Source organism: Ruegeria intermedia, from assembly GCF_900129345.1.
Taxonomy (GTDB): Bacteria; Pseudomonadota; Alphaproteobacteria; order Rhodobacterales; family Rhodobacteraceae; genus Ruegeria; species Ruegeria intermedia.
In genome coordinates this window covers 54,238-107,147 of record NZ_FQVK01000013.1, presented here as the reverse complement: position 1 = coordinate 107,147, position 52,910 = coordinate 54,238, and the positions used below count along the sequence as shown (strand labels likewise).

Annotated in this window: 62 protein-coding genes and 2 pseudogenes (2 of these 64 only partly in view); 29 read left to right on the top strand and 35 right to left on the bottom strand. The window is 63.5% G+C overall.

The annotated features are described in order from the left end of the window. Both ppk2 and F3H26_RS11115 read left to right on the top strand, forming a co-directional pair. On the top strand, positions 1-771 hold the 3' portion of the coding sequence (gene ppk2, locus F3H26_RS11120; RefSeq protein ID WP_149776120.1) for a polyphosphate kinase 2. It extends 159 nt beyond the left edge of the window; 771 of the gene's 930 nt are visible here — the last part of the coding sequence; the start codon falls outside the window, past its left edge; the stop codon is at positions 769-771. A gap of 83 nt (positions 772-854) precedes the next feature. Further along, the gene (locus tag F3H26_RS11115) at positions 855-2,207 is read left to right on the top strand and encodes an MATE family efflux transporter (protein ID WP_188127748.1); all 1,353 of its coding nucleotides are present in this window, start codon (positions 855-857) and stop codon (positions 2,205-2,207) included. A 4-nt stretch (positions 2,208-2,211) separates the two neighbouring features. Here F3H26_RS11115 and F3H26_RS11110 read toward each other — a convergent pair whose 3' ends face one another. Then, entirely contained in the window at positions 2,212-2,613 is a 402-nt protein-coding gene (locus F3H26_RS11110) for a hypothetical protein (protein WP_149776118.1), read from the bottom strand. Positions 2,614-2,626: 13 nt separating this feature from the next. Next, positions 2,627-3,829, bottom strand: coding sequence for a pyridoxal phosphate-dependent aminotransferase (locus tag F3H26_RS11105; protein WP_149776117.1), 1,203 nt, complete (start codon positions 3,827-3,829; stop codon positions 2,627-2,629). Between the two features lie 91 nt (positions 3,830-3,920). On the opposite strand from F3H26_RS11105, the gene F3H26_RS11100 reads away from it, so the two are divergent. The 3 genes from F3H26_RS11100 to F3H26_RS11090 all read left to right on the top strand — a co-directional run bounded on the left by F3H26_RS11100 (position 3,921) and on the right by F3H26_RS11090 (position 5,143). Further along, complete coding sequence (locus F3H26_RS11100; protein WP_188127747.1) at positions 3,921-4,313, top strand: helix-turn-helix domain-containing protein; 393 nt, start codon at positions 3,921-3,923, stop codon at positions 4,311-4,313. Beyond that, positions 4,310-4,567, top strand: coding sequence for a succinate dehydrogenase assembly factor 2 (locus tag F3H26_RS11095; RefSeq protein WP_149776115.1), 258 nt, complete (start codon positions 4,310-4,312; stop codon positions 4,565-4,567). Before F3H26_RS11100 ends, F3H26_RS11095 begins: the two co-directional genes overlap by 4 nt. Before the next feature lie 78 nt (positions 4,568-4,645). Then, on the top strand, positions 4,646-5,143 hold the full coding sequence (locus F3H26_RS11090) for a MarR family winged helix-turn-helix transcriptional regulator (protein WP_149776114.1): 498 nt from the start codon (positions 4,646-4,648) through the stop codon (positions 5,141-5,143). Here the strand turns inward: F3H26_RS11090 and F3H26_RS11085 are convergent. The 3 genes from F3H26_RS11085 to F3H26_RS11075 are packed head-to-tail and all read right to left on the bottom strand — an operon-like array spanning position 5,137 to position 6,985. Next, positions 5,137-5,862 carry a DUF1194 domain-containing protein gene (locus tag F3H26_RS11085; protein ID WP_149776113.1) on the bottom strand — a complete coding sequence of 242 codons (726 nt, stop codon included), beginning with the start codon at positions 5,860-5,862 and terminating at the stop codon, positions 5,137-5,139. The genes F3H26_RS11090 and F3H26_RS11085 overlap by 7 nt on opposite strands. Next, complete coding sequence (locus F3H26_RS11080; protein ID WP_149776112.1) at positions 5,859-6,560, bottom strand: DUF1194 domain-containing protein; 702 nt, start codon at positions 6,558-6,560, stop codon at positions 5,859-5,861. The genes F3H26_RS11085 and F3H26_RS11080 overlap by 4 nt, the downstream gene beginning before the upstream one ends. Beyond that, positions 6,557-6,985: a VOC family protein gene (locus F3H26_RS11075; RefSeq protein WP_149776131.1), complete on the bottom strand. Its 429-nt coding sequence runs from the start codon at positions 6,983-6,985 to the stop codon at positions 6,557-6,559. The genes F3H26_RS11080 and F3H26_RS11075 overlap by 4 nt, the downstream gene beginning before the upstream one ends. 177 nt (positions 6,986-7,162) lie before the next feature. On the opposite strand from F3H26_RS11075, the gene thyX reads away from it, so the two are divergent. After that, positions 7,163-8,074, top strand: coding sequence for an FAD-dependent thymidylate synthase (gene thyX, locus F3H26_RS11070; RefSeq protein ID WP_149776111.1), 912 nt, complete (start codon positions 7,163-7,165; stop codon positions 8,072-8,074). Positions 8,075-8,231: 157 nt separating this feature from the next. On the opposite strand, the gene F3H26_RS11065 is transcribed toward thyX, so the two are convergent. Further along, the gene (locus F3H26_RS11065) at positions 8,232-8,438 is read right to left on the bottom strand and encodes a cold-shock protein (protein ID WP_149776110.1); all 207 of its coding nucleotides are present in this window, start codon (positions 8,436-8,438) and stop codon (positions 8,232-8,234) included. Positions 8,439-8,652: 214 nt separating this feature from the next. On the opposite strand from F3H26_RS11065, the gene F3H26_RS11060 reads away from it, so the two are divergent. Continuing rightward, positions 8,653-8,970 carry an ArsC/Spx/MgsR family protein gene (locus tag F3H26_RS11060; protein WP_149776109.1) on the top strand — a complete coding sequence of 106 codons (318 nt, stop codon included), beginning with the start codon at positions 8,653-8,655 and terminating at the stop codon, positions 8,968-8,970. A gap of 42 nt (positions 8,971-9,012) precedes the next feature. Then, positions 9,013-9,381, top strand: a complete 369-nt coding sequence (locus tag F3H26_RS11055; RefSeq protein ID WP_149776108.1) for a hypothetical protein — start codon at positions 9,013-9,015, stop codon at positions 9,379-9,381. A 1-nt stretch (position 9,382) separates the two neighbouring features. On the opposite strand, the gene F3H26_RS11050 is transcribed toward F3H26_RS11055, so the two are convergent. From F3H26_RS11050 to thrS, 5 genes are all read right to left on the bottom strand, one after another. Further along, positions 9,383-9,910 (bottom strand): DoxX family protein, encoded by a 528-nt coding sequence (locus F3H26_RS11050; protein WP_149776107.1) that lies wholly within the window; start codon positions 9,908-9,910, stop codon positions 9,383-9,385. Next, positions 9,907-10,671 (bottom strand): HvfC/BufC N-terminal domain-containing protein, encoded by a 765-nt coding sequence (locus tag F3H26_RS11045; RefSeq protein WP_149776106.1) that lies wholly within the window; start codon positions 10,669-10,671, stop codon positions 9,907-9,909. Before F3H26_RS11045 ends, F3H26_RS11050 begins: the two co-directional genes overlap by 4 nt. Next, positions 10,668-11,525, bottom strand: a complete 858-nt coding sequence (gene bufB / locus F3H26_RS11040) for an MNIO family bufferin maturase (RefSeq protein WP_149776105.1) — start codon at positions 11,523-11,525, stop codon at positions 10,668-10,670. Before bufB ends, F3H26_RS11045 begins: the two co-directional genes overlap by 4 nt. A 74-nt stretch (positions 11,526-11,599) precedes the next feature. Next, a complete protein-coding gene (locus tag F3H26_RS11035) occupies positions 11,600-11,902 on the bottom strand; it encodes a BufA1 family periplasmic bufferin-type metallophore (protein ID WP_149776104.1) in 303 nt (100 codons plus the stop codon). A 221-nt stretch (positions 11,903-12,123) separates the two neighbouring features. Then, positions 12,124-14,082: a threonine--tRNA ligase gene (thrS, locus tag F3H26_RS11030; RefSeq protein ID WP_149776103.1), complete on the bottom strand. Its 1,959-nt coding sequence runs from the start codon at positions 14,080-14,082 to the stop codon at positions 12,124-12,126. 210 nt (positions 14,083-14,292) lie between these two features. Here thrS and F3H26_RS11025 point away from each other — a divergent pair, with 210 nt between their 5' ends. From F3H26_RS11025 to F3H26_RS11010, 4 genes are all read left to right on the top strand, one after another. After that, positions 14,293-15,042: an alpha/beta fold hydrolase gene (locus F3H26_RS11025; protein WP_149776102.1), complete on the top strand. Its 750-nt coding sequence runs from the start codon at positions 14,293-14,295 to the stop codon at positions 15,040-15,042. Continuing rightward, complete coding sequence (locus F3H26_RS11020) at positions 15,042-16,034, top strand: alpha/beta hydrolase (protein ID WP_149776101.1); 993 nt, start codon at positions 15,042-15,044, stop codon at positions 16,032-16,034. The genes F3H26_RS11025 and F3H26_RS11020 overlap by 1 nt, the downstream gene beginning before the upstream one ends. Positions 16,035-16,080: 46 nt before the next feature. Further along, positions 16,081-16,695 carry a hypothetical protein gene (locus F3H26_RS11015; RefSeq protein WP_149776130.1) on the top strand — a complete coding sequence of 205 codons (615 nt, stop codon included), beginning with the start codon at positions 16,081-16,083 and terminating at the stop codon, positions 16,693-16,695. A gap of 81 nt (positions 16,696-16,776) precedes the next feature. Then, positions 16,777-17,487 (top strand): alpha/beta fold hydrolase, encoded by a 711-nt coding sequence (locus F3H26_RS11010; RefSeq protein WP_149776100.1) that lies wholly within the window; start codon positions 16,777-16,779, stop codon positions 17,485-17,487. Here the strand turns inward: F3H26_RS11010 and F3H26_RS11005 are convergent. Next, complete coding sequence (locus tag F3H26_RS11005; protein WP_223162483.1) at positions 17,484-18,071, bottom strand: DUF6151 family protein; 588 nt, start codon at positions 18,069-18,071, stop codon at positions 17,484-17,486. The genes F3H26_RS11010 and F3H26_RS11005 overlap by 4 nt on opposite strands. Further along, complete coding sequence (gene phaZ, locus F3H26_RS11000; RefSeq protein WP_149776099.1) at positions 18,068-19,339, bottom strand: polyhydroxyalkanoate depolymerase; 1,272 nt, start codon at positions 19,337-19,339, stop codon at positions 18,068-18,070. Before phaZ ends, F3H26_RS11005 begins: the two co-directional genes overlap by 4 nt. Positions 19,340-19,450: 111 nt before the next feature. Here phaZ and F3H26_RS10995 point away from each other — a divergent pair, with 111 nt between their 5' ends. From F3H26_RS10995 to phaR, 3 genes are all read left to right on the top strand, one after another. Further along, on the top strand, positions 19,451-21,253 hold the full coding sequence (locus F3H26_RS10995; protein ID WP_149776098.1) for a PHA/PHB synthase family protein: 1,803 nt from the start codon (positions 19,451-19,453) through the stop codon (positions 21,251-21,253). Positions 21,254-21,383: 130 nt separating this feature from the next. Continuing rightward, entirely contained in the window at positions 21,384-21,830 is a 447-nt protein-coding gene (locus F3H26_RS10990) for a phasin, PhaP (protein ID WP_149776097.1), read from the top strand. Between the two features lie 135 nt (positions 21,831-21,965). After that, entirely contained in the window at positions 21,966-22,520 is a 555-nt protein-coding gene (gene phaR / locus F3H26_RS10985; RefSeq protein WP_149776096.1) for a polyhydroxyalkanoate synthesis repressor PhaR, read from the top strand. A gap of 48 nt (positions 22,521-22,568) precedes the next feature. On the opposite strand, the gene F3H26_RS10980 is transcribed toward phaR, so the two are convergent. The 7 genes from F3H26_RS10980 to F3H26_RS10950 all read right to left on the bottom strand — a co-directional run bounded on the left by F3H26_RS10980 (position 22,569) and on the right by F3H26_RS10950 (position 29,245). Next, complete coding sequence (locus F3H26_RS10980; protein WP_149776095.1) at positions 22,569-23,783, bottom strand: DegT/DnrJ/EryC1/StrS family aminotransferase; 1,215 nt, start codon at positions 23,781-23,783, stop codon at positions 22,569-22,571. Positions 23,784-23,894: 111 nt separating this feature from the next. Then, entirely contained in the window at positions 23,895-25,199 is a 1,305-nt protein-coding gene (locus F3H26_RS10975) for an NAD(P)/FAD-dependent oxidoreductase (protein ID WP_149776094.1), read from the bottom strand. Positions 25,200-25,211: 12 nt separating this feature from the next. Next, complete coding sequence (locus tag F3H26_RS10970) at positions 25,212-26,570, bottom strand: glutamine synthetase family protein (RefSeq protein WP_149776093.1); 1,359 nt, start codon at positions 26,568-26,570, stop codon at positions 25,212-25,214. After that, positions 26,570-27,250: a type 1 glutamine amidotransferase gene (locus tag F3H26_RS10965; protein WP_149776092.1), complete on the bottom strand. Its 681-nt coding sequence runs from the start codon at positions 27,248-27,250 to the stop codon at positions 26,570-26,572. The genes F3H26_RS10970 and F3H26_RS10965 overlap by 1 nt, the downstream gene beginning before the upstream one ends. A gap of 58 nt (positions 27,251-27,308) precedes the next feature. Continuing rightward, the gene (locus F3H26_RS10960; protein ID WP_149776091.1) at positions 27,309-28,628 is read right to left on the bottom strand and encodes a glutamine synthetase family protein; all 1,320 of its coding nucleotides are present in this window, start codon (positions 28,626-28,628) and stop codon (positions 27,309-27,311) included. Between the two features lie 70 nt (positions 28,629-28,698). Next, complete coding sequence (locus F3H26_RS10955; RefSeq protein WP_149776090.1) at positions 28,699-28,917, bottom strand: GDCCVxC domain-containing (seleno)protein; 219 nt, start codon at positions 28,915-28,917, stop codon at positions 28,699-28,701. 4 nt (positions 28,918-28,921) lie between these two features. Next, a complete protein-coding gene (locus tag F3H26_RS10950) occupies positions 28,922-29,245 on the bottom strand; it encodes a hypothetical protein (RefSeq protein WP_149776089.1) in 324 nt (107 codons plus the stop codon). 98 nt (positions 29,246-29,343) lie between these two features. Between F3H26_RS10950 and F3H26_RS10945 the strand changes: the two genes are divergently transcribed. Further along, positions 29,344-29,733, top strand: a complete 390-nt coding sequence (locus F3H26_RS10945) for a MerR family transcriptional regulator (protein WP_149776088.1) — start codon at positions 29,344-29,346, stop codon at positions 29,731-29,733. A gap of 11 nt (positions 29,734-29,744) precedes the next feature. Here F3H26_RS10945 and F3H26_RS10940 read toward each other — a convergent pair whose 3' ends face one another. From F3H26_RS10940 to secG, 10 genes are all read right to left on the bottom strand, one after another. Beyond that, a complete protein-coding gene (locus tag F3H26_RS10940; protein ID WP_005982159.1) occupies positions 29,745-30,551 on the bottom strand; it encodes an ABC transporter permease in 807 nt (268 codons plus the stop codon). Continuing rightward, positions 30,548-31,435, bottom strand: a complete 888-nt coding sequence (locus F3H26_RS10935) for an ABC transporter permease (RefSeq protein WP_149776087.1) — start codon at positions 31,433-31,435, stop codon at positions 30,548-30,550. Before F3H26_RS10935 ends, F3H26_RS10940 begins: the two co-directional genes overlap by 4 nt. 81 nt (positions 31,436-31,516) lie before the next feature. Further along, positions 31,517-32,266: a transporter substrate-binding domain-containing protein gene (locus tag F3H26_RS10930; RefSeq protein ID WP_149776086.1), complete on the bottom strand. Its 750-nt coding sequence runs from the start codon at positions 32,264-32,266 to the stop codon at positions 31,517-31,519. 32 nt (positions 32,267-32,298) lie between these two features. Further along, entirely contained in the window at positions 32,299-33,075 is a 777-nt protein-coding gene (locus F3H26_RS10925) for an ABC transporter ATP-binding protein (RefSeq protein WP_149776085.1), read from the bottom strand. Positions 33,076-33,194: 119 nt separating this feature from the next. Further along, positions 33,195-33,947 carry a phosphate/phosphite/phosphonate ABC transporter substrate-binding protein gene (locus tag F3H26_RS10920; RefSeq protein ID WP_149776128.1) on the bottom strand — a complete coding sequence of 251 codons (753 nt, stop codon included), beginning with the start codon at positions 33,945-33,947 and terminating at the stop codon, positions 33,195-33,197. A gap of 5 nt (positions 33,948-33,952) precedes the next feature. Continuing rightward, a complete protein-coding gene (locus tag F3H26_RS10915; protein WP_149776084.1) occupies positions 33,953-34,390 on the bottom strand; it encodes a tellurite resistance TerB family protein in 438 nt (145 codons plus the stop codon). A 20-nt stretch (positions 34,391-34,410) separates the two neighbouring features. Further along, entirely contained in the window at positions 34,411-34,860 is a 450-nt protein-coding gene (locus F3H26_RS10910; RefSeq protein WP_149776083.1) for a tellurite resistance TerB family protein, read from the bottom strand. Positions 34,861-34,902: 42 nt separating this feature from the next. Beyond that, positions 34,903-35,196: a DUF1330 domain-containing protein gene (locus F3H26_RS10905; protein WP_149776082.1), complete on the bottom strand. Its 294-nt coding sequence runs from the start codon at positions 35,194-35,196 to the stop codon at positions 34,903-34,905. Between the two features lie 78 nt (positions 35,197-35,274). Continuing rightward, complete coding sequence (locus F3H26_RS10900; RefSeq protein ID WP_149776081.1) at positions 35,275-36,918, bottom strand: CTP synthase; 1,644 nt, start codon at positions 36,916-36,918, stop codon at positions 35,275-35,277. A 158-nt stretch (positions 36,919-37,076) separates the two neighbouring features. Next, positions 37,077-37,439: a preprotein translocase subunit SecG gene (gene secG / locus F3H26_RS10895; protein ID WP_149776080.1), complete on the bottom strand. Its 363-nt coding sequence runs from the start codon at positions 37,437-37,439 to the stop codon at positions 37,077-37,079. A gap of 149 nt (positions 37,440-37,588) precedes the next feature. On the opposite strand from secG, the pseudogene nthA reads away from it, so the two are divergent. From nthA to F3H26_RS10865, 6 genes and pseudogenes are all read left to right on the top strand, one after another. Next, a pseudogene (gene nthA, locus F3H26_RS10890) lies at positions 37,589-38,202 on the top strand (nitrile hydratase subunit alpha). Next, the gene (nthB, locus tag F3H26_RS10885; protein ID WP_149776079.1) at positions 38,199-38,876 is read left to right on the top strand and encodes a nitrile hydratase subunit beta; all 678 of its coding nucleotides are present in this window, start codon (positions 38,199-38,201) and stop codon (positions 38,874-38,876) included. Before nthA ends, nthB begins: the two are co-directional and overlap by 4 nt. Beyond that, entirely contained in the window at positions 38,873-39,208 is a 336-nt protein-coding gene (locus tag F3H26_RS10880) for a nitrile hydratase accessory protein (protein ID WP_149776078.1), read from the top strand. Before nthB ends, F3H26_RS10880 begins: the two co-directional genes overlap by 4 nt. A gap of 629 nt (positions 39,209-39,837) precedes the next feature. Beyond that, positions 39,838-40,646, top strand: a pseudogene (locus F3H26_RS10875) (IS5 family transposase). Between the two features lie 306 nt (positions 40,647-40,952). Beyond that, a complete protein-coding gene (locus tag F3H26_RS10870) occupies positions 40,953-42,248 on the top strand; it encodes an adenylosuccinate synthase (RefSeq protein WP_149776077.1) in 1,296 nt (431 codons plus the stop codon). Then, positions 42,248-42,490, top strand: coding sequence for a DUF2842 domain-containing protein (locus F3H26_RS10865; RefSeq protein ID WP_149776076.1), 243 nt, complete (start codon positions 42,248-42,250; stop codon positions 42,488-42,490). Before F3H26_RS10870 ends, F3H26_RS10865 begins: the two co-directional genes overlap by 1 nt. 128 nt (positions 42,491-42,618) lie before the next feature. On the opposite strand, the gene F3H26_RS10860 is transcribed toward F3H26_RS10865, so the two are convergent. Beyond that, entirely contained in the window at positions 42,619-44,286 is a 1,668-nt protein-coding gene (locus F3H26_RS10860) for a hypothetical protein (RefSeq protein ID WP_149776075.1), read from the bottom strand. Between the two features lie 122 nt (positions 44,287-44,408). Here F3H26_RS10860 and F3H26_RS10855 point away from each other — a divergent pair, with 122 nt between their 5' ends. After that, positions 44,409-45,116, top strand: a complete 708-nt coding sequence (locus F3H26_RS10855; protein WP_149776074.1) for a thiamine diphosphokinase — start codon at positions 44,409-44,411, stop codon at positions 45,114-45,116. Here the strand turns inward: F3H26_RS10855 and F3H26_RS10850 are convergent. The 4 genes from F3H26_RS10850 to F3H26_RS10835 form a co-directional block, all read right to left on the bottom strand. Continuing rightward, on the bottom strand, positions 45,061-45,975 hold the full coding sequence (locus F3H26_RS10850; protein ID WP_149776073.1) for a DMT family transporter: 915 nt from the start codon (positions 45,973-45,975) through the stop codon (positions 45,061-45,063). The genes F3H26_RS10855 and F3H26_RS10850 overlap by 56 nt on opposite strands. A 49-nt stretch (positions 45,976-46,024) precedes the next feature. Further along, positions 46,025-47,398, bottom strand: a complete 1,374-nt coding sequence (locus F3H26_RS10845) for an L-serine ammonia-lyase (protein WP_149776072.1) — start codon at positions 47,396-47,398, stop codon at positions 46,025-46,027. Further along, the gene (locus F3H26_RS19845) at positions 47,398-47,532 is read right to left on the bottom strand and encodes a hypothetical protein (RefSeq protein ID WP_262504554.1); all 135 of its coding nucleotides are present in this window, start codon (positions 47,530-47,532) and stop codon (positions 47,398-47,400) included. Before F3H26_RS19845 ends, F3H26_RS10845 begins: the two co-directional genes overlap by 1 nt. An 80-nt stretch (positions 47,533-47,612) precedes the next feature. Beyond that, the gene (locus F3H26_RS10835) at positions 47,613-47,840 is read right to left on the bottom strand and encodes a methyltransferase domain-containing protein (protein ID WP_188127746.1); all 228 of its coding nucleotides are present in this window, start codon (positions 47,838-47,840) and stop codon (positions 47,613-47,615) included. Between the two features lie 176 nt (positions 47,841-48,016). On the opposite strand from F3H26_RS10835, the gene rpiA reads away from it, so the two are divergent. The 6 genes from rpiA to F3H26_RS10805 form a co-directional block, all read left to right on the top strand. Next, positions 48,017-48,802, top strand: coding sequence for a ribose-5-phosphate isomerase RpiA (gene rpiA / locus F3H26_RS10830; RefSeq protein WP_005982205.1), 786 nt, complete (start codon positions 48,017-48,019; stop codon positions 48,800-48,802). 109 nt (positions 48,803-48,911) lie between these two features. After that, positions 48,912-50,270, top strand: coding sequence for a glutathione-disulfide reductase (gene gor, locus F3H26_RS10825; protein ID WP_149776071.1), 1,359 nt, complete (start codon positions 48,912-48,914; stop codon positions 50,268-50,270). A gap of 72 nt (positions 50,271-50,342) precedes the next feature. Beyond that, positions 50,343-51,491: an FtsH protease activity modulator HflK gene (gene hflK, locus F3H26_RS10820; RefSeq protein WP_149776070.1), complete on the top strand. Its 1,149-nt coding sequence runs from the start codon at positions 50,343-50,345 to the stop codon at positions 51,489-51,491. A 3-nt stretch (positions 51,492-51,494) separates the two neighbouring features. After that, on the top strand, positions 51,495-52,382 hold the full coding sequence (hflC, locus tag F3H26_RS10815; protein ID WP_149776069.1) for a protease modulator HflC: 888 nt from the start codon (positions 51,495-51,497) through the stop codon (positions 52,380-52,382). Next, on the top strand, positions 52,382-52,576 hold the full coding sequence (locus F3H26_RS10810) for a DUF2065 domain-containing protein (RefSeq protein WP_149776068.1): 195 nt from the start codon (positions 52,382-52,384) through the stop codon (positions 52,574-52,576). The genes hflC and F3H26_RS10810 overlap by 1 nt, the downstream gene beginning before the upstream one ends. 181 nt (positions 52,577-52,757) lie before the next feature. Then, a protein-coding gene (locus F3H26_RS10805; RefSeq protein ID WP_223162482.1) for a DegQ family serine endoprotease crosses the window boundary here: on the top strand, positions 52,758-52,910 show its beginning. It continues 1,287 nt past the right edge of the window; the window shows 153 of its 1,440 coding nt (coding positions 1-153); it begins with the start codon at positions 52,758-52,760; its stop codon lies beyond the right edge, outside the window.

The window sequence follows — 52,910 nt, the reverse complement described above, 5'->3', positions numbered from 1 at the left end:
AAGCAGAAGGCCCAGCTGCAGGCCGAGTTGCTGAAGGTCCAGCTGTGGGCGCAGGAGACCGGGCAGAAGTTCGTTCTTTTGTTCGAGGGTCGCGACGCCGCCGGCAAGGGTGGCACGATCAAGCGGTTCATGGAGCATCTGAACCCACGTCAGGCCCGCGTTGTGGCGCTGAACAAGCCCACTTGGGAAGAGAAGGGTCAGTGGTATTATCAGCGCTATATCAAGGAATTGCCTACCGTCGGCGAAATGGTGTTCTATGACCGGTCCTGGTACAACCGGGCCGGGGTCGAGCGGGTGATGGGGTTCTGCACCCCCAACGAATACCTGGAGTTCATGCGTCAGACGCCCGAGTTGGAGCGGATGCTGGTGCGATCGGGGATCCAACTTTACAAATACTGGTTCTCGGTCACGCGGGATGAGCAGCTGCGCCGCTTCAAGAGCCGCGAGACCGACCCGCTGAAGCAGTGGAAACTGTCGCCCATCGACAAGGCCAGCTTGGACAAATGGGATGACTACACCGAAGCGAAAGAGGCGATGTTCTTCTATACCGACACCGCCGACGCGCCCTGGACCATCGTCAAGTCGAACGACAAGAAACGCGCCCGGCTGAACTGCATGCGGCATTTCCTGTCGACGCTGGATTATCCGGACAAGGATCATGAAATCGTGGGCCAGCCCGATCCTCTGATCGTGGGCCAGGCGCATCATGTGGTCCACCGATCAGACCACATCCTGGGGGCTGCCTTGCACCCGGCTGCCCGGATGGCCTGAGCCGAGTCTCGGGTTGAGATTCCCCAGATGACCCCTTGCCCCTTGTCGGGGCCGGGCATAAGGCTGGCGGGATGAGCAAGGTCATGACTTATCCCGCCCACATCTGGGCGATAGCGGTGCTGGGGCTGCCCTTGATCGGGGGGCATCTGGCCCAGTTTGCCATCGGCCTGACCGACACGATCATGTTGGGCCGGTACGATGTCGAGGCGCTGGCCGCGGTGACGCTGGCCGGCAGTTTCTATTTCGTGTTGTTCCTGTTCGGGGGTGGATTCGGCCTGGCGGTGATGCCGATGGTTGCCACCTCGGCGGCCGAGGAGGATGAAACCAGCATTCGCCGCAGCACCCGCATGGGTCTGTGGCTGTCGCTGCTGTATGGCATGCTGGTGATGCCGCTGCTGTGGTGGTCCTACCCGATTCTGATCGCCACCGACCAAGATCCGCAAGTGGCGCAGACCGCGTCCGAGTATCTGCGGGTCGCGGGCTGGGGTCTGTTTCCGGCGCTGGTGGTGATGGTGTTGAAATCCTATTTGGCCGCGTTGGAGCGCACGCAGATCGTGCTTTGGATCACCGTCGCGGCGGCGGTGGTCAACGGGCTGACCAACTATGCGCTGATCTTCGGCCACTGGGGTGCGCCTGAACTGGGCGTGATGGGGGCGGCGATCGCGTCGGTGGTGACGCAGACCGTGTCCCTGGTGGCGGTCATCTTCTACGCGGTGAAGGTCCTGCCGGAACACAGCCTGTTCCAGCGGTTCTGGCGCCCGGATTGGGAGATGTTCTTCAGCGTTCTGAAGCTTGGCGTACCGATTGGCCTGACCCTTCTGGCCGAGGTGTCGCTGTTTGCGACCTCGGCCTTCATGATGGGCTGGATCGGGCAGGTGCCTCTGGCGGCGCATGGGATCGCGCTGAACCTGGCCTCGGCCACCTTCATGGTGCATCTGGGCCTGTCCAACGCGGCGACGATCCGGGCGGGCAACGCACTGGGCCGCAAGGACCGCGCGCATCTGGAAAAAGGCGCCATCGCGGTCACGGGCATGTCCTTGGTGGTGTCGGTGGTGACGATCATCCTGTTCCTGACCTGCGCCGAGCCGCTGATCTCGGTATTCGTCGAATCGGACGACCCGCAGCGCCCGCAGATTCTGGCGATCGGGGCCGGGCTGTTGGCGATGGCCGCGCTGTTCCAACTGGTGGACGGGGCACAGGTGATCGCTCTGGGCCTGCTGCGCGGGTTGCAGGACGCCAAGGTGCCGATGGTGATGGCCGGGCTCAGCTATTGGGTCGTGGGGATCCCGGCCTCGTACTATTTCGGCTTCATCCGAGGGATGGACGGTATCGGAGTCTGGCTTGGGCTGGTGCTGGGGCTGGCCTCGGCCGCCGTTCTGCTGATGACCCGGTTCTGGACGCGCTCGGTCAAGGCGGTGGGCGTGCCGGCCGAATAGCAGCTCAGCCCTTGGGCAGGCGATCGGCCTTCTTGCGCACCAGCACCGTGCGCAGGTCATGCATCGCCAGCAGCAGCCGGTCGGTAATCTGCTCCAACTGGTCGTCGGTCGCTTTGGACTGGGCCCATTGCGCGGTCAGGTTCAGATGGTCGATGGTGCGGTGGATGTCGTCGATGTCACGCTGCGCCAGCAGGGCCTTGCGTTCGGCCATCCAGCGCGCGATCTCGGCCCTGTCGGCCTCGGTCAGAGTGCGCTGGCCGTGCGGCTTGATCTCGCCATTGCGGATGTTGACGACCGCGATCTGATCCATCTCGATCCGGCGCTGGCGGTTTTCCGTGTCTATCCGATAGACTGCGGCGCCGTTCTCGCGCACGCGGAAATAGTATTCGGGCAGGGTCGCGGACATGGGGGCCTCGGGGTTATTTCAGGGATGCGCAGAATCGCTGGATGCGGGTGCAGGCCTCGGTCAGGGCCGCGTCCGAGGTGGCGTAGCTGACTCGGAAATTCGGGGACAGGCCGAAGGCCGCGCCGAACACCACGGCCACGTCGGCCTCTTCCAGCAGGACCGTGGCGAAGGCCTCGTCGCTGTCGATGACCGTCCCGGCGGGCGTGGTCTTGCCGATCAGCCCGGCGATCGAGGGGTAGACGTAGAACGCACCCTCGGGGGTGGGGCAGGTGAGCCCGTCGATCTGGTTCAGCATGTCCACCACCAGATCGCGGCGGCGTTTGAACATCTCGTTGTTGGGCGCAAGAAACTCCTGCGTGCCGTTCAGTGCCTCGACCGCGGCCCACTGGCTGATCGAGCAGGGGTTCGACGTGGATTGCGACTGAATCTTGCGCATCGCCGCGATCAACTCGACGGGGCCGGCGGCATAGCCGATGCGCCAGCCGGTCATGGCATAGGCCTTGGAGACCCCGTTGCAGGTGAGCGTGCGTTCGTAAAGCCCCGGTTCGACCTGCGCGGGTGTGCAGAATTGAAACCCGTCATAGGCTAGGTGTTCATACATGTCGTCCGACATGACCCAGACATGGGGGTGGCGCATCAGCACGTCGGTTAGGGCCTTGAGTTCGTCCCACGAATAGCCTGCGCCGGTGGGGTTCGAGGGCGAGTTGAAGATGAACCACTTGGTCTTGGGCGTGATCGCGGCCTCGAGCTGTTCGGCGGTCAGCTTGAAACGGTTCTCCAGCGAAGTTTCCACCGGCACCGGAGTTCCGCCCGCCAGAAGCACCATGTCGGGGTAGCTGACCCAGTAGGGGGCGGGGATGATGACCTCGTCGCCGGGGTTCAGCGTGGCCATCAGCGCGTTGTAGAGCGTCTGCTTGCCGCCCGTGCCGACCGAGACCTGCGCGGGTGCATAATCCAGCCCGTTGTCGCGCGTGAACTTGGCGCAGATCGCCTGTTTCAGCTCGGGGATGCCGTCGGGGGCGGTGTATTTGGTCTTGCCCGCGGCGATGGCGGCGACGGCGGCGTCCTTGATGTTCTGCGGGGTGTCGAAATCGGGCTCGCCCGCGCTCAGGCCGATGACGTCGCGCCCGGCGGCCCGCAACTCGGCGGCCTTGGCCGTCATGGCGATGGTGGGCGAAGGTTTGACGCGCGACAGTGTCGCAGACAGAAAGCTCATGGACGGCCCCGTTTGTATGTTGGTCCCGACTGTCATAGGGTGCGGCCGAAACACGATCAAGCGATATGCATTTGCAGAACTGGAGAGTTTGATGAGCGACGAAACCGACTGGTTCGGACCCGAGGCCGCGACGTTCGGAGATCGTCTGGCCGGCGCCCGTGAGGCCGCCGGCATGACCCAGGCCCAACTGGCGCGACGGCTGGGCGTAAAGAAGGCCACCGTTGTCGGGTGGGAAAACGACATGTCCGAGCCGCGGGCCAACAAGCTGTCGATGATGGCGGGCATGCTGAACGTGTCGATCATGTGGCTGCTGACCGGCGAGGGCGAGGGGACCGACGCTCCGGATCTGGCTGGAGGGGCTGATGCCGAGCTGGCTCCGTTGGTCGCCGAACTGCGGGCGATCCGGGGCGAGATGCGCGCCAGTTCGGAACGCCTGGCGCGGGTGGAAAAGGCTTTGCGGCTGAAGCTGGAGAAAGGCGCATGACGGAAACGCGCGAAACCCGGATCAAACGGATGAAGATGCGGTCGATGCGGCGTGGCATCAAAGAAATGGACATCATTCTGCAGGCCTATGCCGAGCGCAATCTGGATGCGATGGACGATGCTGGGCTGGACCGGTATGACGCGCTGCTGCATGAGAACGATCAGGATCTCTATCAGTGGGTCACCGGACAGGTGGCGCCGCCCGCGCCGTTTGAGGATTTGATCTCGGACATCGCGCAAACCTTTCAAAAATGAGGAAAATCCGGACTTAACGGATTCTTCGGAAATTCGCGCCAATGTTTCGTGAACAGCGCGACTGAATCGGAGGATCGGATGAGTTTGGAAATGCAGGTCTCCGCGCCGGGAAGCAAGGGGTTCATGTCCAGCTACCTGGAGGCGCTGGCCCTGGTCGAACGCCTGCATCGGCTGCTGCTGGATGTCATCAAGGACGAGTTCGAGCGGGTCGGCGTGCTGGAGATCAACGCCGTACAGGCCTTGCTGCTGTTCAACATCGGCGATCACGAGGTGACGGCGGGCGAACTGAAAAGCCGCGGCTATTACCAGGGCAGCAATGTCAGCTACAACCTCAAGAAACTGGTCGAGATGGGGTACATGCACCATCAGCGCTGCGAGATCGACCGGCGATCGGTGCGGGTCCGGCTGACCGAACGCGGGCGCGAGATTCGCGACATCGTGGCCGACCTGTTTGCACGCCATGCAGACGGGCTGCAGAGCAAAGGCGTCCTGGGCGAGGACGGGATCGAAGACATCACAAGCGCGCTGCGCCGGGTCGAGCGGTACTGGACGGATCAGATCCGCTATATCTACTGATCGGTGGCGGGCAGGGCTTGCGACAACACCAGCGCGTCAAGTTCGCGGGTCAGCTTGCGGGCCATGGCGTCCTCGTAGGCCTCGAATCCCAGCGCCGTTTCAACGAAGGCACCGGGGCCCAGGATGACCCAGGCGTTGTAATAGGCCGACAGCTCTCCGATCTGGACAAAGCGCGCGTCGCCGTTGCCGGGATCGTCGGCGCCGATCACCAGACCATTGATCGTGATGCCCGCGCCGCGCAGCGCTGATTTGGCCGCGCGCGGATGGGGGCCGACATTGTGCTTGCCGTCCCCTGACAGATCAAGCGTGCGCTTCCAGCAATCCGGTTGCCCCGCCAGAAGCCCGGCGCCGAACTGCATCGCAGCCCCCACCGCGGTGCCCTGTGGCGCCGACGAGCGACGGGTGGACCTCAGGCGTCCGGCAATGGCCTGCAGGTCGGAATCGCTGCGCAATGCGGTCCAGTCGATGAGCACGCGTTGAAAGCTGCTTTCGCTCCATTCGAAGACGGCAAGCCGGACCGGGCTGCCCGGGTCCGACAGGATGAGGTCTTGGACCTCGGGCCGCAGCAAGGCCGCCGCCAATCCGTCCAGTTGCAATCGGTACTCACGGCTGTCGACCGAACCCGAGACATCCAGCCCCAGCGCCAGTGCCTGTCGGCACTGGGCGGCAAGCGGGGTCGCGGCCAGGCACGTCAAAAACGCCAGCGCTCGGACGATCATCGGCCAACCCGCTCCAACCCGCCGATTTGCAGGCTGGTCAACTCGCGCTCCAGTTTGCGGCGCATGGCGCGTTCGAAATCCTCGAATCCCTGGGCGATTTCCAGAAAGGCGCCGGGGCCGTGCAGGACGTTGTTTTCAAAAAACGGAATCAGGAACAGCTCGCCTTCGAAATCCGCCGCGTTGATGACAAGCCCGTTCACGGTGATGTTTTCAAAGGGGAAATGGCGATAGGCGATCTGCGGCCCGTAACCGTCATTGTTCGATCCGTCCCCCGAAAGATCGATTGTTTGGAACAGGCAGGGCGGGGCCTGCCGCATCAAGGTTGCTCCGTAGCCCAGCGCGTGGCCCATGGCCGTGGCGGAGCCGGCATCGGAGCGGGTGGATTGACCGATGCGCCGGGCCACATCGACCAGATCGGCCCGGGTTTCGATCATTTGCCAAGGCAGTATGACATTCTGCGTGTTTCTCCCGCTCCATTCATAGGCGGCCAGGGCCACGGGCATGGGCGACGAAAAGAACGCCCGTTCGACCTCGGGCGCGACCAGAGCGGCGGCCAGGCCCTGACGCTGCAGCGTGTCCTCGGTCGCATCCACCGATACCGAGATGTCGAGTGCAAGCAGCAGGGCCAGGCGGCATTGCTCGGCCTGAACGGGGTCGGCCAAGGCGGCCACCCCCAGGGCTGCCAGCCAGCGGATCACCAGTGACCGGTGTTTTCCATGCTGACCCAGGGCTCGGCCGGGGGCAGCGGCTCACCGTTCTGCAGCAGTTCGATCGAGATGTTGTCCGGCGAGCGCACAAAGGCCATGCGCCCGTCGCGCGGCGGGCGGTTGATGACGACGCCGTTGTCGGCGAGGTGCTGGCAGGTTTCATAAATATTGTCGACGCCATAGGCGATGTGCCCGAAATGGCGGCTGTCGCTGGGCAGCCCATCATCGCCATCCCAGTTGTAGGTCAGTTCGATCGGCGCGTCCTCCTGCCCCGGAGGCGCCATGAAAATCAACGAAAACCGCCCCTCTTCGTTGTCATAACGGCGGGTTTCCTGCAGCCCCAGCAGCTTGTAGAAGGCCATGGATTTTTCCAGATCCTTCACCCGAACCATGGTGTGGAGGTATTTCAGCCCCATCGTGTTTTCCTTTTTCAAGATGATCTGCGTCAGCAGCTTAGCGCGCTGTTGCTGGGTGTCGAGGGGCAGGCGCCATCGCCGCACGGAAATACGCACTGCGCCACACATATCGCGGTTCCGATGCCAGAGTTGCCGATATATAGTGGTGAACGACTCAACGCTGGAGAGGGAAGTTTCATGCCGCTGTCTGCCGAACAACTGGCCGAGATCGAAGAACAACGCGCCCAGACGCAGCCGACCCGTCGTGTCGTGGCCCCAGGCATGGAAGAGCATCTGTACACCGCGCACCCGGTTCTGGATCATGGTTTCGTGCGGGTCATCGACTATATGGGTGACGATGCGGCGATCTGCCAGGCGGCACGGGTGTCGTACGGCAAGGGCACCAAGTCGGTGCAGAATGACGAGGGGTTGATCCGCTATCTGATGCGGCACTGGCACTCGACCCCTTTCGAGATGTGCGAGGTCAAGCTGCATGTGAAACTGCCGGTCTTCGTGGCGCGGCAGTGGATCCGGCACCGCACGGCCAACGTGAACGAATACTCGGCCCGCTATTCGATCCTGGATCGGGAATTCTACATTCCCGCTCCGGATCAACTGGCGGCGCAGTCGGCGGTCAACAACCAGGGCCGTGGCGAAGCGTTGCAGGGTGAAGAAGCTGCCCGCGTGCTGGACATTCTCAAGGCCGACAGCGCCCGCTGCTACGACAACTACGAAGCGATGATCAGCCAGGACGGGCAGCAGGGGCTGGCGCGCGAACTGGCGCGGATGAACCTGCCGGCCAACATCTACACGCAGTGGTACTGGAAGGTGGATCTGCACAACCTGTTCCATTTCCTGCGGTTGCGGGCCGATCCGCATGCGCAATACGAAATTCGGGTCTATGCCGAAGCCATGTGCAAAATCGTGGCCGATTGGGTTCCGTTCGCCTACAAGGCGTTCGAAGATTACCGCCTGGGCGCGGTCAACCTGTCGGCGCAGATGGTCGAAGCACTGCGGCGCATGCTGAAGGGTGAGGCAGTGACGCAGGAAACCTCGGGCATGACCGCGCGCGAGTGGCGCGAATTCGAATCGGTGATCGGCCACACCTAGTCGCCGCTGCCCAACTGGGCAACGTCAGGGCGCGCTGCCCCAATCACCCGAACCGGTCGAATACCGGCGCGGGGCATGGGGCAAGAGAAGGGCGGTCAACGGCCCGTCAATTGGCCGTTGACCTTGTTTGGGGCGCCGCCCGGGCGGGCGGGCCGGATCACATGGCCTTCAAATCGCCCGCCATCTGGCGGCCGTCGCGTCCGTCCTGCAACTCGTACGAGACTTTCTGATTGTCGGCGAGTCCGGTCAGGCCGGATCGTTCTACGGCCGAGATATGAACAAACACATCCTTGCCACCCTCATCGGGGGCAATAAAACCGTAGCCTTTGGTCGTATTGAACCACTTCACGGTGCCGGTAGGCATAATTCCGTGTCTCCTTCTCCTTGCGCGTCACCCCGCGAAATGACAGGGCATAGTCAAAGCGACCACCAATCGACGCAGTTCCGAGTGAACGAGACGGCGTAAATTATGTGTTTCGCCTTTTTCAACATTGCACGGTGCGGTAAAAAATCAAGGAATACTGGGCCAGGCGGTTCGTTTTGCCCGAAATCGGATCAAAAACCAAAGAGGACCGGCCATGCGCCTTTATGGTCTCAAGACCTGTGACACTTGCCGCAAGGCATTGAAATCGCTACCGGATGCCGAGTTTGTGGATGTTCGTGCGCAGGGGGTGCCGGCCGAAGTGCTGGCACGGGCATTCGCGCGTTTCGGCGACACCTTGCTCAACACCCGTTCGACGACCTGGCGCGGATTGGACGCGGCCGAACGCGCGCGTCCGGCTCTGGACCTGCTGGCGGATCACCCCACGCTGATGAAGCGGCCGCTGATCGAAAACGGGGCCGAGATGTATCTGGGCTGGACCCCGCAGACCCAAGCCAGCCTTGGCATTGTCTGAACGGTTACCTATCTGTCACGACGCAACAGCAAGGAAGACAGCATGCGAAACGCAGCCATGATCCTGGGGGTCATCGCCGGGCTGGTCGGAATGATCGTCGGGTTTTTCGGATACGGGTTCGTCGAACTGGTGGACCGCTATGGCGAGATCGAAGGTCTGGCCGAGCAGGTCGAGAACCCGGAACTGATCAAGGCGGCTTCGATCCTGGCGCCGATGCTGGCGATTGCCGGGGGCGCCATGGCGCATGCGCGTGCGCTGGTGGCGGGAATGCTTCTGCTGATTTCCGCGGCGGGGATGTACTATGCCTTCGGCTTCGGCGTGTTCACCATGTTCCCGATTGCCTTCGCCGGCGTCGCGGGGCTGCTTGGGATCGCCGCGGGCAAGCCGGACGAACCCAAGGCGCATTTCTAGCTTATTTCAAGCGCAGAACCCGGTCGAGCGAGAGCGGGCCCGCGCCGTTGATCACGATCACCACGAACAGGAAGGTCCACATGACCCGCTGATCCATCAGGGTGATGGTGTTGTCGAACAGACCGCCCAGCTTGACCCCATGCCCGGTGACGTCGGTGAAGGTCTGGACCCAGACGAACCCGATCATGCCCAGGGCGGCAAGGCGGGTGAACAACCCCACCAGAAGCAATGCAGGCAGGATGAATTCGGCCCAGGTTCCGGCGACCGCAACGGGCCAGGTAAAGAACCCTAGCTGCGAGCTGTCATAGCCGACGGCCTCCATCGCCTTGGGGAAGATCTGGACATAGGCCCCATCCGAGGGGAACAGGAACCCGAAAAAGCCGCTGCCCAGCTTGGTCATGGCCGAGTTCCAGTAATAGACCAGAAGAACCGCAACGAAGGTCAGCCGCGCCAAGGTCGGCGTCAGCCAGTTCGCGGCGTGGTCCAGTTTTCCGAATGCGGAATTGTGCAGAGAAATCAGGGCAGTCATGTTTCCGGCCTTTCGATGGTGACAGAAGTGATCGCACTGCCCTGCAGCAGCAGTGCCAGGGTGGCGCCCAAATCGAACGCGGGCGTCCGGGCGGTGGTTGCCTCGAAGGCCCGGCCAATGGTCTGACCGGCCTGCATGGCGGTGATCCAGTCAAACCCGCCGGGTGGCAGCAGGTGCGGTGACGGGTCGAATTCGGGGCGCGTAATCAGCACGTCCTGCGCGACCGGTTCAGGCTTTGGCGCGCCGTCGTCGGTGTTGAACCGCCAGATGGCGTGGATGGGCCAGTCGGACCGGATCAGCTGCATGGCCGGGGCAAAGCCCAGTCGGGCCTGCATCAGGTCTTCGGGGGGCATGGCGGCCAGCGCGTCGGGCGCGATCGGATGGCTGTCGGCGGCGTGGTAGGCCCGGCGCAAGGCAAGTTCGAGCCGCGCCACGTCGGGCAGATAGCCAAGATGCGCCAGTTGCTCGGTACCGGCGAGGAATTCGGGGAAGTTCTCGCCATAGAACATCATCAGCGGAGAGGTCGGCGGATGCTGACGCAGATAGATCCCGGCCAGACCGTCCATGTTCTGCGGACCCAGCAGTTTGGTTATGACCGGAAAGGCCTGGTGCATGGCTTCGGTCAGCGACACGGCCACGTTGTTGCGATAGACGCTGAAACGGCGTCCGGCGGGGCGGGCCTGGTCGTCCAGCAGCCCCTCGGGCACTGGGGCCGCCGGGTCCAGCAGGGCCGCCCGGAATTCTGATTGCGAAACGCTCATGCCGGGATCCGGTCCAGAGCGGATTGCGCGCGCTCGGCCTCGGCGCGCAGGGTGGGCCAGTCGGGCACGTCGTTGTCCCATTCGATCAGCACGGGTTTGGGGCCTGACCGGTCGAGCACATAATCCAGCAACGCCCAGACCGGATCGACGACGGCGCGGCCGTGGCTGTCGATCAGCAGGGGTTGGCCGTGATCGTCCTGATCCTCGTCATGGCCCCCCAGGTGGATTTCTCCGACCTGGTCCAGAGGGTAGGCGTCGATATAGGCCTGCGGGCTGTAGTTCAGGTTGGTGGCCGAGACGAAGACGTTGTTGACGTCCAGCAGCAGGCCACAGCCGGTGCGGCGCGCGGCCTCGCGCAGGAAGTCGGGTTCAGACCACGTGCTTTCGGAAAAAGCGAGATAGCTGGAGGGATTTTCCAACAGCATCTGCCGGCCCACAGTCTCTTGCACCTGGTCGATATGATCGCAGATGCGGGCCAGCGTGGCGTCGGTATAGGGCAGGGGCAGCAGATCATTCAGGAACTGGCTGTCATGAGTGGACCATGCCAGATGCTCCGAAAAGCTGGCCGGGTTCAGCCAGCCGACAAGATGCTTCAGGCGGGCCAGATGCTCGGCGTCCAAGGAGGCTTCGCCACCGATGGACAGGCCCACGCCGTGCACCGAGATGGGAAACCGTTCGGACAGGTGGCGCAGTTGCGCCAGCGGTCGGCCGCCGTCGCCCATGTAGTTCTCGGCGTGGATTTCCAGCCAACCGACCGGGCCGGGTTGCGCAAGGATTTCGGCATAATGCTGTGGCTTGTAGCCGACCCCGGGCGCGGTGGGCAGGCGGTTCTGTCTGCGAGCATCATCCAACATGGGCCTGATCCTTTCGAGCAAGAAAGAGGGCGGGCCAAGACACTGTGCCCGCCCCGTTCATCCCTCAGGTCGCGTTATGCCGGCAGGTCACGCTCGAGCGGTTCCAGAGAGCCCTTGCGCGGGGTGCCATCGGCCTGTGCCGGCAACTCGATATCGGTGCAGGTGCCCGCATCGACCAGCGTCCAGGCGTTGCCCTGGTAATCAACGGTCGAGGTGCCGGCGCAAGTGGTGCCCGGACCGGCGGCGCAATCATTCTGACCGGCCTTTGAAATGCCATAGCACTTCTCTTTGGCCTGCGCGGTCGCGGTGGTTGCAGAGCCCGCAACGGCTGCGGCGACGGCGCTGGCAATGACGAGGGTTTTTGCGGTGTTCGACATCTCGGGTAATCCTTTTCGTGCTTGCGTATGTCTGCTTGTGACATCTCAAATTTAGCTACAGACGCCGCGCGTTTGAATTCACGAGGCCGTGTCTCACGCGGGCGTCAAGACATGTTAGAGCCTATTGAGGGTTAAATTTATGTTTTTGCTAGAGAAATTTGGAAGTGTTTCAATCCGGCCCCGTATCGGGGGCCGGATTGGCGGCAAGACTGTGCCGATTGTTACAGAAGATCGGGTGGCGTGGCCGCGCGCGCCAGCTCTTTTGTTACATCCTCGAGCGACTGGACCCGGGTCTGCTTCTCGCCCAGTCGGCGGACGCTGACGGTGCGCTCTTCGACCTCACGGTGGCCGACGGCCAGGATCACCGGAACCTTGCCGACCGAATGTTCGCGGACCTTGTAGTTGATCTTCTCGTTGCGGATGTCGGCCTCGGCCCGGACACCGGCGGCCTTGAGCGTCTCGACCACTTCCAGAACATAGTCATCGGCTTCGGAGGTGATCGAGGCCACGACGACCTGACGCGGCGCCAGCCAGAAGGGCAGCTTGCCGGCGTGTTCTTCGATCAGGATGCCGATGAACCGTTCGAACGACCCCAGGCAGGCGCGGTGCAGCATCACCGGGCGGTGTTTGGCTCCATCGGCGCCGATATAGGTGGCGTCCAGCCGTTCGGGCAGGACGAAATCCACCTGGAAGGTGCCGCATTGCCAGTCACGCCCGATCGCGTCGGTCAGGACGAATTCCAGCTTAGGCCCATAGAAAGCGCCTTCGCCGGGATTCAGTTCCGGCTCGACCCCTGCGGCGCGCGTGGCGGTCAGCAGGGCTTCTTCGGCCTTGTCCCAGACCTCGTCCGATCCGGCGCGCTGTTCGGGGCGGTCCGAGAATTTGACCTTGAAACTGTCAAAGCCCAGATCCTTGTAGACATCGGTCAGAAACCCGATGAAGCGGGCGCATTCGTCCCCGATCTGGTCCTCGGTCGCGAAGATATGCGCGTCGTCCTGGGCAAAGCCGCGGACCCGCATGATGCCATGCAGCGCGCCCGAAGGCTCGTAGCGCGCGCAGGATCCGAACTCGGCCATGCGCAGCGGCAGGTCGCGATAGGATTTCAGACCCTGCTTGAAGATTTCCACGTGGCACGGGCAGTTCATCGGCTTGAGCGCGTTCACGGCCTTTTCGCGGGCGTGTTCCTCGTCAACCTCGACGATGAACATGTTTTCCTGGTACTTGTCCCAGTGGCCCGAGCGTTCCCACAGCTTGCGGTCCACCACCTGAGGGGTGTTGACCTCGACATAGCCGCCGCGGTGCTGGGCACGCCGCATATAGTCCTGAAGCGTGGTGTAGATGGTCCAGCCGTTGGGGTGCCAGAAGATCTGGCCCGGAGCCTCTTCCTGCATGTGGAACAGGTCCATCTCGCGGCCAAGCTTGCGGTGGTCGCGCTTGGCGGCCTCTTCCAGCATGTGCAGATAGGCCTTGAGCTTTTCCTTGCCGGTGAAGGCAACGCCATAGATGCGCTGCAGCATCGGGCGGTTGCTGTCGCCGCGCCAGTAGGCGCCGGCGATGGACATCAGCTTGAACGCGTCGCCGGGCAGTTGGCCGGTATGCTGCAGGTGCGGGCCGCGGCACAGATCCTGCCAGTGGCCGTGCCAGTACATGCGCACCGGCTCGTCGCCCGGAATCGCCTCGACCAGCTCGACTTTGTAGGGCTCGTTGTTGGCCTTGTAGAACGCGATGGCACGCTCGCGGTCCCAGATCTCGGTGGTGACGGGGTCGCGCTTGTTGATGATCTCTTTCATCTTTTTCTCGATGAGGCCGAGATCTTCGGGCGTGAAGGGTTCTGCGCGGTCGAAGTCGTAATACCAGCCGTTTTCGATGACCGGACCGATGGTGACCTTGGTGTCGGGCCAGATTTCCTGCACCGCGCGGGCCATCACGTGGGCGAAGTCGTGGCGGATCAGTTCGTTGGCCTGGGCCTCGTCCTTCATCGTGTGGATGGCGATTTCGGCATCCTGTTCGATGGGCCACTGCAGGTCCCAGTGCTGGCCGTTGACGGAGGCCGAAATGGCCTTTTTCGCCAGCGAGGTGGAGATGTCGGCAGCGACCTGCGCGGGCGTGACGCCTGCGGCGTAGGATCGGGAATTGCCATCGGGGAAGGTAAGAGAGACGGATTTTGAATCCAAGGCCATGATCTGGCTCTCCTCGTCGGTTTGGCGCCCACAGAACGCCCGGTTGCGGGTTATGGTGTCGGGCCCGTGTGGCAGGTGGTTGGGTCTGTGTCAAGGGCTAGGGGCCAGCCCCTCGCGCTCCCCGGGATATTTGGGGCCAGATGAAGTGGGGGCGGGAATTGCACTTGGGCGCGGCGCGTGCATGATGCTGGAAAAGCAAGTGAGGGTTTCATGGCAGCGACGACATTTCTGGACACGCCGCAGGGGCGGCGGCTGGCCTATCACAAGAGCGAAGGGGCAGGGCCCACGGTCGTTTTTCTGGGCGGTTTGAAGTCGGACATGGAGGGCACCAAGGCAGTGCATCTTGAGGACTGGGCGCGGGCGCGTGGGCAGGCCTTTTTGCGGTTCGACTATTCCGGGCATGGGGAAAGCTCCGGCCGGTTCGAGGACGGCTGCATCGGGGATTGGCACGAGGATACGGTTGCGGCGGTTTCAACGCTGACCAAGGGACCGCTGATCGTGGTGGGTTCGTCCATGGGCGGTTGGCAGGCGTTGCTGCTGGCGCGGGCCATGCCCGAGCGGATCGCCGGCATGGTCACCATCGCGGCGGCGCCGGATTTCACCGAGGACGGCTATTGGGCCTCGTTCACCGACGAACAGAAAGAGGCGCTGGAGACGGTCGGGCATGTGGAACTGCCCTCGGACTACATGGAGCCTTACATCATCACCAAGCGGATGATCGAGGATGGCCGGACGCGGTTGGTGTTGCGCTCGCCCTTGAACCTGCCGTTTCCGGTGCGGTTCCTTCAGGGCACGGCCGATACGGCGGTTTCGGTCGATACGGCGGTGCGGTTGCTGGACCATGCCAGCGGGCCGGACATGCGGTTGTTGCTGGTCAAGGATGCCGATCACCGGTTCTCGGACGGGGCGTGCCTGGGGTTGATCGAAGATGCGGTTCGCGACGTGATGGGGGCAAACTGATGCGACGGCTGGGGCGGTTTCTCGGGCGGGCCTTGCTGGCGTTGGGGGTGGTCGGCGGGTTGATCTACTGGTTCGGCCCGCGTGAAGAGGTGGATCTGCGCCCGCGGTTCGATCCGCGCAAGTTCGGAGAGGGGGTTCAGGTCTATTTCGAAAGCATCGAGTCCGCCTATGACGATATCGTGCCGGGTGTCGAAAAGCGGGTGATCTGGCGGGACGGATTCAAGGAACGGCGCACGCCCTATTCGGTGCTTTATGTCCACGGGTTCTCGGCTTCGTCCGAGGAAATCCGCCCGGTGCCCGACAGGATCGCCGACGCGCTGGGGGCCAATCTGGTCTATACACGCCTGCAAGGGCACGGGCGCGGGCCGGATGCGATGGCCGAGGGGACGGCCTCGGGCTGGATGCGGGACATGGCCGAGGGTCTGGCCGCCGCCCGCGCCGTGGGCGACAAGGTCATCGTGATCTCGACCTCGACCGGGGGGACCTTGGCGGCAGCTGCGGCGTTGGACCCCGAACTGAGCAAGGATGTGGTCGGGATGGTGTTCATCTCGCCCAATTTCGGGGTGCAGGCGGCCGGATCCTGGATCCCTTCGCTGCCATGGGCGCGCAGCTGGCTGCCGTTGCTGATGGGGGAAACCCGCGACGTGTCGGGCGACGACGCCGAACGGAACAGGTACTGGACGTTGGTCTATCCGTGGGAGGCCGTGGTGCCGATGTCGGTGCTGGTCGACCGGGTCCGGGCGCTGGATTTCTCTGGGGCTCTGGTGCCGGCGCTGTTCTGGTTTTCGGATGAGGACAAGGTCGTGCGGCCGGACCTGACGCGCGAAATCGCCGCCGCATGGGGCGCACCCGCAACCGTGCATACGGTGACGATGGGGCCGGGCGACGACCCCTATTCGCATGTGGTTGCGGGACGGTTGACCTCGCCCGGGCAGGACGCGGCCACGGTGCAGGGTATTCTGGAGTGGCTGGGGAGCCTGGGGGTCGAATAGGCCTTCGGCCAGAGGACAGAGGTGGAGAATGCGCAAGCCGGGCAGCATGTGGAGCCTCGAGGCGCTGGGCCGGGTGCGGCTGTCGCGGCATTTCTTCATGCGCGATTTCCTGTATTCCGAAATCGGGAATTTTCACGCCCGGCAGAACATTCCCGACGACCCGGACCTTGCCATCGAAACGGGACGCGCCTTGTGCGAGATACTGCTGGACCCGCTCGAGGAGACTTTTGGCCGGGTTGCCGTGCGCTCGGGCTATCGCTCGCCGTCGCTGAACCGCTTCGGCAACGAGAGCAAGCTGAACTGCGCCCGCAACGATCATCCGCTGGAATGCCATATCTGGGACCGGAGACGGGGGGATGCGCGGATCGCGGGGGCATCGGTGGTGATCCCGTGGTTCGCGGACCGGTACGCGCAGGGCCGCGACTGGCGGGATCTGGCGTGGTGGATGCACGATCATCTGGATTATTCCGAGATCTGGTTCTTTCCCAGGCTCTGCGCGTTCAACCTGGTGTGGCGGCCCGTTCCGCTGCGCCGGATCGACAGCTACATCGCTCCGCGCGGCAGCCTGTTGCGGGCCGGCGCCGAGCCGGACGAGCCACCCGACGCACGGCGTTCGCGCTATGCCGATTTCCCGCCGTTCCGGGGTATTCGCTATCCGTGATTTTTGGCCTTGCCCGGCGGTGCGCAACCTTTCATCCTGACGAAAACGCCGACGCGTTCGGCAGACAAAAGGAGGCCCCGCGTGATCGAGCCGCTGGTGCTGTTGCCCGGTCTGATGTGTGATGCGCGTCTGTTTCGGCCGCAGATCGCCCGGCTTTCGCGGGATCGGGCGGTGACGGTCGCGCCCATCGGCGGCGGCGACCGGATCGAGGAAATCGCCTCGGGCTTGCTGGACCAGTTGCCGCACCGCTTTGCCCTGGCCGGGCTGAGCATGGGCGGCGTCGTCGCGTTGGAGCTGGTGCGGCGGGCGCCCGACCGGGTGACGCGGCTGTGCCTGATGGCGACCGATGCGCAGGCCGACACCCCCCAGATCGCCGCGAACCGCGAAGAACTGATCGTGGGGGCACAGGCCGGGCGGCTGGAGGAAGTGATGCGCAAGATCATGGGAACGGACATCCTGGCGCCGGGGCCGCGGCGCCTTCCGATCCTGAGCGACATGCTGCAGATGGCGGCCGAGTTGGGGCCGGATCTGTTCGTGCGCCAGATGCGCGCGCTGCAACGGCGCCCGGATCAGCAGGGCACCCTGCGCCGGATCAAGGTGCCGACGCTGGTTCTGTGCGGGGCGCATGACACGCTGACGCCAGTGCGCAAGCACAGCTTCATGGCCGAGTTGATCCCCGAAGCCGTCTTGCACGTGGTGAATGACGCCGGGCATCTGCCCACGCTGGAAGCTCCCGAGGAAACGACTGCCGCGCTGACCGAGTGGTTGAATATCCCGCTGCGGATTTTCTAGTCGTAGAGGGCTGCGCGTTCTTCGCGGGTGATCACATGCGGTGGCGCGACCGGTTCACCGGTGTCGGCGTTGAAAAACGGGTTTTGCCGCCAACGACCGGACAGGCGCGCGCCCAGCACACGACGGATCATGCCCAGAACTGCCGGACCTGGCCGTTCGTGCTTCCATTTGCCGTTGCCCTGCGGAACATGGGCGCGGGTCTTTACCGGACCCAACGGCGCCGGATCGGCAAATCGGGCCACGTCAAACCCGGCAAACGGAAGTTTCGGGTTGCTGGTGGTGGTGGCCAGCGGGGCGTTGCAGCATTTGGCGTACCAGCGAAACAACCCCTTGGGGCCAAGGCGCATCACCGCCAGGTTCTCGGCCCCCTTGGTGATGTGGATGTATTCCGGCGACATCTGGAATATGTCCACCGGACCGGGCGCAGGGTCGGGCTGGCCGAAATACAGCTGCCCGGCCCGGCAATCGGGGCAGTAACAGACGACATGGGTTCCGGTGGCCACGCCTTTGGCGCTGACCTCGCCGCTCAGCCCGCCGCAGGTGCAGGCGAAGGTCAGCGACGGCGCTGTGGCGCCGGGTATCACGCGACCTTGTTGCTGTTGGCGGCGCGGCGTTTCGGCTTGCGGCTGTTTTCGTTCATGAATTCAATGACCAGCGGGCGGATGTTGTCGCGCCAGCTGCGCCCGGCGAAGATGCCGTAATGCCCGGCGCCGGGTTCGACATGGCTGGCCTTCTTGCTGTCGGGCAGGCCGGTGCAAAGATCCAGCGCCGCGATGCACTGGCCGGGCGCCGAGATGTCGTCATTGGCGCCCTCCACCGTTTTGACCGCTACATCGGTGATTTTGCCGATATCCACCTTGTGGCCATCCACGACGAACTCGTTCCGCGCGATTTCGCGGTTCTTGAACACCCGCTCGACGGTGGACAGGTAGAACTCGGCGGTCATGTCCATGACGGCGAGGTATTCATCGTAGAAACGGTTGTGGGCGTCGTGGTCCGATGCCTCGCCACGCATGACGCGGTGGATTTGGTCCGAGAAAGCCTTGCCGTGGCGCTCGGCATTCATCGACATGAAAGATGCCAGCTGCAACAGGCCAGGATAAACCATCCGGCCGACCCCTTTGTATTTGAAGCCCACGCGCTGGATCATCGTTTCCTCAAGCTGGCCCATGGTCACGCGGCGGCCGAAATCGGTGACTTCGGTCGGCGTCGCGTCGGGATCGACGGGGCCGCCGATCAAGGTCAGCGTGCTGGGCTGCGCCTTGGGGTCCTTCTCGGCCAGGTAGGCGGTGGCGGCCAAGGTCAGCGGCGCGGGCTGGCAGACGGCCACCACATGGGTGTCAGGCCCCAGCTCCTTCATGAAATCGACAAGGTACAGCGTGTAGTCCTCGATATCGAACTTGCCTTCGGATACGGGGATGTCGCGCGCGTTATGCCAATCGGTGATATAGACTTCGCAATTCACGAGCAGGCTTTTGACGGTCGAGCGCAGCAGCGTGGCATAGTGCCCCGACATCGGCGCAACCAAAAGCACCTTGCGCGGTTGCTCTTCGCGGCCATTCACGCGAAAGTGGATGAGATCGCCGAAGGGGCGCTCAAGCACGGAGGTGATTTCCACCAGATGATCTTTGCCGTCTTCGCAGGTGAATGTTCGGATGCCCCAGTCGGGCTTGGCGACCATGCGTTTGAAGGTGCGCTCCGTGACTTCGCCCCAGGCGGCCATCCAGTTGAAGACCGGGTTTGGAACCATGGCGAAGGCGGGGTAGGATGCAAAGGTGTTCGCGGTTGCACCAAGCCATTGGTTGGTGTTCCGCATCGACTCCATCAGGTCGTAGGTCATCATGTAGCGCACGGAAGCGGCCTCCTGAGTTTCCATCCGAGATGTCGGACCATTCGCCGCTTTGCCCCCCGGTGCCCACGACGATATTCTGCACAGCAGCGAGGTTAGGGGGGATTTGTTAAAATGGCAACAAGCGAAGGCGGGACGCCGGACATGACCGACGAACACCTTGAGCGGCTTCAGGAAAACATGGCGAAGGTCGAGGCGCTGTCGAAACGGCTGGTCGAGGTGATGGCGGCGAGAAAACCGCACAATCCCGCGCTGGACGTCCCGAATCAGGAAGTTTTGGCAAAGGCGGCAACGGCTTACTGGGCCGAAGCGCTGCAGAACCCCGCCAAGCTGCTGGAACAGCAGATCGAATACTGGGGCAAGTCCGTTCTGAATTTTGCTGCGGCGCAGCAAGCGCTGTTGGGCGGAGACGAGGACACGGAAACCGGCGCGCCGCGTGACAAGCGGTTTGCGAATCCGCTGTGGGACAAGAACCCCTATTTCCGTCTGGTGCGTCAGCAATACCTGACCAATGCCGAGGCAATCGCGCAGGCCGTCGAATCCGTCGAGGACCTGGACGAAAAAGACAAGCGCCGCCTGCGTTTCATGGCGCAGCAGATCGTCGACATGATGTCACCCACCAATTTCCTGCCGACCAACCCGGACGCGCTGCAGAAGGCGATCGAGACCGACGGCCAGTCGTTGATCCAGGGGCTCGAGAACCTGGTGGCAGACCTCGAGGCCAATGACGGCGCGCTGGTGGTGAAGCTGGCGGACGAGAAAGCGTTCGAGGTGGGGGGCAACCTGGCGACCACACCGGGCCAGGTGGTGTATCGCAACCGGATGATGGAATTGATCCAGTACGCGCCGGCCACCGAAACGGTGCATGAGATCCCGATCGTTCTGTTCCCGCCCTGGATCAACAAGTTCTACATCCTGGACCTGAAACCTGAAAACAGCCTGATCAAATGGATCACCGAGCAGGGCTATACCCTGTTCGTGGTCAGTTGGGTCAATCCCGATGCCAGCTATGCCGAGACCGGCATGGAGGACTATGTTCAGGACGGCTATCTGACCGCGATCGAAGAGGCCAAGAAGATCTGCAAGGTCAAGCAGGTGAACGCCGTCGGCTATTGCATAGCGGGCACCACGCTGGGCCTGACTTTGTCGCTGCTGAAACAGCGGGGCGACAAATCGGTCAAATCCGCAACTTTCTTCACCGCGCTGACGGATTTTTCCGATCAGGGCGAGTTCACGCCATTCCTGCAGGAGGACTTCATCGAAGAGATCGAAGAGGAGGTGAACCGCATCGGCGTTTTGCGGTCATGGATCATGGCGCGGACCATGTCGTTTCTGCGGGCGCGTGATCTGGTCTATGCCCCGGCGGTGCGCAGCTACATGATGGGGGAAACGCCTCCGGCTTTCGATCTGCTGTACTGGAACGGCGATGGGGCCAACCTGCCGGCCAGGATGGTGGTGCAGTATCTGCGCGGCCTGTGTCAGCGCAACGAGTTCGTCACTGACGGGTTCGAGTTGATGGGCCACAAGCTGCATGTGCGCGACGTGGATGTGCCGTTGATGGCGATCACCTGCGAGACCGATCACATCGCCGCCTGGAAGGACTGTTACCGGGGGGTCCAACAGATGGGGTCGCGGTCGAAGACCTTCGTGGTGTCCGAATCCGGGCACATTGCGGGCATCGTGAACCCGCCCAGCAAGAAGAAATATGGGCACTACACCAATGACGACCTGAAGGCGGATGCCGACACCTGGATGAAGGATGCCACCTTTCACGAAGGCTCGTGGTGGCCGCGCTGGGAGGCGTGGTTGAAAAAGCGGTCGGGCAAACAGGTTTCCGCGCGCACGCCCGGTGATTCGGACCATCCACCGCTGGCCCCGGCGCCCGGCACCTATGTCGTGGCCAAGCCAAGGGTCTGATTTCATTCTGAAACCTCAATAAATTCTGCAGCGCAGCAAAAAATCCTTGAAATGCTGCGATGCGGCATACATATTGTCCTCAAGCTGATGAACCCGGGGTGGGCCCGGACCGGCTGAAAGGATTAGGACAATGGCAAAGACCCAAGACTTTACCGCGACCCTGAAGGAAATGATGGGTGCTTTCCCGGTGGACACCACCGCAATGGAAAACGCGTTCAAATCGACCGCGACCCTGAACGAGAAACTGTCCGGCGTTGCGCTGGAAGCCGCCGAGAAATCGGCCGAGATCTCGAGCAAGTGGACCAAGGACACCCTGGCCAAGCTGGCCGAGATGTCGAAAGCCAAGGCCGAGCCGGCCGACTATGCAAAAGCCGCAACCGATTTTGCCAGCGCTTCGGCTGAAGTGGCGGCGGAAAACCTGGCCGCTTTCGCTGAAATCGCCAAGAAGCTGCAGTCGGAAACCGTCGAACTGCTGATGGCTGCCGGCAAGGAAGCTGCGGAAGAAACCACCGCAGCCGTCAAGAAGGCCACCAACGACGTGACCGCTGCTGCCAAGAAAGCAACGGCCGCCAAGTAAGCAAGATCCGCGAAACGCACCCATCCCTCCCAACCGGTGCAATCGCCAGGGGCAGGTCCTGTGACCTGCCCTTTCTTTTTGTGCTGCGGTCGCATAACCTCTGCTGCAACGCATCATCCTTGGGGAGGGTAAACGGTGTCGGACAAAGAAAAACCTCTGCTGATCAAGCGCTATGCCAGCCGTCGGCTGTACAACACCGAGACCAGCGACTATGTCACGCTCGAGGACATCGCCGGGTTCATCCGCAACGGGCGCGAGGTTCAGATCATCGACCTGAAAACCGGCGACGACCTGACCCGCCAGTATCTGCTTCAAATCATTGCCGAACATGAAAGCCGCGGCGAAAACGTGCTGCCGGTGAACGTGCTGAACGATCTGGTGCGCAGCTACATGCTGCCGGGCGGGGGCATGATGCCGCAATTCCTGCAATCCAGCTTTGAGATGCTGCGCGAAAGCCAGACCAAGATGATGGAAAACATGAACGCGATGAACCCCATGAGCAGCATGCCCGGGTTCGAAGCAATGCAGGCGCAGCAGCAGGCGTTCCTGAAGGCCATGACAGGCGGGCTGTCGGGCAATTGGTCCGGGCCGGACAAGGACGAAGAAGGCAAGTCCGAGTCCAAGGAAGACCTGGACGACATCAAGAAACAACTGGCCGAGTTGCAGCAGAAGCTTTCCAAGCTCAGCTGATGCCAGACAGGCCCGGACAACCCGGGCCTTTTCTTTACTGTGTTGGGGTCAGGTGCCGAAGGCCACTTCGGGCGCGGTAACCTCGCCGACCGAGGCCAGGATGATGTCGGCGATTACATCCAGTTCCGCGCGGGTCAGGCGCACCGGCAGGCGCACGTCGCAGGCTTTCATCAGCATTGCGCGGGTTTTGTGCAACTCGACCTGTTCTGGCAGAAACTGCCAGTTCCAGAAGGCGCGGGCGTTGTCCTCGCTCAGACCAAAGACCTGCACCTTGACGCCACGGCCCTCGGCGGCGGCGGCAAATGCCTTGATCTGGTCTTGGTCAAGATCGACCAGGTTGAATTGGATCGAATCCGGCGCGCGGCGCTCCGGTGCCAACGGGTCGGGTACGTGGATATGCGGTGAACTGTTCAGGCGCTGCGCGACATAATCGTGGTTGGCCAGCCCGTCCCGCACCCGCCGCGCCAGTTCGGGCAGTTGGGGGCGGATCACCGCGGCGCTGAGGTTGCTCATGCGCAGATTGTAGAGCGGCAGCTTGTTCTGCCAGCGGGCAAAGGCCTGCTCCAGATCAGGTGTATTCTGGCCGTGCGGGCCTTTGTGTTTCTTCCAATTGTGCTCGTAGGCGCCCGACATGATCACGGCGCGGGCGACCAGGTCGGCGTCGTCGGTGACAAGGATGCCCCCTTCGCCCGCGTTGATCATCTTGTAGGACTGGAACGAGAAACACCCAACCTTGCCGATGGTGCCGATGTTGCGGCCATGCCAGGTGGTGCCCAGCGAATGGGCCGCGTCCTCGATCACCGGGATGTCGCGCGCGTCGCACAACGCCATGATCGCGTCCATGTCCGAGGTATGGCCGCGCATGTGGCTGATGATCACCGCCTGAACCCCGTCGAGCCTGGCCGCGAAATCGTCGATGTCGATGCGGTAATTGTCGCCCACCTCGCAAAGGACCGGAACGCAGTCGGCATGTACCACCGACGAGGGCACCGCTGCAAAGGTAAAGCCCGGGATCAGCACCCGCGCGTCCCGCGGCAGCCCCAGCGCCTTGAGCGACAGGAACAGAGCCGCCGAACAGGACGACACCGCCAGCGCGTATTTGCTGCCCAGCAACGCGGCGAACTCGGCCTCAAGCAAAGCAACCGGCGCGTCCTGCGGCGCGGTATAGCGGAACAGGTCCCCGGATTGCATCAGGGACTCGATCGCGTCTTTGGCAGCGGCGGGGATGGGTTCGGCGTCGTGGACGTTGGGTGGCAGCGTCATATTTGATAATCCCAAATTCTATGTTTGGAAAAGATAAAATGAAAGCCCGCGTAAACCAAGCCTTCATTCGCCTGTTGGGCGAAATTTCACCGAACCGTCACAAGTCGTGGGTCAAAGGCCCAGCCGATCGCGCAGGGCATACCATGTCATCGCCAGCACCAGCAGAGGGCTGCGCAGGGCCGGGCCTCCGGGAAAAGGCAGGGCAGGCACGCGGGCCATCGTGTCGAACCCTTCGGCCTGACCCTGGATGGCCAGCGCCATCAACTGACCGGCATGGGTCGCAGTGCCGACCCCATGACCGGAATAGCCCGAGGCCGACAGGATGTTCGGCGCCAGTCGTGTCAGGTAGGGCATTCGCCGCATGGTGATGGCCAGCGTGCCGCCCCAGGCATAGTCGATCCGAACGTCGCGCAGATACGGAAAGATCTCGGTCATCGGTTTGCGCACCTTGGCGGCGATGTCGGACGGGAAGCGATAGCCATAGCTCTCGCCACCGCCGAACAACAGCCGCCCATCGGCGCTGAGCCGGAAATAGTTCACCACGAATTTCGTGTCGGCAACGGCCACGTCCTGCGTCAGAACCTTTGCGGCCTCGGTGCCCAGGGGTTCTGTTGCGGCGATGAAATTGTTGATCGGCATGACCCGCGCAGCGACCTTGCGGCTCAGGTTGCCCAGATAGCCATTGCAGGCCAGAACCAGATGGCCGGCCGTGACCGAACCCTGTTCGGTGCGAACGGTGACGCGAGGGCCTTCCTCGATGCCCAGCACCTCGGTGTTTTCGTGCAGCGTCAGACCGGCGGCCAAGGCGGCCTCGGCCAGGCCGAGCGCATAGTTCAGCGGGTGCAGATGGGCCGCGCCCCTGTCCAGATAGCCGCCCGCATAGGCCGGTGAGGGGCAGAGCGCGCGCCCGGCTTCGGCATCCAGAAGCTCGATCTGGTCATAACCATAGGCGGATTTCAGGTGCTTGGCGTGAGCGTGTAATTCGCCCCGTTCGCCGTCGCTGAAGCCAAACGTGGCGATGCCCGGTTTCAAGTCGCAATCGATGCCGTGGCGTTCGATCAGCGATTTGACCAGCGTCTTTGCGTCTTCGGCCAGATCCCACAGTTTGGCCGCGTCGTCGCGCCCGACCAGCTTTTCCAGGTCCTCCTGATCCATGCGCTGGGCGCTGCCCAATTGGCCACCATTGCGCCCCGAGGCGCCGAAACCTACGCGATGCGCTTCAAGCAGGACCACCCTGAACCCGGCCTCGGCCAGATGCAGCGCGGTCGAAAGACCTGTATACCCTCCACCCACGACGCAAACGTCGGCGGTGACATCGCCGCGCAGCGGCTCGGTCGGGGTTCGCGGGTGCGCGGTGGCGGCATACCAACTGGGCGGGTAGGTGCCGCGTTTGTCGTTGCTGTACAGCAGGTTCATGGCGCACATGGCTCAGACGTTCAGCAGCAGGTGTTCACGCTCCCACGGCGAAATCACCTGCAGGAACTCCTCGTACTCGGCGCGTTTCACGATGCTGTAGACGCGGGCGAACTCGGGGCCCAAAACCTGATGCAAGGCATCGGCCTCGTCGAACAGATCCAGTGCGTTGCCCATGACCTGCGGGATGTCGCCGTCACCTTCGTAAGCGTCGCCATAGAACTGACGGCGCGGTCGGTCGTGGTTGACCAGCCCCAGATAGCCGCAGGCCAGCGACACGGCGATGCCCAGATAGGGGTTGCAATCCATCCCGGCGATGCGGTTTTCCACCCGGCGGCTGTCGGGGCCCGACAGCGGCACCCGGATCCCCGTTGTGCGGTTGTCGCGCGCCCATTCCAGGTTGATCGGGGCGGCGTGGTCCTTGACGTACCGGCGGTAGGAATTGACGTAGGGCGCCATCACCGCCAGCCCGGCCGGCAGGTGCAGCTGCAGACCGGCGATGAAGTTGTAGAACGCATCGGTCTCGCCGCCCTGAGGCCCCGAGAACAGGTTCTTGCCCGTCTCGGTGTCGATGATCGAGTGATGGATGTGCATGGCCGATCCCGGCTCGTCCTCGATCGGTTTGGCCATGAAAGTGGCAAAGCAGTTGTGACGCAGCGCGGCCTCGCGGATCAGGCGTTTGAAATAGAACACCTCGTCGGCCAGCTTGACCGGGTCGCCGTGGCGCAGGTTGATCTCAAGCTGCCCGGCGCCGCCTTCCTGGGTGATGCCGTCGATCTCGAACCCTTGCGCCTCGGCGAAATCGTAGATGTCGTCGATCACCGGGCCGAATTCATCCACGGCGGTCATGGAATAGGCCTGCCGCGCGGCAGCCGGACGGCCCGAGCGGCCCATCATCGGCTCGATTCCCTTGGCCGGGTCCACGTTGCGGGCAACCAGAAAGAACTCCATCTCGGGCGCGACGATCGGCTCCCAGCCCTTGTCTCTGTACAGCTGCACCACGCGTTTGAGCACGTTGCGCGGGCTGAACGGGATCGGATCGCCGTCGCGGTCATAGGCGTCGTGGATCACCTGCAACGTCCAGTCCCCCGTCCACGGCGCCGCGGTGGCGGTGGTGAAATCGGGCCTGAGGATCATGTCGCGTTCGATGAAGCCATCCTCGCCGGCGGCTTCGCCCCAGTCACCGGTGATGGTCTGGTAGAAGATGCTGTCGGGCAGGTGGAAATAGGACTGCCGGGCAAATTTCGACGCGGGAACCGCCTTGCCCCGGGCAATGCCGGGCAGGTCCGAGATGATGCATTCCACCTCGTCCAGCCGGTGCCCGTCGATATAGTCGCGTGCCGCCTGCGGCAGCTGGTCTGTCCAATCGGCCATCAGGCCCTCTCTTTCTTCAGGAAATCGGCCATCAGGCGGCCGATCCGCTCGTTGTCATCGGGGGCGGCTTCGCGGGCCTTCGCGTCTTTCATCTGCGCATCGGGCACCACGCCCTTGCCGCGCGTGTCCATCAGCCCCCGGATGAAGTCGTTGGAATATTCCGGGTGGGCCTGCACGGTCCAGATCGTGTCGCCATAGGCCAGCATCGCGTTTTCGCAGAACGGGTTGGTGCCCAGCAGGCGCGCGCTTTCGGGTCGTTGGGTGACCTGATCCTGATGCCAGGCGTTCAGGCTGACGGTTTCGCCGTCATAATCGTATTCTGTGCGCCCGATGGCCCAGCCGCCCTTGAATTTCTCGACCCTGCCGCCCAGGGCCTGCGCGATGATCTGGTGGCCGAAACAGACGCCGATCAGCGGCTTGCCGGCCGCCTGAATCCGGCGGATCAGCTCTTCAAGCGGCGGGATCCACGGGTGATCCTCATAGGCGCCGTGACGCGACCCGGTGATCAGCCAGCCATCGGCGTCATCGGGGCCGTCGGGAAATTCGCCATCGACCACGGCGTAGGTCACGAAATCAAAACCGTTGCCATCCAGCAGGGTGCGGAACATGGCGTCATAGTCGCCGAAATTCTTCTCCAGCGGTTCGGGCGCGTGGCCGGTCTGCAAAATGCCGATTTTCATGGTTCACCAAATTTGATCAAATTTAATCTAGCCGAGTCGCCGGGAGCGGGCAAGGGGGTCAGACGGCCTCGAGATAGCTGAGCCAGTGCTGGTCCGGCGGGATCTGATCGAAGCGCGCGATTTCCTGCCGTTTGGTCATGGCCATGTTGCGGATCAGATCAGCGGGAAAGATGCGCGCGACGATCGGGTCGGACTCGAACCCGGTCACGGCCGAGGCCCAGTCAGCGGCCAGTTGCGGCAGACCGTCGATTTCATAGGCGTTGCCGGTAATCGGGGCGGGGGGCTGCAGGTCGTCCTCGATGCCGATCAGAGCCGCGCCCAGAACCGCGGCCAGCATCAGATAGGGGTTGATGTCGCCGCCGGCCACGCGGTGCTCGATGCGGCGGGCGGCGGGCGCACCGCCCGGAATGCGGATCGCGGCGGTCCGGTTCTCATAGGCCCAGGCCGCGCCGGTGGGGGCATGGGCTCCGGGCACGAGCCGCGTGTACGAATTGCCGTGCGGAGCAAAGATCAGGGTGCTGCCGGGCATGGCGGCCAGACAGCCGGCAACGGCCGAGCGCAGCGTCTCGGTGCCATCGGGTCCGCCATCGTCAAAGACGTTGCGGCCCTGGCCATCCAGCACCGAGAAGTGTACATGCATCCCGTTCCCCGCATCATCGGCATAGGGTTTGGCCATGAAGGTCGCGGTAAAGCCGTGCTTGCGGGCCAACCCACGGGTCAATGCCTTGAAAAGCCACGTATCATCGGCGCAGCGCATGGCATCCTGATGGTTCAGATTGATTTCGAACTGGCCGATGCCGCTTTCGGAAATTGCCGTCTGAGCGGGAATTCCCATTTCGGCGCACCCGTCATAAAGCTCGGTGAAGAAGGCGTCGAAGGCGTCCATTTCGGCCATCGACAGCACCGCTTCGCCACGCAGCCGACGGCCGGTGACCGGGTTGTGCGGGGGCTTTGGTTGCGCGCCCGAGGAATCTAGCAGGGTGAATTCCAGCTCGGTTGCGGCGACCACTCTCCATCCGCGCTGGGCATAGCGCGACAGGACCGCGGCCAGCGCATGGCGGGGATCGCCGGCAAAGGGGGTGCCGTGATCGTCGTACAGGCACATCGGCACCAGCGCCGTGGGTGTGGTCAGCCAGGGCATCGGCACCGGGCCGCGCTCGGTCGGGCGCAGCACGCCATCGGCGTCGCCGGTTTCGAACACCAACGGACTGCCCTCGATATCGGCGCCCCACAGATCGACGTTCAGCGCCGAAAACGGCATCCGCACCGCGCCGCTGTCCAGCTTGTCGGCGTAAGACGGGGGCACGCGTTTGCCGCGCATCTGGCCGTTCAGGTCGCAGGCGGCAACGCGAAATGTATGCAGGGCGGCAAGGTCCATCTGGGGCTCCGTAGCTGTGCTGCGGCAAACCTAGTCGAGCTTTCTGCCCTTGTCACGATATTTGATCAAATTATCCGCAGCAGCTGTCGCCCTGCTGGATGGGCGGGCAGGCCACCGTTCCGTACGAGCAATAGACACAGCAATCACCCGGCTTGGGTTTCAGCACCGTGTGACAGGCGCTGCATTCATAGAACCACTGGCAGGCGTCGGTGGGCATGATCTCGGTCTGGGCGTGGCCGCAGGCGGGGCAGGTCAGGGTGCTTTCAAGCGTTACGGGCGTGTCTGTCATGGTCTCACATCTGCTGGATCAGAAATTCGTTGATGCGGGCCTCATTGAACACGACGACCCAGGCGAGGGCGGTCATCGCGGTGCTGGCCGCCAGGCCCCATTTCAGATGGCGCACCTTGTTGCGCCGATAGGCCACCAGCCAAGCCACCGCGACCAGCGCCGTCGAGGCCGCCAGAACATAGTAGCTGAGCGCCGCGATCTTGCCAAAGATGGCCAGCCAACTGCCGCCAAGGCCCAGCAACATCATCGTCATCGGCAGCACGCAGCATGCGCCCACGCCCAGGGCTGACAGGGATCCGGCAAAGCTGAGGCCGAGAAATCCGCGCATCTAGTTCCTCCGTCATTCAGGGGCCGCAGCATTGCCGCAGCGTGTAAGCAGAGGTATAAATCCTGTAGTCACTACAGGATCAAGCGAAACGAGGTCACATGATTGCGATCGGCGAAGCGGCCCGTCAAAGCGGCGTGGGGATCGAGACCATCCGGTACTACGAGCGTGAAGGCATCGTGCCGCGCCCGGCGCGGGCGGCCAACAATCGGCGGCTGTATTCCGCGCAAGATGTGGGGCGTTTGCGGTTTCTGAAACGCTGCCGTGACCTGGGGTTTTCGCTGAGCGATGCAAAGGCCCTGCTGGACCTGTCCGAGGGCGGCGCGGCTGATTGCGCAGATGTCAGCGCATTGGCCCAACGCCACATGGAGAGCGTCCGCCGCAAGATCGCCGAGCTGCAACGCCTGGAGGCCGCCCTAAGCGAGCTGACGGCAAATTGCGCCGAAGGGTCGGTGGACTGCCCGATGCTGAGCCGGTTGCGGATGGCCTGAGCCCCGGCGCCTCAGCGCGCCAGGTTCAGGCGGAACCGCATCTTGGCCTTGCGCGCCACCGGCAGGTGCCGGTTCAGCCGCTTGTTGATCAGGCCGAACACGCCCACGATCACCAGCGTCAGCAGAATGAAGTAGAACGCCAGGATCGGGTAGGGAACGAACGGGTTGAACGTCTTGTCGGCGAAATAGCTGGCATAGTACAGCGCGTCCCCGCGTTGCTGCCAGGCCGGGAAGGCCGAGAAGAAGACCAGCGTTGTGGCATGGAACAGGAAAATCGCCTCGTTCGTGTAGGCGGGCCAGGCCAACCGCAGCATGGTGGGCCACACGATCCGGCGGAAGCGGGACCAGCCGGACATGCCATAGGCATCGGCGGCCTCGATATCACCCTTGGGGATCGACCGCAGCGCGCCATAGAAGATCTCGCCCGAATAGGCGGCGGTGTTCAGGAACAGCACGATCAGCGCCCCCAGCCAGGCCGAGGTGAAGGCATCGAACATCGGGTAGGTCTTCTTGAGCGACAGGAACAGGAAGTAGGCAAAGAAGAACTGGATGAACAGCGGTGAGCCGCGGAAGATGAAGATGAACCACTCGGACGGTTTGCGCAGCCACTTGCGGCTGGACGCCTTGCCCAGGGCCACGGCCGTGGCCAGGAAGAACCCGGTGGCCAGCGCCATCACGCCGAAATAGATGTTCCAGATCATCCCCGAACCGATCAGGGTGAACTGTTCGCACAGAGTGAAATCGCTGCGCGGCAGCAGGCGCTCGCCGATGCCGATCGAACGCAGGCCGTAATCCTGGATGGTCTGCAGGCAGCTCATGCGGTGGTCTCCTTGCGCAGCAGCTCTCCGGCGGCGGTGGCCTGGCCATGCGACAGGCGGCGCATCAGCCGTTCGAGGCCGATCTCGGAAACGCGGGTCATGCCAAGGTAGAAAATCAGCAGGAACAGGAAGTACCATATGCGCCAGTCGCCATGCGGATAGGCGGTGAATTTCGAGGTCTTGGTGCCGCCCAGCTCGCGCGCCCAATAGACGATGTCTTCGACCCCCAGCAGGAACAGCAGTGGCGTGGCCTTGATCAGCACCATCCACAGGTTCGACAGGCCGGGCAGGGCATAGACCCACATCTGCGGTACGAGAATGCGCCAGAAGGTCTGGCGGCGGGTCATGCCATAGGCCTCGGCGGTTTCAAGCTGCGCCAGCGGAACGGCGCGCATGCCGCCGAACAGCACGTTGGCGGCGAAGGCACCGAACACGATCGAGAAAGTGATGACGGCCAGGAAAAAGCCATAGGTTTCGTGCACCCATTCCGGCGCGGTGCCCAGCGGCAGCTTGGCCTGGGGGCAGACGAGGAAATCGTTGCCCTGGCGGATCGGATCGGTCCAGTCGGGACACAGCACCTGATGCCGCATCCACTCGAACCCCTGGTCCAGGGCGATCACGAAGAACAGGAAAAACGCAATGTCGGGCACGCCGCGCACGATGGCGATATAGCCTTTGCCCAGCCAGCCCAGCGGCGGGACATGCGACCGCGCCGCCATGGCCCCCGCAAAGCCGAAGGCCAACGCCACCGGGGCCGTCACCGCCAGCAAGGCCAGAACCTTGATGAACGACAGGTAGAACGACCAGTGCACGCCGTTGGTCAGATAGCATGAAAACCAGCGGAACGTTCCGAGCGTGTCGGGATCAGCGCAGTAGGAAAACATGGGGCGTCTTTCGAACGTCTGGCCCGGCGCGGGGCCGGGATGGGTTCGGCGCGCGTGGCGCCGAACCGCAGGACCGGATGCTTAGTTGGTGACGACCGAGCCGTCAGGTGCGTAGGTGGCGGTGTCCTCGCCGAACCACTTTTTAAGCATCTCGTTCAGGGTGCCGTCCTGTTTCATCGAGGTGATCGCGGCATCGAATTTTTCACGCAGTTCCGTGTCGCTTTCGCGCAGGCCCATGCCGATGCCACCGCCCAGCGGAACCGGATCGCCCACGAAGACCAGTTCGCCATTCGATTCCTCGACCAACGGCACCAGATAGTCGCGGTCGGCCAGAACGGCATCGGCTTCGCCGTTGCGCACGGCGGCGATGGTTTCCTCGGGGGTTGCGAATTCAACCAGGGTCGCGCCCGACTCGGCCACGTGGCCGGCCTGGATGGTCGCGGTCTGGGCGGCGACGACGCCGCTGGTCACGTCAACGTCGGGCGAGGTGGCCACATAGGCCGAAGCGGTCGGCGGGAAGTAGTCCTGGGTGAAGTCGATGACCTCGTCACGCTCGGCCGTGATCGACATGCCCGCGATGATGGTGTCGTAGTTGCCCGACACCAGGTTTGGAATGATCGAGTCCCAGTCGTTCTTGACCCATTCGCATTCCAGCTGGGCGCGTTTGCACAGCTCGTCGCCGACCTCACGCTCGAACCCGTCGATCTCGCCGGCGTCGTTGATGAAGTTGTACGGAGGATAGGCGCCCTCGGTGCCCATGCGGACCGTGTCGGCCATGGCCATGCCGGCGCCAAGCGCCAGTGCCGCGGTGGTCAGAATCAGGTTTTTCATTGGTAACTCCCCTGTTTGGTACTGTTCTGATGTTATGCCGCCATCGTGGCGGAGAGGAAGCCCCGAAGCCGTTCGGATTCGGGCGCGGAGAAGATATCTTCGGGCGAGCCTTCTTCTTCGATCAGGCCCTTGTGCAGAAACACCACGTGGCTTGAAATGTCGGCGGCCATCTGCATGTCATGGGTGACGATGATCATGGTACGGCCTTCGGCGGCCAGATCCTTGATCACCTTGATCACTTCCTGTTCCAGTTCGGGATCCAGCGCCGAGGTCGGTTCGTCGAACAACAGCGCCTCGGGCTCCATGCAGAGCGCGCGCGCGATGGCGGCGCGCTGTTGCTGGCCGCCCGACAGTTGCGCGGGATAGGCGTCGCATTTGTCGCCGATGCCAACCTTGTCCAGATATCTGCGGGCGCTGTCCTCGACCTCGTGCCGGTCACGGCCCAGCACGGTGATCGGGGCCTCCATCACGTTCTGCAGGATGGTCATGTGGGCCCAGAGGTTGAACTGCTGGAACACCATCGACAGGTTGGTGCGGATGCGCAGCACCTGCTTGGGATCGGCGGGGCGGCGATGATCGCGGGTTCCCGTCCAGCGCACCGGCTCGCCCTTGAACAGGATCTCGCCCTCCTGGCTGTCTTCCAGCAGGTTGCAGCAGCGCAGCAGGGTGGATTTGCCGGACCCCGATGACCCGATCAGCGACACCACGTCGCCGCGATGGGCGGTGATGTCCACTCCTTTGAGGACCTCGAGATTGCCAAAGCTTTTGTGCAGGTTCCTGATCTCGATGACGGGAGTGCTGTCTGTCACGGGTCGTCCTGGTGTTGTTGAGTGCGTTGGTGCGGTACTAGGGCCGAAAAACCAGAGCAATGCAATGCGCAAATGACAAGTTCAAGACCTGAAATCTCCGATTCGGCCAAGGACAGTGGTCAATTTGGCCAGCTTTCGGGCACTGCCGCCTCGGGCGGAGGCGGGTTGGGAACGGCAAGGTAGAGATCAGGCGCAATGTCGATCAACCCGCGGATGTGCAGCGCCGCGCGATCTGCCGGGGAAAGGTCTGAGATCGCGGCGCGAACCGCGGCGGCGACGGGTGCCGGATCGCGCGTGATCGCAGTGATGTAAGGCAGCGCCGGGGTGGGGCGCGTGGTTGCCACCGGGCGCAGGCGCCGGCCCAGATCGGTATGCTCTTGCAGCAGCACCCATGTCAGCGCGTCCAGTGCTGCAAAATCGGCATGTCCGTCGGCCACGGCTTGCGCCGACAGAGCGTGTCCGCCGGTTTCCAGCAGGCGCGCCGGTGCAAGGCCCAGTTCGGACAGATGCGTGATCGGGGCGGACCAACCCGATTGGGACAGGGCCTCGTTGTAGGCAAAAACACCGGTTGCCAATTCGGGCAGACCCCGCGCATCATCGGCGCAAGCGACGAAGACCGAACAATAGTACCCCGGCGGGCACCCCGGCAGGCCATAGTCGGGGGTGCCAACCAGATGCACCGTGCCGTGCAGCCGGGTGCGATAGGGCATGCCGCAGGTCTGGGCAAAGACCAGGTCAGGGTCCTGCCAGATCTCCCAGAAATCGCGATCACGGGTCAGTTGGCCCGGACCTTCAGCCAAATGCGTGCGAATCAGGCTCCAGAAGCGATCATTGACGGGCCGAAGGGCGGGCATGTCGTACATGCCCAGCATCGCCGTCACGATTTGGCCGCCTTCTGCCGGGCCCGGGCCGAGTCCACGTCGCTGATGCCCAGAAGGCTGACCACCAGCCGCAGCAGCGAGTCTTCGTCCTGTGACCGTTGACCGTCGGCCAGCGCCACCGACCACAGCGCCTGAACCACGCCGAGGCGGTGATCGTAGGGCACCGCATCCTTGATGGCGCGGGTGAAACGGACGGTGTCGGGCGCTTCGGCCTCGAGGTCCTCGGCCCGGGCACGCAGCCCTGCGGCCTCGAACGGGGACAGGCCGTAGCGCTCGGCCAGAACCTTGTCGATGCGCGACATCTCGGTGTCGGCATAGTCATCGTCGGACCGGGCAAGGCGTACCAGCAGGGCGGCCAAGGCCAGCCGGGCGTCGTCATCGGTCAGTGGACCGGGCTGCGGCTGGGTCAGCCGGGACAGGAAGGCGTTGAACATGCCGCAGATATAGCGGTGGCTCAGTCCGCGTCCAAGCGGCTTTGCACCCGTTCGCGCGCGGCCTGGCTGTCATTGTAGCTGAGCCCCATGGCAATGCGCGCCTCTTCCACGATCTTGATCTCGCCTTCATCCGAGTTTCCGTCGGCCAGCACGACCTCCCACAGGGCCTCCAGCGCGGCCAGCCGTTCCTGCAAATCCGTCGTTTCGCGGATCAGCTTGCCGAAGGTGTCGGTGTCGGGGGCGGCGGCGTGCAGCTTCTCGCAGGTGGCGCGGACCTTGGCGGCCTCGATCGCGTTGTGCTGATACAGGCGTGCCAGAATGCGGTCGATCAACCGGATCTCTTCCAGTTTGTAGTCGCGGTCGGCCTGAGCCACGCGCACCAGCAACGCGCCCAGAGCCAGTTCGGCGTCCGGGTCGGGCAAGGTGGTCTGTTGCTGCGGGCGAAACGCCTGAAAGAACTTTTTCAACATTGGCGCAGACTATTCCGTATTTTGTGGTCCGCCAAGCCCGGACTACCCGTCATAGCCTTCGATGATCACCAGATCACCCAGCGAGACCAGCTCGCGCAGGGCCTTGGCTTTCTGGTAGCCCGCGCTTTCATAGCAGGCCAACGCATCCTCGTAGCTTGGGAATTCGATCACCACGGTGCGGGCTCGGGCTGCACCTTCCTTGACCTGGCGCTGACCGCCGCGCACCAGAAACCGCGCGCCATAGGCGGCGAAGGGTTCGGCATTGGCGGCGATGTAGTTCTTGTAGGCCTCCATGTCGTTCACGTCGACATGCGCCACCCAGTATCCTTTGGCCATGAAACTGCCCCCTGCGGTTGTTCCGGGTCAAACTGACCCGGAACGGAATGCAACGCAAGCCCAAGCCGAAAGGCGGTGTCAGACCAGGCGCGAGGATTCCTTGGCCGCGCGCACGAAGTCCTTGAACAGCGGGTGCGGATCGAAGGGCTTGGACTTCAGTTCGGGGTGATACTGAACCCCGATGAACCACGGGTGGTCCGCCCATTCGACGATTTCCGGCAGGCGGCCGTCGGGACTCATGCCCGAGAATTTAAGGCCCGCCTTTTCCAGTTGTTCGCGGTACTTGATGTCCACCTCATAGCGGTGGCGGTGGCGTTCCTCGATGTCGCAGGTGCCATAGACCTTGGCCACCTTGGAGCCCTCGGTCAGAACCGCGTTGTAGGCGCCCAACCGCATGGTGCCGCCCTTGTCGTCGCCCACCTTGCGTTCGATCTTGGCGTTGCCCTGAACCCATTCCTTGAGGTGATAGACCACCGGTTCAAAGCGTTTCTTGCCGGCCTCGTGGTCGAATTCCTCGGACCCCGCCCCGGCGATGCCGGCCACGTTGCGGGCGGCCTCGATCACCGCCATCTGCATGCCCAGGCAGATGCCCAGATAGGGAACCTGATGTTCGCGCGCGTATTGCGCGGCCTTGATCTTGCCCTCGGTGCCGCGCTCGCCGAAACCGCCGGGCACCAGGATGGCGTGGAAACCTTCGAGATGCGGGCCGGGGTCCTCGGTGTCGAAGATCTCGGCATCGACCCATTCGACCTTGACCTTGACCCGGTTGGCCATGCCGCCATGAGTCAGCGCCTCGGCGATGGATTTGTAAGCGTCTTCCAGCTGGGTGTATTTGCCGACGATGGCCACCTTCACCTCGCCCTCGGCATGGTGGATGCGGTCGCTGACGTCTTCCCATTTCGACAGGTCGGGTTTGGGGGCCGGGCTGATCTGGAAGGCGTCCAAGACGGCCTGATCCAGCCCTTCCTTGTGATAGGCCAGCGGCGCGTCATAGATGGTGGACAGATCCTGCGCGGCGATCACCGCATCGGGGCGCACGTTGCAGAACAGGGCCAGCTTTTCGCGCTCTTTCTGCGGGATCGGACCTTCGGACCGGCAGACCAGGATGTCGGGGGCCAGACCGATCGAGCGCAGTTCCTTGACCGAGTGCTGGGTGGGTTTGGTCTTCAGCTCTCCGCTGGCTTTGATGTAGGGCAGCAGGGTCAGGTGCATGAAGATGCACTGGCCGCGCGGCTTGTCCTGGCTGAACTGGCGGATCGCCTCGAAGAAGGGCAGGCCCTCGATGTCGCCCACGGTGCCGCCGATCTCGCAGAGCATGAAATCGACTTCATCCTCGCCGATCGAGATGAAATCCTTGATCTCGTTGGTGACGTGCGGAATGACCTGAATGGTCTTGCCCAGATAGTCGCCGCGGCGTTCCTTCTCGAGCACGTTCATGTAGATGCGGCCCGAGGAAATGGAATCGGTCTTGCGTGCCGGAACGCCGGTGAAACGTTCGTAGTGGCCCAGGTCCAGGTCGGTTTCGGCGCCGTCATCGGTGACGAAGACTTCGCCATGTTCAAAGGGCGACATGGTGCCGGGATCGACGTTCAGATAGGGGTCGAGTTTACGCAGGCGCACCGAATATCCGCGTGCCTGCAGCAACGCGCCCAATGCGGCCGAGGCCAGCCCCTTGCCCAGCGACGAAACAACACCACCAGTGATGAAAATAAAACGCGCCATGTTTTTCGGCTGCTCCCGTGAGACGTCATTACCAACTGCCCGGCGGCCTGAAAAACCGCAGCATCACGGGACTTCATATATAGAGGATTCGCGCAAACAGCGCAAGAGAACCGCAAGATGCTGTTGCCGTTCTCTTTCAGGTTTCTAGGTTTTGTGGATCAGTCGGCCTGCGGAATCAGCGGCGCGTTGTCGCCCTGTGCCGGAGGCAGCAGATCTTCGGCCGGCGGAACCACCGGTGCGGTTTCCTCGGTTTCCACCGGGGCCGGAACGCCCAGCCGGTCGATGACCGATGTGCCAGCCGATTTCTGCGCCGCCAGAATCGTCAGCGTGATCGAAGTGACGATGAAACAGGCCGCAAGAATCCAGGTCAGTTTGCCCAACGCCGTCGCGGCTGCGCGGCCGGTCATGGCGCCGCCGCCACCGCCCATTCCAAGGCCGCCCCCCTCGGACCGCTGCATCAGAACGACGGCGATCAGGCCCAAAGCCAGAAGAAGGTGGATGACGAGAACGACGTTTTCCATGGTGGTCCTGTACGGCGTGGCGTGTATCGCCGGGTACTTAAGCAAGTTTGGGGGCAGGGGCAAGTCACGAGTTTTCCACAGCCGGATCCATCCGCGATTTTGCATCGAAAGATGTGGACAGGACGCGGTGCATCGCGCAGGCTTCGGCCATGCCACATGACGACCCCGATCACCCGCACGCCTTGCTGCCGCCCGAGCCCGCCCTGCGCGTGAAGGCGCTGGAAACGGTACTCATCCGCAAAGGCCTGATCGATCCGGCGGCGCTGGACGAGATCATCGACACCTATCAGAACCGGATCGGGCCACAGAACGGTGCGCGCGTCGTTGCAAAGGCATGGACCGACCCGGAGTTCAAATCCGGGCTGCTGAAGGATGCGACGCCACTGGTCGCCGATCTGGGCTATTACGGGCGGCAGGGCGAGCACATGGTGGTGGTCGAGAACACGCCGCAGCAGCACAACATGGTCGTCTGCACCTTGTGCAGCTGCTACCCGTGGCCGCTGCTGGGCATCCCGCCCTCCTGTACAAGTCCGACGCCTATCGCGCCCGCGCAGTGCGCGAGCCGCGAAAGGTCTTGGCAGAGTTCGGCGTGCGCTTGCCGCCCGAGACGGCGGTACGCGTGTGGGATTCGACGGCCGAGGTGCGCTATCTCGTCCTGCCGATGCGGCCACCGGGCACCGAGGGGATGAGCCAGGATGAACTTGCGGCGCTGGTCACCCGCGACAGCATGATCGGCACAGGGCTGCCCAAGGTGCCGGCATGACCCGCGTGCACGACATGGGCGGGCGGTTCGGGGATGGTCCGGTCCGGCCCGAGAAGGAAGAGGCCCCGGTCTTCGCCAAGGACTGGCAAGCGCGGGCGCTGGCCGTCACGCTGGCCGCGGGCGCGCTGGGGCAGTGGAACATCGACATGTCGCGCCACGCGCGCGAGCGGTTGTCGCCGCAAGACTATGCGCGGTTTTCCTATTACGAAAAATGGATCTCGGCCCTGGCTGACCTGTTGGTCGAAACGGGTGTGCTCAGCTTGGACGAGCTGCGCGGGGTGGACACCACGGCGGAACATCCGTTGGCGGTTCGGGCGCTGCAAGCTGGCGCCGTGGGAAAAGTTCTGGCCACGGGTGCTCCGGCCGACCGCCCTTCGAGCGTCGAGGTCGCGTTCGAGGTCGGGCAGTTGGTGCGTACGCGCCGGCCGGCGGGGAACCGGTTGGTCGGTGGCGGCCATACCCGATTGCCGAAATACGCCGCCGGAGCGCAGGGGCGGATCCTTCGCGTTCACGGGTCTCACGTGCTGCCGGATTCCAGCGCCCACGGACTGGGGGAAGCGCCTGAGCCGCTCTACGCCGTCGCCTTTCGGGCATCGCAACTTTGGACGCACCCCGAAAGCCCGCAGGACGAGGTTATCCTTGACCTTTGGCAAAGCTATCTGGAGCCGGCATGACGGTATGCCCGCCACCAATCCGACCTGACGTGGTGTTCGAACAACCCTGGCACGCACAGTTGTTCGCCACAACGGTTGCGCTGAACGAGGCGGGAAGGTTTTCCTGGGTTGAATGGACGGAGGTCTTTTCAAGCACCTTGAGGCGGTACGGTGTCGCCCGCGAACTGGATGGCAGCGAAGACTATTTCCTGGCCTGGCTGGAGACGCTCGAGACGCTTCTGATTTCCTCAGGTGCCGCCGAGCGCAGTGAGCTTGACGCTTTGTTCGAGGCTTGGAGGGCTGCGTTTCTGAGCACTCCACACGGGCGCCCGGTTCGACTTTCGCGCGAATAGGGGGCTCTGCCCCCGTCGCCCTTTCCGGGCGACTCCCCCGGGATATTTGGGGCCAGATGAATATGCGGTCACTTGGGACCGTTCCCACTTTTTGGGGCAGCCTGGCAGCGTTCCCGGGGTGTATCCGGGTTGGGCTTCACGCTGCCGTTTTTCAATCTTGACCGTCCGAAAATGCTTCCTTGAGCATTCTTCGCGCAGAAAAGAATGCGGCCGTTCCGTGTTGTGGTACGTCATCCTGTTTCCGATCACCCGCCTGGCTTGGAAACCGGTAATTTCTTCGAGATGGGCTACTTCCTGCATGGGTGAGGGCCACGGCCGCTCGATGAAGATGGTGTCCTGGCGGCGACACAGCCGATCCTTGCACATGTGCGCACCGGCTTCGTTCAGCTTGGCGCTCCGTGACGATCCGGCGAACTGCGACCCTTGTTTCGAGTTCGTGATCTTGGGGGGAGCGAACTTGCTGAATTGTTCTTCCAACCCCTCGACCATTGCCCGGCCATCGACCGCCAACCGCGGCGGAAAGCCAGGCTGCACCCGTGCGAAGGTGGTGCCGGCACATCAAACCGGGTTCGGCCAATCGATCCGCATCTTCTTCAGCAGACAGAAATAGACTGGATGCCGCTGGCTGATTGTGGGGCGTTTGTGGTTTGCGGCTGCAGTGTCCCAAACTTGCCCCTTTCTTCCCGAAGTCGCACGGCAAGCCAAGGGTCGATGACAGGCGGGTGTAGAGTGGGATTATCTTCATCAACTGCAATGGGTTGCGCTGGCGGGATGCTCCTCGGGAATATGGTCCGTACAGGACACTCTACAAATTCTGGAAGCGTTGGAGCGAGAAAGGCATCTTCACGCAGATAGGTGGTCGGCCTGGCTGGCGAACACGGCGCGGAAAAGACCGTGATGATCGACGCAACTCATCTGATGGCACACCGCACAGCGATCAGCATGGCCGTAAAAAAGGCGGCGTGGACGCCTGATCCGTTGCCCGGCAGGCAATTGCAAAGCAACCTGCCGAGAGGGGCCGCACCAAGGGCGGCATGAATATCAAGCTGTACGCCATCTGCGACAGTCGGGGCCGGCCACTCAACTGGTTTGTCACTGCTGGTCAGGTCAGCGATTACATCGGGGCACGGGCTTTGCTGAGCTGTTTGGCAAAATATGGACTGGCTGCTGGGAGTATCGAGGATACGACGCTGCTTGGTTCGGGGAAGCGTTGAAAGACAAAGGGATACGCCCCTGCATCCCTAGCCGGCAACAGCGGAAGAAACCGGCGAAATACGACAAGCGCCGCAACCGCATCGAGATCATGTTCGGCAGCCTCAAGGACTGGCGGCGTGTGGCAACCCGGTACGACCGTTGCCCAAAGGTCTTCCTCTCAGCAATCGCGCTCGCAACCGTCGTCATGTTCTGGCTAAGCGACCTGACCCCAGGGCAAACTTGATAGCGCGCCGCGAACGTCCGTTTCGTCTGGTTGCGACTCAGCGCCACAAGCGCGACATTGACCTTGAGTTGATCTGTAAACGTTCGACGTTTCACTGTCCGCGCATTTTTCCAACGAGGTTGAATACACCTTGGCCAGCTGTCCGATTTTCCAGGACCACTTCACCCCTTCATCTGGCCCGAAATATCCCCGCCGGAGGCATCGCGCGCCAGCGCGATCGAGTACTGCGTCGAATTACCGGTTTCCCTGCTGCCTGTGCCTCGCTATACGGTCCGGGTTTGGAAAATCAGCACAAAAGGACCGGATATGGCCAATGTTGTTGTTGTCGGCGCCCAATGGGGTGACGAAGGAAAAGGCAAGATCGTCGACTGGCTGAGCGAGCGGGCAGACGTGATCGCGCGTTTTCAGGGCGGGCACAACGCCGGGCATACGCTGGTTATTGACGGCAAGGTCTACAAGCTGCACGCCCTGCCGTCAGGAGTGGTGCGCGGCGGCAAGCTGAGCGTTATCGGCAACGGGGTCGTGCTGGATCCGTGGCACCTGTTGAATGAGATCGAAACGATTCGCGGGCAGGGGGTCGAGATCACGCCCGATACGTTGATGATTGCCGAGAATACCCCCTTGATCCTGCCGATCCACGGAGAGCTGGACCGGGCGCGTGAAGAGGCCGCAAGCAAAGGGACCAAGATCGGCACGACTGGCCGTGGCATCGGGCCGGCCTATGAAGACAAGGTGGGGCGCCGCTCGGTACGGGTGGCCGATCTTGCGGATGATGCGACGCTGGAGGCCCGGGTCGACCGGGCATTGCAGCATCACGACCCGCTGCGCAAGGGGTTGGGCATTGCTCCGGTCGATCGCGATGCCCTGATCGCGCAACTGAAGGAGGTCGCAAAGCAGATCCTTCCGTTTGCCGCCCCGGTCTGGAAAGTGCTCAACGAAAAGCGCAAGGCGGGCAAGCGCATCCTGTTCGAGGGCGCGCAGGGTGCGTTGCTGGATATCGATTTCGGCACCTACCCGTTCGTGACGTCGTCAAACGTGATTGCCGGTCAGGCCGCGACGGGCGTGGGCATCGGGCCCGGATCCATCGATTTCGTTCTGGGCATCGTCAAGGCCTATACGACCCGGGTGGGTGAAGGGCCTTTCCCGACCGAGCTGCATGACGCGGACGGGCAGCGTCTGGGTGAGCGCGGACACGAGTTCGGGACCACCACGGGGCGCAAGCGGCGTTGCGGCTGGTTTGACGCCTGTCTGGTACGCCAGACCTGCGCAACCAGCGGGGTCAACGGTATTTCGCTGACCAAGCTGGATGTTCTGGACGGTTTTGACACGCTGAAGATCTGTGTCGGCTATGAGTTGGATGGGCAGCGCCTGGACTATCTGCCCACGGCCGCCGAACAGCAGGCGCGCTGCAAACCGATCTATGAGGAGCTGCCGGGCTGGAGCGAATCCACCGAAGGCGCGCGCAGCTGGGCCGATCTTCCGGCCAACGCGATCAAATACGTGCGTCGGGTCGAAGAACTGATCGAATGCCCGGTGGCCTTGTTGTCCACCAGCCCGGAGCGGGACGACACCATCCTGGTGACCGACCCGTTTGCAGACTGATGGGCAGGCAGCAAGAAACCGGTCTCAGCTACAAGGCGCGCAGGCGGTGGTCGTTGGTGCTGCTGCTGGTGGGGCTGCCGCTCTACATCGTGGGCGTCGTCACCGTGCTGAACTGGCTGGGCCGCCCTCCGATCTGGCTGGAGCTGCTGGTGTATGTCGGGCTTGGGGTCCTGTGGGCGCTTCCGTTCAAATTCGTGTTCAGGGGGGTGGGGCAGGCCGACCCCGATCAGGATCAGGACTAAGCGCCCCACTGTCCCTGAGCAAAAACGCGTGATCGGGGCGCGATCGGCTTCCCAAAGAACCCATGTCAGCCGCGCAAAAAAGGCCGGAGAAAAATCTCCGGCCCGATTGGTCAGTCGTGGGGGCCTTGTCAGCCCGCGGCGCGTTTGTCCTCGGGCCGGAAGCCGATCTGGTTCGAGGCGGCAAAGCGCCCACCGCCGGCTTTTTCGATCTTGCCGTCGCGCAGCAACTGGCCGAACGACCGCAAGCTTTCCTCGCGGTTGAACTCGTCCTGTTTCAAGGCGCGAACCTTGTTCATCAGCTGAGGGCGCGAGAACTGTTCCTGCCCCTCGATGAACGACAGGTAGGCGGCCGCGGCCTCGAGCAGTTCGGGCAGCGACTGCGCGCTCTGTTCTTGCGCGAACCGGGCAAACCCGCCTTCGTCGGGTGTCGAGTCCGCCGCTTCGGCCGTCACGCGGCGCGGGGTCACCGGGCCCGCCTCTGGGGCGTCCGTGTCGACCCGCTGCTCGGCCACCAATTTGAGGGGGGCGGCTTTATCCGATTCCGGGCGCATGCTGGTTACCTGAATCTCGGGGCGGCGCGGGCTGACGACCGAGGCCAGATCGCCGCGGTATTTTTCGTCCTCGGCAGCCGTATCGTCACCGCTCGCCTCGCGCTCGGCTTCGGTGGCCGCGACGGCCGTGCGCAGATGCGAATAGGTCTCTCGCGTGTCGGCAGTGGCCGGATCGTCCAGTTCGGCATCCGCTTTCTGCAGCAGGCGCAGAACGTCCGTGTCCAGCTCATCGTCGTCCGCATGGTCAGCCGGCGTTTCCATTTCGGACTCGATCGCGGAGATTTCGCGCAGGATGTTTTCCTCGTCCTCGACCGTCAGGGTGCCGGTTGCCTCGTCGGCGTCGTCTTCGCTTAGAATGTTGAGGATGTCGTCGACATCGGGCTGGGCGTCGTCCTCGAGATCCTCGAATAGGGCTTCTTCGACCTCGGCTTCCGGTTCGATCGTGGTGGCACGTGCCTCGGGCACCATCTCGTCAGACCCGTCGTCCACGGTCACTGCCGCCTCGGCTTGGGGCGGTTCAACGGACAGATCGTCGTCGGCATCTGCGGCTTGAGGAGGCAGGTCGGAGTCCACGTCGGTCTGATCGGCCAACTCGATGGAGGCACCTGTTTCTGCGGCACTGTCCACATGGGCATCCGGCTGGGCCTTGATTGGGTCCGCACCGGCGGTGGACGGGATATCGGGCTGCCGGGGGCTGGCTGCCTCCGTTTCCAGGTCGTCCGGGGCCAGGGCGCCCGACGCGAAGGCGGCCGAAATGGCGTCGACCTGGGGTTCGGTTGCAGCCAGAAAGCCGGTCTCATCTTCTTCGGTGTAAGGCGCCGGGGGGTGGTCACCGTGGGAAACCACCGCGCGGATACGCTGCAGTTTCGCGGCGATGCTGTCCGCGGCCGGGGCGCGCGCGACAGGGTCTTGCGGGTCAGGGAGGGGAGGGGTCATGGAGGGGGTCCGGGTGTCAGCAGTCATGGGGCTCGATGCGGTCGAAGGGGGCCGATTCGAGGCGCGCAGCAGCACCCCGTTCTCGCCGGGGCGGGCCTCGACGTGGCGCGCGGTGTCACGTTGCGCGATGCGGGCCAGCATTTCGGCATCGGGTTGCGGAGGTTCAGAACCGAAATAGCGATCTTCCGCGGCGAGATCGCGGAAGTATTCGGCAATCGCCTTCATCGTTTCGAAGGAATCGTCGAACCCTTCCAGCGTGCAGGAAAAAGTCCCGTAGGAAACGGTCAACACCTTGTTGTTCTGTACCATCAGACGCACGTCCTTTACACAATAACACAGCCAAACTCGCAACCGCGGCGCAGAATCGGCTCAAGCAACTGTTCTGATGAACCTATCATTTTGTGGTCTGAATGTGTCCAAAAGCGGGAAAAATGGTCAATCTTGGAAAAAACGGCGAAATTGTTCATTCTGATTGGCCAATCGGGCTGTTTGGTGGCGGAGAAATCGGCCCCGGCGATCTGGATCTGGCGCTGAGCCGCGTCAGGCTGGCCGTTGCGGCGGATGGGGGCGCCGCGGGGTTGATCGATTCGGGGCGCGTCCCGGATGCGGTGATCGGCGATTTCGACTCGCTTTCCAGCCGCCATCGCGCGCAGGTGCCGGCCGAGCGGCTGTTTCCAATCCGCGAACAGGACAGCACCGATTTCGACAAGGCCCTGCGCAATATTCGAGCACCGTTGGTGTTGGGTGTCGGGTTCCTGGGCGGGCGGCTGGACCACCAACTGGCTGTGTTCAATGCCATGGTGCGTTGGCCGGATCGGCCCTGCATCCTTTTGGGGTCGCAAGAGGTGGTGTTCCACGCGCCGCCGCATGTGACGTTGCAGATCCCGCCGGGTGACACGGTGTCATTGTTTCCGTTCCGACGGGTGACCGGGCACAGCCGGGGGTTGGAATGGCCCATCGACGGATTGGTGCTGGAACCCGACGGGCGTGTGGGCACGTCGAACCGGGCACTGTCGGACGTCACGCTGGCGGTGGACGGGCCGGGCTTGATCGTGATGGTGCCGCGCGGCGCGCTGGATCAGGTCATGCAGGCGTTTGCGTCCGGGCAGACAGGGCGGTGGCCCGCTCGCGCAGAATGACATAGAGGCCGGCACCCACGGTGATGGCGATCCCCAAGGCGGCCAGACCGTTGGGCAGGTCGCGGAAGATCAACCAGCCGATCAACGTGGCGACGGGGATTTCCAGGTACTGCATCGGGGCCAGCGTGGCCGATGGCGCATAGCGCAGCGACCACGTCATCAACAGGTGCGCGACCGTGCCCAATACCCCGATGGACAGCAGCAGGCCGTAGGGCGCGTTGGCCGGCAGCGTCAGCGACAGGGCAGGCAGGTCTGCGGATGCGCCGATTGTCAGAATCGGCAGCAAGAGCAGCGTGGCCACCACGCCCGACACCGCCTGCAGGGCGATCGGGTCGGTCTCTTTGGCGATCTGCCGCGTGACCAGCATGAACAGGGCGAAAACCACCGCAACGATCAGCGGCAGCAATGCGGGGGCGCCCACCTGGGCAAAGCTGGGCTGGATCACCAGCAGGGTGCCGGCAAAGCCGATGATGCAGGCGATCAGGCGGCGGGGGCCGACCTCTTCGCCCAGAACGTAGCGCCCCAGCAGCAACATGATGAACGGCATGACGAAGGCGATGGCCACCGCATCGGCCAGCGGCAGGAATTGCAGCGCGCTGAACATCGCGCCGATGCCGAAGATATGCAGCAGCGTGCGCAGCGCGGTCAGCCGCAGAACGCGCCCGCGCATCCGCCACGGACGGCCGGTCAGCGCCACCAGAGGGATCAGGAGCGCAGCCTGCACCGCGAACCGCGCCAGGACCAGCAGGCCCAGCGGCATGGTCTCGCCCAACAGCTTGGCCAGCGCGTCGCCCAGCGGGGCCAGCACGCAGAATCCAAGCATCAGAACGATGCCGAAGACGGGGCGATCCTGGGTCATGGCCCGAACGCTAGGTCAAGCGGCGGGCCGGCGAAAGGCCAAAAGCGTCTCAGCAGTTGGGCACGTTGACGGCCAGTCCGCCCAGCGAGGTCTCCTTGTACTTCTCGTGCATGTCATGGCCGGTCTGGCGCATGGTCTCGATCACCGCATCCAGCGGCACGAAATGCTGCCCGTCTCCGCGCAGGGCCAGCGACGCTGCCGAAACCGCCTTGATCGCGCCCAGGCCGTTGCGCTCGATGCAGGGAACCTGCACCAGCCCGGCGACCGGGTCGCAGGTCATGCCCAGATGATGCTCCAGCGCGATTTCGGCGGCGTTTTCCACCTGTTCGGGCGTGCCGCCCATCACCGCGCACAGGCCCGCAGCCGCCATGGCCGAGGCGCTGCCCACTTCGGCCTGACACCCGGCCTCGGCGCCCGAGATCGAGGCGTTGTACTTCACCAGCCCGCCGATGGCGGCGGCGGTCAGCAGGAAATCCTCGATATGGCTTTCCGAGGCGCCGGGGACGTGGTCGAGGTAATAGCGCAGCACCGCCGGCAGCACGCCCGCCGCACCGTTGGTGGGGGCGGTGACGACCTGACCGCCGGCGGCGTTTTCCTCGTTCACCGCCATCGCATAGACGCTCATCCAGTCGTTGATCGTGTGCGGCGCGTTCAGGTTCATGCCGCGTTCGGCCAACAGCGCGTCATGGATCGCCTTGGCGCGGCGCCGCACCTTGAGGCCGCCGGGCAGGATGCCGTCGGTGCTCAGCCCGCGCTCGATACAGGCGTTCATCACCTCCCACAGGCGGGCGGTGCCCTTCGCGAAACTGTCGGCGCAGCCGCGCGCGATCTCGTTGGCGCGTTTCATTTCGGCGATGGTCTTGCCGCTGGCGCGGGCCATTTCCAGCATCTCGGCCGCGGTGTGGAACGGGAAGGGCACGGGGGGGCCGTCGTTGGTGTCCTTGCCTTCGGCCAGTTCCTCTTCGGTCAGGACAAAGCCGCCGCCGACCGAGTAGTAGACCTGCCGCAGGATCACGTCGCCCTGCGCGTCGGTGGCCATCAGGATCATGCCGTTGGCGTGGCCCGGAAGCGCGTTGTCATAGTCAAAGATCAGGTCCGCCTTTGGGTCGAAGCGCAGGGTGGGCAGGCCTTCGGGCGAGACGCTGCGGGTGTCGGCGATGGCGGCCAGGGTCGCCTCGGCCTTGTCGTGGTCATAGGTGTCGGGGGTGAACCCGGCCAGACCCAGGATCGTGGCCCGATCGGTGGCGTGGCCGACCCCGGTAAAGGCCAGCGAGCCATGCAGCGAGGCGCGCAGCCCCGCAAACTCGAACGGCGAGGCGCGCATCAGGTCCAGGAACCGGGCCGCGGCCACCATCGGCCCCATCGTGTGGGACGAGGACGGGCCGATGCCCACTTTGAACATGTCGAAGACGGAAAGAAACATCAGGTGGCAGACCCTTCTGTCGGATTGGCATGGGTGGGTGCGGTGCGATTGGGCAGGCCCATCACTTCCAGCGCCAGCCGGATCACCAGCGCGGCGCTGTCTGGGGCGGAGTGCAGGAGATACCGTTCAGTCATGGAACCAAAATACCCAGCCCGCCAGCTGCGCGAACATACGATTGCGACGTTTCCGATAGGAAACGCGTATTTCCGACACATTAATTCGTCAATGGCAAGGATCGGTTTTTGTGCGCCACCCAGACGAAATGGGTGATCGACATGAAAAACCGGCCCGCGTCTGCAAGGGCGCGTTGCTCATCGGGCCAGGCTGTTGCCACGGCCTCGGGGATGTTGCCGGACTGGATGGCGAAGTCCTGCATCAGTCGAATCATCAGGGCCAGTCCATCCGGGCGCAGGGCGGTATCGCAGAACGTCACAGGCTTCATGTGGTCCGGTTGAAACCAGAAATCCCGCCGTGGATATTCCGAATTTCAGCATGGTGCCCCTTCGGGCTGTCCTGACCGAATTTCTTGTTCGGACGAAGGAAACCACGCCCTTCCCCCTCGCACCCGCGGAGGGGATTGCCTATAAGGGGTCGAATTTTGAACTCTGCGAGGTTGCAATGACCCAGAAACTGTCACCGATCGACACTGCCAAGCGCGTCGCCGCCTACCGGGCGGCCGAGATGGTCGAGGACGGAATGCGCGTGGGCCTGGGCACCGGGTCGACGGCGGCCTGGCTGGTGCGCCGACTGGGCGAGCGCGTGAAGAACGAGGGCCTGAAGATCAGGGGCGTTCCGACCTCGACCGCAACGGCGCAGCTGGCGCGCGAGGTGGGTATCGAGGTGGTCTCGCTGGATCAGGCCGGGTGGCTGGACCTGACCATCGACGGGGCCGACGAGTTCGACGGCGAGCTGAACCTGATCAAGGGCGGCGGCGCGGCCTTGCTGCAGGAAAAGATCGTGGCCACGGCCAGCGACCTGATGGTGGTGATCGCCGATGCCGGCAAGGAGGTCGAGACGCTGGGCGCCTTTCCCCTGCCGATCGAGGTGATTCCCTTCGGCTGGCAGACCACGCGGACGCTGGTCGAGGAACTGCTGGATTCGATGGATGTTCTGGGCACGTCGGCCACGTTGCGGATGAACGGCGAGGCCCCGACCGTCACCGACGAAGGCAACCACATCCTGGACCTGCACCTGCAGCGTATCGGCAACCCGCGGCAACTGGCGCTGGCCCTGAACCAGATCCCCGGCGTGGTGGAGAACGGGTTGTTCATCGACATCTGCGACAAGGTGGTGATCGGGTTCGGCGATGGCCGGGTCGAACTGCGCGACATCAACGAAGGCACGATTCAGCTGGACCGGCTGGGCGAGGGCGACGACAACCTGTTCTCGGACCTGGCCGACTGACCGGGGCGTTCACGCGCCCGTGTGGTATCGATGCCCGGGGGTTGGCAGGTTGTGTTGCGCCCCCACATACCCAAGACACTTCGAGGCAGGCTGACAGAAGGAACGCGGCATGAGCTTTGACTATGATCTTTTCGTCATCGGCGGCGGCTCGGGCGGGGTCCGCGCGGCGCGGGTGGCGGCGGGTGAAACCGGCGCCAAGGTCGCGCTGGCCGAAGAAGACCGGTACGGCGGAACCTGCGTGATCCGGGGCTGTGTGCCCAAAAAGCTGATGGTGTTCGCCAGCGAATATTCGGGCATGGTCGAAGACGCCCGCGCCTATGGCTGGGACATCCAGCCGGGTGCGTTCGACTGGCAGCAGTTTCGCGGAAAACTGCACACCGAGCTGGACCGGCTGGAAGGCGTCTATCGCAACATCCTGAAGAACAACGGCGTCGAAAGCTTTGACCAGCGGGCAAAACTGGTCGATCCGCATACGGTCGAGCTGGCCGACGGCACGCGCAAGACCGCCAGGCACATCCTGATCGCAACCGGCGGGCGGCCGGTGGTGCCCGAGTTTCCGGGCTCGGACCTGGCGATCACCTCGAACGAGATCTTCCATTTGGAGAAGCTGCCCGAGACCATGCTGATCGTCGGCGGCGGCTATATCGCCTGCGAGTTCGCCGGAATCATGAACGGCCTGGGTGTCAAGACCACGCAGCTCTATCGCGGGGCACAGATTCTGCGGGGGTTCGACGACGAGGCGCGCGGGCTGATCTGCGAAGAGATGTGCCAGAACGGTGTCGACGTGCATTTGGGCACCAACGTGCTGGAGATGGCGCGCGAGGGCGACCAGATCCGGGTCAAGGCGACCAACGGCACCGAGCGGCTGTTCGACGTGGTGATGTATGCCACGGGCCGGGCGCCGAACGCCGACGATCTGGGGCTCGAGGCGCTGGGCGTCGAGCGGGGCCGCAAGGGGCAGATCATCGTGGATGAATACAGCCAGACGGCGGTGCCCTCGATCTATGCCATCGGCGACGTGACCGACCGGGTGAACCTGACGCCGGTCGCGATCCGCGAAGGGATGGCCTTTGTCGAGACCGTGTTCAAGGGCAACCCGACCCCGGTGGATCACGAGCTGATCCCGACCGCGATCTTCACCCAGCCCGAGATGGGCACCGTGGGGCTGAGCGAGGAAGCCGCCGCCGCGCAGGAGCCGATCGAGGTCTATGCGACTTCGTTCAAGCCGATGCAGAAGGCGTTCGCGGGCGGCACGCAGCGGGTGTTGATGAAACTGATCGTCAGCCAGGCCACCCGCAAGGTGCTGGGGTGTCACATCGTCGCCCCCGGCGCGGGCGAAATGATCCAGTTGGCGGGCATCGCGGTCAAAATGGGCGCGACAAAGGAAGATTTCGATCGCACGGTTGCGGTTCATCCGGTGATGGCCGAAGAACTGGTAACCATGCGGCAACCCGTGCGTACCGCTTGATTTGCAAGCGCGCGCACACAGGTTACAAGTGATCCCGTAAGCTCACGGGCCAAAACAAGGGAAATGAAACACATGGCGGGCAACAGCGGAGGCCCCTGGGGGGGCGGAGGCTCATCCGGTGGCGGAGGAAACCGGGGAAACAATGGCGGCGGGCGACGTCCGCCCGAAGGTGACGGGCCGCAGATCCCCGAGATCGACGAATTGATGAAAAAGGGCCAGGAGCAGCTGCGCGTGCTGATGGGCGGGCGTGGCGGCGGTGGTCGCGGCAGCAATGGCTCCGGCCAGGGCGGCGGTGGCGGCCCGGCGATCACCAAGGGCACGATCCTGCTGGGCGGGGTCGCCGCCCTGCTTCTGTGGGGCTTTGCCAGCGCCTACACGGTCAAGCCCGAAGAACAGTCGGTTGAACTGCTGTTCGGCCGCTTCTCCGGGATCGGCACCGAAGGTCTGAACTTTGCCCCGTGGCCGGTGGTCACGGCCGAGGTGATCCCGGTGAAGGTCGAACAGACCGAAACCATCGGCTCGGGCGGACGCGGCACCGATGCGGGGCTGATGCTGACGGGCGACGAAAACATCGTCGACATCGATTTCCAGGTGGTCTGGAACATCTCGAACCCGGCGGATTTCCTGTTCAACCTGCGCGACCCGCGCGAAACCATCCGTGCGGTGTCGGAGTCGGCCATGCGCGAGATCATCGCGCAGTCGGACCTGGCGCCGATCCTGAACCGCGACCGTGCGGTCATCGCCGAGCGGCTTGAGGAGCTGATCCAGTCGACGCTGGACAGCTATAATTCGGGCATCAACATCGTCCGTGTGAACTTTGACGGTGCCGACCCGCCAGAGCCGGTCAAGGACGCCTTCCGCGAGGTCCAGTCGGCCGGGCAGGAACGCGACCGGCTTGAAAAGCAGGCCGATGCCTATGCCAACCGGGTACTGGCCGGCGCGCGCGGTGAAGCCGCGCAGGTGCTGGAAGAGGCCGAGGCCTATCGCGCCCAGGTCGTCAACGAAGCCCAGGGTGAGGCCAGCCGATTCAGCGCGGTTCTGGAAGAATATTCCAAGGCGCCGGACGTGACCCGCAAACGTCTGTACCTGGAACGGATGGAGCAGGTTCTGGGCGACGTGGACAAGATCATCCTGGACGAGAGCGCAACCGGACAGGGGCAGGGCGTCGTGCCCTATCTGCCGCTGAACGAACTGCGCCGCAATTCGGGCGAGGGGAACTAAGACATGCGTAAATCATCCTTTCTCCTGCCGGCCATTTTTGTGGTTCTGGTGATCGCCCTGTCGGCGATCTTTATCGTGGACGAGCGTGAAAAGGCGCTGGTTCTGCAATTCGGCCGGGTGGTCGACGTCAAGGAAGAGCCGGGCCTGGCCTTCAAGATTCCGATCATCCAGGAGGTCGTGCGCTATGACGACCGTATCCTCAGCCGCGAGGTCGGGCCGCTGGAAGTCACGCCGCTGGATGACCGCCGCCTGGTGGTCGATGCGTTCGCGCGCTATCGGATCGCCGACGTGCGCCAGTTCCGCGAGGCCGTGGGCGCCGGTGGCATCGACACTGCCGAGCAGCGTCTGGACTCGATCCTGCGCGCCAAGACGCGCGAGGTTCTGGGCTCGGTCAGCTCGAATGACATCCTCAGCTCGGACCGGGCGGCGCTGATGCTACGCATCCGCAACGGCGCGATCGCCGAGGCCCGCGATCTGGGTCTTGAAGTGATCGACGTGCGCCTGAAACGCACCGACCTGCCGCAGGCCAACCTCGAGGCGACCTTTGCCCGGATGCGCGCCGAGCGGGAACGCGAGGCGGCCGACGAAGTGGCCCGGGGTGAGGAAGCCGCGCAGCGGATCCGCGCCCAGGCCGACCGGACCGTGGTCGAGCTGGTCTCCGAGGCCCGCCGCGAGGCCGAGATCGTCCGCGGTGAGGCCGATGCGCAGCGCAACGCGATCTTTGCCGAAGCCTATGGCAAGGACCCGGAGTTCTTCGAATTCTACCGGTCGTTGGCGGCTTACGAGAACGCCTTGAAGGGCGGCAACAGCTCGTTGGTTCTCAGCCCCGATTCCGAGTTCTTCAACTATCTCGGATCGCCGACCGGGCGCCGTGGAGCGGCGGCCGAGTGATGGGCATGGTCTTGCTGGCCTTCGGGCTGGTGCTGATTGTCGAGGGGCTGGCCTATGCGCTGGCCCCTTCGCTTGTCGAGCGCATGCTCGAAGTGCTGCGCAGCCTGCCCGAACCGGCGCGGCGGCTGGTTGGGCTGCTGTGCATGGTCAGCGGTTTCATCCTGCTCTGGGCCGCGTATCAGGCGGGGTTTTGACCCGCAGCGGTCAAACACCGGTGAATTCCCGCACTTACCGAGTTGCGGGGCGGTGCAAACTGACTACATTGTTTGCAAAAGGGGCGCGCCTTGGCGGGCCTGATGGCGATTGTCGACAAGGAGAGACCAAGTGCAGGTATTAGCACGCAGTGTATCCGTCCGCCGGGACGAAGTGGTTACCATGACGCGGTTGATGTGGTTGTCTTTGGCCACGGCGATCCTGCTGCTGGCCCAGACCGTGGCCGCGCAGGCCCGGCTGGAAAGTCTGGCGCCCCTGGTCGACAAGATCAGCCCCGCGGTGGTCAACATCACCACCACCACCCTGATCGAGGGG

Excerpts from the sequence above, each read along its gene's own strand:
- F3H26_RS11115 (WP_188127748.1), top strand. The coding sequence starts at position 855 with ATGACTTATCCCGCCCACATCTGGGCGATAGCGGTGCTGGGGCTGCCC.
- F3H26_RS11110 (WP_149776118.1), bottom strand. The coding sequence starts at position 2,613 with ATGTCCGCGACCCTGCCCGAATACTATTTCCGCGTGCGCGAGAACGGC.
- F3H26_RS11105 (WP_149776117.1), bottom strand. The coding sequence starts at position 3,829 with ATGAGCTTTCTGTCTGCGACACTGTCGCGCGTCAAACCTTCGCCCACC.
- F3H26_RS11100 (WP_188127747.1), top strand. The coding sequence starts at position 3,921 with ATGAGCGACGAAACCGACTGGTTCGGACCCGAGGCCGCGACGTTCGGA.
- F3H26_RS11095 (WP_149776115.1), top strand. The coding sequence starts at position 4,310 with ATGACGGAAACGCGCGAAACCCGGATCAAACGGATGAAGATGCGGTCG.
- F3H26_RS11090 (WP_149776114.1), top strand. The coding sequence starts at position 4,646 with ATGAGTTTGGAAATGCAGGTCTCCGCGCCGGGAAGCAAGGGGTTCATG.
- F3H26_RS11085 (WP_149776113.1), bottom strand. The coding sequence starts at position 5,862 with ATGATCGTCCGAGCGCTGGCGTTTTTGACGTGCCTGGCCGCGACCCCG.
- F3H26_RS11075 (WP_149776131.1), bottom strand. The coding sequence starts at position 6,985 with ATGGGGCTGAAATACCTCCACACCATGGTTCGGGTGAAGGATCTGGAA.
- thyX (WP_149776111.1), top strand. The coding sequence starts at position 7,163 with ATGCCGCTGTCTGCCGAACAACTGGCCGAGATCGAAGAACAACGCGCC.
- F3H26_RS11065 (WP_149776110.1), bottom strand. The coding sequence starts at position 8,438 with ATGCCTACCGGCACCGTGAAGTGGTTCAATACGACCAAAGGCTACGGT.
- F3H26_RS11060 (WP_149776109.1), top strand. The coding sequence starts at position 8,653 with ATGCGCCTTTATGGTCTCAAGACCTGTGACACTTGCCGCAAGGCATTG.
- F3H26_RS11055 (WP_149776108.1), top strand. The coding sequence starts at position 9,013 with ATGCGAAACGCAGCCATGATCCTGGGGGTCATCGCCGGGCTGGTCGGA.
- F3H26_RS11050 (WP_149776107.1), bottom strand. The coding sequence starts at position 9,910 with ATGACTGCCCTGATTTCTCTGCACAATTCCGCATTCGGAAAACTGGAC.
- F3H26_RS11045 (WP_149776106.1), bottom strand. The coding sequence starts at position 10,671 with ATGAGCGTTTCGCAATCAGAATTCCGGGCGGCCCTGCTGGACCCGGCG.
- bufB (WP_149776105.1), bottom strand. The coding sequence starts at position 11,525 with ATGTTGGATGATGCTCGCAGACAGAACCGCCTGCCCACCGCGCCCGGG.
- F3H26_RS11035 (WP_149776104.1), bottom strand. The coding sequence starts at position 11,902 with ATGTCGAACACCGCAAAAACCCTCGTCATTGCCAGCGCCGTCGCCGCA.
- thrS (WP_149776103.1), bottom strand. The coding sequence starts at position 14,082 with ATGGCCTTGGATTCAAAATCCGTCTCTCTTACCTTCCCCGATGGCAAT.
- F3H26_RS11025 (WP_149776102.1), top strand. The coding sequence starts at position 14,293 with ATGGCAGCGACGACATTTCTGGACACGCCGCAGGGGCGGCGGCTGGCC.
- F3H26_RS11020 (WP_149776101.1), top strand. The coding sequence starts at position 15,042 with ATGCGACGGCTGGGGCGGTTTCTCGGGCGGGCCTTGCTGGCGTTGGGG.
- F3H26_RS11015 (WP_149776130.1), top strand. The coding sequence starts at position 16,081 with ATGTGGAGCCTCGAGGCGCTGGGCCGGGTGCGGCTGTCGCGGCATTTC.
- F3H26_RS10995 (WP_149776098.1), top strand. The coding sequence starts at position 19,451 with ATGGCAACAAGCGAAGGCGGGACGCCGGACATGACCGACGAACACCTT.
- F3H26_RS10990 (WP_149776097.1), top strand. The coding sequence starts at position 21,384 with ATGGCAAAGACCCAAGACTTTACCGCGACCCTGAAGGAAATGATGGGT.
- F3H26_RS10980 (WP_149776095.1), bottom strand. The coding sequence starts at position 23,783 with ATGACGCTGCCACCCAACGTCCACGACGCCGAACCCATCCCCGCCGCT.
- F3H26_RS10975 (WP_149776094.1), bottom strand. The coding sequence starts at position 25,199 with ATGAACCTGCTGTACAGCAACGACAAACGCGGCACCTACCCGCCCAGT.
- F3H26_RS10970 (WP_149776093.1), bottom strand. The coding sequence starts at position 26,570 with ATGGCCGATTGGACAGACCAGCTGCCGCAGGCGGCACGCGACTATATC.
- F3H26_RS10965 (WP_149776092.1), bottom strand. The coding sequence starts at position 27,250 with ATGAAAATCGGCATTTTGCAGACCGGCCACGCGCCCGAACCGCTGGAG.
- F3H26_RS10960 (WP_149776091.1), bottom strand. The coding sequence starts at position 28,628 with ATGGACCTTGCCGCCCTGCATACATTTCGCGTTGCCGCCTGCGACCTG.
- F3H26_RS10955 (WP_149776090.1), bottom strand. The coding sequence starts at position 28,917 with ATGACAGACACGCCCGTAACGCTTGAAAGCACCCTGACCTGCCCCGCC.
- F3H26_RS10950 (WP_149776089.1), bottom strand. The coding sequence starts at position 29,245 with ATGCGCGGATTTCTCGGCCTCAGCTTTGCCGGATCCCTGTCAGCCCTG.
- F3H26_RS10945 (WP_149776088.1), top strand. The coding sequence starts at position 29,344 with ATGATTGCGATCGGCGAAGCGGCCCGTCAAAGCGGCGTGGGGATCGAG.
- F3H26_RS10940 (WP_005982159.1), bottom strand. The coding sequence starts at position 30,551 with ATGAGCTGCCTGCAGACCATCCAGGATTACGGCCTGCGTTCGATCGGC.
- F3H26_RS10935 (WP_149776087.1), bottom strand. The coding sequence starts at position 31,435 with ATGTTTTCCTACTGCGCTGATCCCGACACGCTCGGAACGTTCCGCTGG.
- F3H26_RS10930 (WP_149776086.1), bottom strand. The coding sequence starts at position 32,266 with ATGAAAAACCTGATTCTGACCACCGCGGCACTGGCGCTTGGCGCCGGC.
- F3H26_RS10920 (WP_149776128.1), bottom strand. The coding sequence starts at position 33,947 with ATGCTGGGCATGTACGACATGCCCGCCCTTCGGCCCGTCAATGATCGC.
- F3H26_RS10915 (WP_149776084.1), bottom strand. The coding sequence starts at position 34,390 with ATGTTCAACGCCTTCCTGTCCCGGCTGACCCAGCCGCAGCCCGGTCCA.
- F3H26_RS10910 (WP_149776083.1), bottom strand. The coding sequence starts at position 34,860 with ATGTTGAAAAAGTTCTTTCAGGCGTTTCGCCCGCAGCAACAGACCACC.
- F3H26_RS10905 (WP_149776082.1), bottom strand. The coding sequence starts at position 35,196 with ATGGCCAAAGGATACTGGGTGGCGCATGTCGACGTGAACGACATGGAG.
- F3H26_RS10900 (WP_149776081.1), bottom strand. The coding sequence starts at position 36,918 with ATGGCGCGTTTTATTTTCATCACTGGTGGTGTTGTTTCGTCGCTGGGC.
- secG (WP_149776080.1), bottom strand. The coding sequence starts at position 37,439 with ATGGAAAACGTCGTTCTCGTCATCCACCTTCTTCTGGCTTTGGGCCTG.
- nthB (WP_149776079.1), top strand. The coding sequence starts at position 38,199 with ATGACCCGCGTGCACGACATGGGCGGGCGGTTCGGGGATGGTCCGGTC.
- F3H26_RS10880 (WP_149776078.1), top strand. The coding sequence starts at position 38,873 with ATGACGGTATGCCCGCCACCAATCCGACCTGACGTGGTGTTCGAACAA.
- F3H26_RS10870 (WP_149776077.1), top strand. The coding sequence starts at position 40,953 with ATGGCCAATGTTGTTGTTGTCGGCGCCCAATGGGGTGACGAAGGAAAA.
- F3H26_RS10865 (WP_149776076.1), top strand. The coding sequence starts at position 42,248 with ATGGGCAGGCAGCAAGAAACCGGTCTCAGCTACAAGGCGCGCAGGCGG.
- F3H26_RS10860 (WP_149776075.1), bottom strand. The coding sequence starts at position 44,286 with ATGGTACAGAACAACAAGGTGTTGACCGTTTCCTACGGGACTTTTTCC.
- F3H26_RS10855 (WP_149776074.1), top strand. The coding sequence starts at position 44,409 with ATGGTCAATCTTGGAAAAAACGGCGAAATTGTTCATTCTGATTGGCCA.
- F3H26_RS10850 (WP_149776073.1), bottom strand. The coding sequence starts at position 45,975 with ATGACCCAGGATCGCCCCGTCTTCGGCATCGTTCTGATGCTTGGATTC.
- F3H26_RS10845 (WP_149776072.1), bottom strand. The coding sequence starts at position 47,398 with ATGTTTCTTTCCGTCTTCGACATGTTCAAAGTGGGCATCGGCCCGTCC.
- F3H26_RS19845 (WP_262504554.1), bottom strand. The coding sequence starts at position 47,532 with ATGACTGAACGGTATCTCCTGCACTCCGCCCCAGACAGCGCCGCGCTG.
- F3H26_RS10835 (WP_188127746.1), bottom strand. The coding sequence starts at position 47,840 with ATGAAGCCTGTGACGTTCTGCGATACCGCCCTGCGCCCGGATGGACTG.
- rpiA (WP_005982205.1), top strand. The coding sequence starts at position 48,017 with ATGACCCAGAAACTGTCACCGATCGACACTGCCAAGCGCGTCGCCGCC.
- gor (WP_149776071.1), top strand. The coding sequence starts at position 48,912 with ATGAGCTTTGACTATGATCTTTTCGTCATCGGCGGCGGCTCGGGCGGG.
- hflK (WP_149776070.1), top strand. The coding sequence starts at position 50,343 with ATGGCGGGCAACAGCGGAGGCCCCTGGGGGGGCGGAGGCTCATCCGGT.
- hflC (WP_149776069.1), top strand. The coding sequence starts at position 51,495 with ATGCGTAAATCATCCTTTCTCCTGCCGGCCATTTTTGTGGTTCTGGTG.
- F3H26_RS10810 (WP_149776068.1), top strand. The coding sequence starts at position 52,382 with ATGGGCATGGTCTTGCTGGCCTTCGGGCTGGTGCTGATTGTCGAGGGG.